This is a genomic window from Alkalibacillus salilacus, from assembly GCF_030812915.1.
GTDB lineage: Bacteria > Bacillota > Bacilli > Bacillales > Alkalibacillaceae > Alkalibacillus > Alkalibacillus salilacus.
Genome location: NZ_JAUSTQ010000003.1, coordinates 173,015 through 230,685, shown reverse-complemented (window position 1 = coordinate 230,685; position 57,671 = coordinate 173,015). Strand labels below are relative to the sequence as shown.

The window sequence follows — 57,671 nt, the reverse complement described above, 5'->3', positions numbered from 1 at the left end:
TTGGTCGAGGGAAACATACGACACGTCATGTCGAGCTTTATTCATTAGGTGATGGACTAGTGGCTGATACACCAGGTTTTAGTGCGTTAGATTTTGATGAGTTATCACTTGGTGATTTACGTCACAGTTTCCCTGAATTTCTAGATTATGAAGATGCATGTAAGTTTCGAGGGTGCTATCACATTAATGAGCCTAAATGTGCAGTGAAACAAGCTGTATCTGAAGGTCATATTGAAGAATTTCGTTATCAACACTATCAACAGTTTTTTGAAGAAATAAATCAAAGAAAGCCGAGGTATTAAATATGACGAAGGTTGCTCCATCTATATTATCTGCAAATTTTGCAACATTAAAAGATGAAATTAAATCAGTAGAAGTACAAGCGGATTATATTCATGTTGATGTCATGGACGGTCATTTTGTGCCTAATATAACAATTGGGCCCATGATTGTAGAGGCGATTCGTCCGGTAACAGAATTACCATTGGACGTCCATCTTATGATTGAAAATCCTGATCAGTATATTGACGCTTTTGCAGAAGCAGGAGCTGACATCATTTCTGTACACGAAGAAGCATGTCCCCATTTACATCGAGTTATTCAACAAATTAGACAGCATGATGTAAAACCTGGAGTCGTCATTAACCCAGCGACACCTGTATCAGCGATTGAACCGATCTTGCAAGAAGTTGATTTAGTGTTAGTGATGACCGTTAATCCTGGGTTTGGCGGTCAATCATTTATTGATTCGACTGTTGGTAAAATTGAAGATCTAGCTAAACTTAAAGCAGATTACGGTTTTGATTATGAAATTGAAGTTGATGGTGGTGTTAAACCAGAAACAGCTAAAACATGTGTTGAAGCTGGAGCTGACGTATTAGTCGCTGGTAGCGCTGTGTTCAAACAGGATGATCGTCAGGCAGCAATAGAGGCTATTCGATCAAGTTATGAATAAGTTTAGGAGGATCATGCCATGGAAAAAGTGGCAATAGTAGCAGGTGGACCACCAGATGAAATACCATCATTTCAACAATACCCATCGATTACGACTTGGATTGGAGTCGATTCAGGAGCTAAAATTCTAAGTCATTCATTAAACGAATTTGATTATGCAGTGGGTGATTTCGATTCTGTAACTTCCGAAGAATTTGCTGTTATTCAAGATTTGTGTCATGATGTTCGAATTCATCCTTCTGAAAAAGATGATACAGATTTAGAAATAGCGATTAATTTAGCGATTTCCTTAAATCCTGACCAAGTCTTAATTTTCGGTGCAATGGGTGGAAGACGAGACCATGAATGGGTTAATTTAATGTTACTTCAATCTTTTATACCGCATCAAATCGATGCTTGGTTGTGTGATAAGCAAAATGAAATAACACTTAAAAAACCGGGGACATATTCTATTAATAGAGATCATACATTTCCATATATCTCTTTTCTTGCTATGACAGAAACCGTTGAAAATTTAACATTACACGGTTTTAAGTATCCTTTAGACTGTCAATCCATCAAAAGTGGCTCCTCTTTGACTGTATCTAATGAATGGAATGAAAAAATCGGTACTTATTTTTTTACTCGTGGCATATTAATAGTGATAAAGAGCCGTGATGAATAAGAAGCGTTTGGTATAGGAGGGGGAAGATGACGTTTCATACGATTAAATTACCCAGATTTTTAGGTGGTCTTGTTAAATCGATGTTAGGATTAGTGAAGAAGGATTAACCAAAAAAACTCGCTTACAATGTATGATTGTAAGCGAGTTTTTTATCGGATAATATTATACACGCTGAACTTTACCAGATTTCAAAGCACGTGCTGAAACATAAACCTTTTGTGGTTTACCGTCTACCATGATCCGTACTTTTTGAACGTTTGATTTCCATTTACGTTTATTGGCATTCATTGCGTGTGAACGGTGATTACCAGTTGACGTTTTACGTCCGGTAATTTTGCATTTACGAGCCATCTAAAATCCCTCCTACTTCTCTATCTTTCACTTTATATACTTTATCATATGGTCTGGCTGATTTCAACGATGGAATTTTAGCTTATCAAGTTTATATACTTGACAGACGGAAAGGGGTAACAGAGCTTTTAAAATTAAACCTTATATAGTAAAATGACGTTAGTTATCGTCATCAACCAAGGAGGATGGTTATGTCAATCGAATTTAATAATGAATATGGACAAGTATCGATCACGAATGAAGTTGTCTCGACAATTGCTGGTGGCGCCGCAATGGAATGCTATGGTATAGTTGGTATGGCTTCTAAAAAGCAATTAAAAGACGGCTTGTCAGAAATTTTAGGTAAAGAGAATTTCACTAAAGGTGTTGTCGTACGTCAAGATGATGACAAACTAAATATTGATATGTATATTATTGTAAGCTACGGTACGAAAGTTTCAGAAGTTGCTCATAATGTCCAAAACCAAGTTAAATACGCTTTAAAACGAATGGTTGGACTAGATGTCGTATCAGTCAATATTTATATTCATGGCGTTCGCGTAACGACTTAGAGGATTGTTGTGGATGAAGGAGGAAATGTTGTGTCAAATCATACATTAACAGGTGAGAAGTTCGCTCAAATGGTATTATTAGGAGCGAACCACTTATCAAATCAATCACAAATGATTGACTCATTGAACGTATTTCCGGTTCCTGATGGAGATACCGGAACAAATATGAATTTAACGATGACTTCAGGTGCATCAGAGGTAGAAAAAGTCACCTCTAATCATATTGGAGAAGTGGCTAATTCTTTGGCAAAAGGGCTTCTAATGGGAGCTCGTGGTAACTCAGGTGTCATTTTATCTCAGTTATTCCGTGGTTTTTCTAAAAGTGTTAAAGAGAAAGAAACATTAACAGTTGAAGACTTAGCTGATGCTTTAGAAGCAGGTGTTGAGACGGCATATAAAGCTGTTATGAAACCAGTTGAAGGAACGCTTTTAACTGTGGCAAAAGATGCAGCTAATCATGCTAAGAACATCGCCAATGACGATCAAGATCTAGTTAAGTTTTTTACAGCTGTATTAGAGGAAGCTAAAGCTTCACTTGAACGCACACCTGATCTATTACCAGTGTTAAAAGAAGTTGGCGTTGTTGATAGTGGTGGACAAGGCTTAGTAACAGTTTATGAAGGATTTCTAGCTTCGCTTAAAGGTGAGGAAATCCCAGAAACCCAATCTCAGCCTTCTCTTGATGATATGGTTAGTGCTGAACACCATAAAATGCATCAAGATTTCATGGAAACTGAAGACATTGAATTCGGTTACTGTACAGAATTTATGGTGAAGTTTGAAGAGGACAAATTGCAAAATAATCCATTTGATGAAGATGCCTATCGTCATGAACTAAGTGAATATGGCGATTCATTACTTGTTGTTGCTGATGATGAAGTCGTCAAAGTACATATTCACGCAGAGCATCCAGGAGAGGTTATGAACCTTGCTCAAAAATACGGAAGTTTAATTAATATTAAAATCGAAAACATGCGTGAACAACATACATCAATTGTTGGTGAACAACCTAAAGAGCAAAAGAAATCACCAAAACAACCATTAGCTGTTGTTACCGTTGGCATGGGTCAAGGAATTAAAGAAATGTTTGAAAGTTTAGGGGCGACGATTGTAATCGAGGGTGGTCAAACGATGAACCCTAGTACACAAGACATCGCTACAGCTGTTGAACAAGCTAATGCCGAGAAAGTACTTGTTTTACCAAATAACAAAAACATTGTCATGGCAGCTGAACAAGTTAATGAATTAGTTGAATCTGAAGTTCACGTTGTGCCGACTAAAACAGTCCCTCAAGGTATGAGTGCCATGCTAGCGTTAAACTTAGAAGCTACTATTGATGATAATGTGACATCGATGAGTGAAGCTATGCAACATGTTAAAACAGGCCAACTAACATATGCTGTACGAGATACACAGATTGATGGTCGTGAGATTCAAGAAGGTAACTTCATGGGTATTATCGATGGGTCAATAAGTGCTGTGAATCGTGACAAACTCGAAGCGATTTTTGAACTATTAAATAATCTTATAAATGATGAAGAAGACGAGATTGTAACGATTTTACAAGGTGAAGAAGGAACAGATGAAGAAGTTCAACGTATGGAAGAATATATTGAAGAGCATTTTGAGGAAATAGAAGTTGAAATTCACAAAGGTCAACAACCTATTTATTCATATATTTTATCTGTCGAATAATATAGAAAATGATACTGACTTATAAATTACGCTCTGTTAGATTTTAGTGTTGATTTGAATAGTTAAGCACTGAGTTGTTGAATTGTGAGGAGCGGAGGTGGCGACTCCTGGTCGACTAAGTTCGGTCACGTCCTGTGACCAACGTCGACATTAGACCGTCCGGGCCGTCACGGGAATAGCACGAGTCTCGAGACCCCGCAGGCCACGCATTTGGGCCGAGGAGGCTCGAGCCGTGCCCGCGGAAAGCGTCCACCGAGAGCGGATCACAATTTCAACAACGGACTTTAACGGAGTCAATAATTAAAAAAGCTGTTTTAAGTTGCAAATAAAATCAACTTAAAACAGCTTTTTTCTTACATAATTCCTTTTAAAATAAATTCAATTAAGAATAATATTGAAATTAAAATCATGAGTGGTTTTAGTTCATGTTTACGTCCTGATACCATTTTGACAATGGGATAGGCGATAAAACCAAATGCCATCCCATCAGCAATACTATACGTGAACGGAATCATAAACATAATTAAAAATGTTGGAAATGCCTCAGTCATATCATCAATATTAATGTGTTTGATTGATTGCATCATCAAGACACCAACAATGATTAAAATGGGACTAATCGCATTCGCTGGTACGAGCGAGATATAAGGAATTAGAAAGAACGTTGATAAGAACAATAATCCAATCACAATACTCGCTAAACCTGTTCGTCCTTTGGCTGCAGTCACAGCAGCTGTTTCAGCAGCTGGGATTGTAGGTGAAGTTCCTAGGAATCCACTCAACATAGCTGTGATGGCACTACTTTTGTTAGCACGGTGAAACGATTCATGGCGATTGATCATATCCAATTGACCATGTAATAATCCCATACTTTCAAAAATGAGCACTATGGCTAAAGGTAAGACAGCAATCCAGAATGTGAAATCAACCATATGTCCAAAAGTAGGCAATACAAGGAAGTTGGCAACATTCTCTGCTGTGATGGATGTCTGTTCAGTATCGAGTGTGCCGAAAACATAGGCAATACCAGTTCCAATGACCATGGTTAGTAAAAAGTTAGCTGGTACATTCTTAACAAACAATATGACACCAACAAGAAGAGACAATAAACTAACGATTACAGACGGTGAAGAAAAGTCACCTAGTGAAATAATCGAATGTTCACCACTTACAATTAAACCACCGTTTTCTAAACCAATCAGGACTAGAAATAAGCCGAGCCCAATTGTTATACCATGCTTTAATGCATCTGGTATAGCTTGTTTAAATGCTTCACCTAAAGGTGTGATGGCTGTAATCAGAAAAATTAAACCAGCAACAACAACGACACCCAATCCTTGTGCGTAACTAAATTGATACTGTTCAACGATTGAGTAAGCGAACAGTGCATTTACGCCCATTCCTGGTATGATAATAATTGGAACTCGAGCCCAAATACCGACAAGTAAACAGCCGATAGCACTGGCTAAAATCGTCGCAATCATAGCATCTTCACGGTTAATGCCAGCATCACTTAGAATGGAGCTGTTAACCACAACAATGTAAACCGTCGTTAAATAACCAATAAGGCCAGCGATGATTTCATTTAACCAATTTTTATTTGGCCAATTATTCATGTTGACTCCTTCTTTTTTTGTGAGCCCTCACCCTCCCAGGTTGTAAAACCCAAACAATATTATAAGCACTGTATATTAAAATATCAACTGAATCAGCGTATCCAAGGAGAATAACGGTTGGAATTTTGGACAAATAACGATAGAATAGAAGTATAATGGAAAGGGAAAAGGAGAGTGCCAAGCATGAAATTCAGATCGGTTTTCGATGTTATTGGGCCTGTCATGATTGGTCCATCGAGTTCGCATACAGCAGGTGCAGCTCGGATCGGTAAAATGGCACGAGAATTATTTGGTCGTAAACCAGAATGGGCTAAAATTCATTTATACGGTTCGTTTGCCAAAACTTATCAGGGTCACGGAACAGACGTGGCGTTAATCGGTGGAATATTAGGCTTTGATACGTATGACGAACGGATACGTGATGCTAGAACATTAGCACAAGATGAAAACGTTGACATAGAAATTATTGAAGAAGATGGTTCATCAGAACACCCGAATACAGCTCGAATTGAATTGGGTGATGAAGAAAGCACCTTCGAATTAGTTGGCATTTCAATTGGTGGGGGCAAAGCAGAGATTACGGAATTAAACGGTTTTGAATTACGTTTATCTGGCAGCTCACCAGCGATTTTGGTGATGCATAATGACCGATTTGGTGCTATCGCATCAGTCACAAATGTTTTAGCTGATTATAAGATTAATATTGGCCATATGGAAGTATCAAGACGAGAAGAAGGAAAAGAAGCCATGATGGTTATTGAGACTGATGAGAAGATTCCTAATGATGTGATGGATCAATTAAATGATTGCGATCACATTTTACAAGTAGTAACAATTTCTGAATAGGGAAGGAGTGAGACAGCATGATGTTTCAAAATGTCAGTGAGCTCGTCCAAAAAGCTGAAGAGGATGGGATTTCATTATCTGAAGTTATGATTCGACAGGAAGTTGAAGAAACAGGGAAGCCTCGTGAAGAGATTTTTGCTGAAATGGGACGCAATTTAGATATTATGGAAAAATCCGTAGAAGATGGATTAGAAGGTGTTCAGTCTAAATCAGGCTTAACGGGTGGTGACGCCGTATTAATCCAAAAGTATATGGCTGAACAAGAAACATTGTCAGGAAATATGCTATTAGATGTTGTCAGTAAAGCGGTGGCAACGAATGAAGTGAATGCGGCTATGGGAACGATTTGTGCAACCCCTACAGCAGGAAGTGCAGGTTGCGTTCCAGGCGTATTATTTGGATTAAAACCTCGGTTAAATCCTACTCGTGAACAAATGGTACGATTTTTATTTACATCAGGTGCCTTTGGTCAGGTTGTTGCCAATAACGCCTCAATCTCTGGTGCAGCAGGTGGTTGTCAGGCGGAAGTCGGTTCAGCAGCAGGTATGGCAAGTGCGGCAGCAGTCGAAATGGCTGGTGGAACACCCCAACAATCTGCTGAAGCTATGGCGATTACACTAAAAAATATGCTCGGGTTAGTTTGTGACCCTGTGGCAGGTTTGGTTGAAGTTCCATGTGTTAAACGAAATGCGATGGGATCATCCCAAGCGATTGTGTCAGCTGATTTAGCATTGGCTGGTGTAACTAGTCGGATTCCAACAGATGAAGTGATTGGAGCTATGTTCCGTATTGGCGAGAGCATGTCACCAGCTTTAAAAGAAACAGCAGAAGGTGGTTTAGCTGCAACGCCTACAGGACGAGAGCTGGCGAAAAAAGTGTTTGGTCCTGCTATGGGAAGCGAGTGATTAACATTGTTAGAAGAGTCAGTTGAAATCATCCCCAATGTGGGAGATAAAACAAAGGAACAGTTAGAAATGCTTGATATTAAGAAAGTGGGAGATTTACTCTTCCACTTTCCTTTTCGTTATGACTTCTTAGAACTGAAGAATTTAGAAGATATTGAGCATGAAGAAGTAGCGACGATTGAAGGAGAGGTTGTTTCACAACCAAATGTGTCGTTTTTTGGTAAGAAGAAATCACGACTAACTTGTACAATTCAAGTTGGTGTCGTTGCAGTGAAGGCCGTGTTTTTTAATCAAAATTTCTTAAAGGATAAGTTAATCCCAGGCGAAACCGTGACACTCACAGGTAAATGGGATATGCACCGTCTACAGTTAACCGTACATAAGTATCATCCTAAGTCGTTCGATGAAGCAGAATCGATTGAACCCGTTTATCATACAAAAGGAAATTTGAAAGTTTATCAACTTAAAAAATTGATTAAGTATGCTTTAAAATCTTCTTTACAAGAAGTTGAGGAAATATTGCCTGAACCATATCTACAAGATTATAAATTACCAGTACGCCAAGAAGCTATTCGTCATTTGCATCAACCTGATTCACAAACCTCTTTAAAACATGCAAGGCGCCGGTTTATTTACGAAGAATTATTTCTATTTCAATTAAAAATGCAATATATTAGAAAAGAGAATAAAGCACAATCAATTGGAACTCAAAAGAGTTATAGTGAAGAACAAGTTCAAACGTTTATCGACGCTTTACCTTTCCAATTAACTCAGAGTCAATTGAGAGTCTTAGATGAAATTCTGAATGATTTAAAGTATGAGACGCGCATGAACCGTCTTTTACAAGGTGATGTTGGTTCTGGAAAAACAGTGATTGCAGCCATTGCACTATATGCAACAACGCAATCAGGTCAACAGGGAGCTTTAATGGTTCCAACCGAAATACTAGCTGAACAACATGAGGACTCTCTTAATGACTTATTTGGCGATCAGCTTAAGATTCGTTTATTAACAGGATCGATAAAAGGTAAAAAACGAGAGGCAATCCTAGAAGAATTGGCTAATGGTGAAGTCGATCTATTAGTGGGGACGCATGCCCTAATTCAAGATGATACGATCTTTAAAGAATTAGGATTAGTCATTATTGATGAACAACATCGTTTTGGAGTTGAACAACGTAAAACACTGCGTGATAAAGGGTTAACCCCTGATGTGTTATTTATGACAGCAACGCCGATTCCAAGAACGCTATCGATTACTTCATTTGGAGACATGGATGTATCTGTCATTGATGAGTTACCAGAAGGGCGGTTACCTGTAGAAACATATTGGGTTAAACATCATATGACAGAACGAATTCACCAGTTTTTGATTGACCAGATTGGTAAAGGACAACAAGCTTATGTGATTTGTCCCTTAATAGAAGAATCTGATCAATTAGATATTCAAAATGCAGTTGAAATTTATGAAACATTAAATCAAGTAATGCCAGACTCTATTCATGTAGGTCTTATGCATGGTCGTCTGAGTGCTCAAGAGAAAGAGGATATCATGCGACAATTTGCAGCTAATGAAATTCAATTGCTTGTCTCAACCACTGTAATTGAAGTCGGCGTGAATGTCCCTAACGCAACGACGATGGTTATTTATGACGCTGAACGATTTGGGCTTGCACAATTACATCAATTAAGAGGGCGAGTAGGCCGTGGTAGTGATCAAAGTTATTGCATTTTGATGGCAGATCCTAAAACTGAAAACGGACAAGAACGTATGCGTGTCATGAGCGAAACGACTGATGGGTTTGAGCTATCAGAGCATGATTTACAAATTCGTGGGCCTGGTGACTTTTTTGGCAAAAGGCAGAGTGGCCTTCCAGAATTTAAAGTTGCGAATATTGTAGATGATTACCGTGCTTTAGAAGTCGCAAGGCAAGACGCAGTACGTGTCATGCAAGAGGATAGATTAGAGAATGATCCTGATTATGTTAAATTAAAACAATTGATTGAATCCGATCCATTAATCAAAGAACGAATTTTTGATTAATGTTTGCATCTAACGGTGACGTATTATATATTACTATTAGGACCTAGTCATAAAATGGACGGTGTATGACATGAAACAAAAGAAAAAAGAACGACAAGAACAGTTAACTCAACTGATTGATGAAACACCATTTATCACAGATGAAGCATTAGCTAACAAATTCGGTGTCAGTATTCAAACTATCCGTCTAGATCGGTTAGAATTATCAATTCCAGAATTACGTGAACGAATTAAGTATGTTGCCGAAAAACAATGGGATGAAACAGTTAAAGCACTACCATTGGATGAAGTGATTGGTGAAGTCGTTCATTTAGAATTAGATGAATCCGCCATATCACTTATTGATATAAGTTCTGAACATGTATTTTCCCGGAATCAAATCGCCAGAGGTCATCATTTATTTGCTCAAGCTAATTCTCTAGCTGTTGCTGTTATAGATGATGAATTAGCTTTAACGGCGCAATCCGATATACGATTCACTCGTCCTGTAAAATTGCACGAGCGAGTGATTGCGAAGGCGAAAGTACAAGGTGATGATGATAAAGGCCATACGATTGTGGACGTTACGAGTTACGTTGATGAAGAAGTTGTCTTTCATGGTCGTTTTCATATGTATCGATCAACTGATTAATAAAAGGAGTTAACCGATATGAAAATTGCAATAGATGCCATGGGCGGTGACAACGCTCCAAATGCTGTTGTTGAGGGTGTAAAGGAAGCTATTAGTCATTACGATGGAGTAGAATTTATTTTGTTTGGTGATGAAGAACAAATCAAGCCTCTCTTAAATGAGTCATCTGAACGAATCTCGATTCACCATACAACAGAAAAAGTCGAAAATGATGATGAACCTGCCCGAGTCGTCAAGAAAAAAAAGAACGCCTCAATGGTTTTAATGGCTGAAGCAGTAAAAAATGGTGATGCTGATGCTTGTATTTCAGCAGGTAATACGGGTGCTTTAATGAGCGCGGGATTATTTAAAGTCGGTCGGATTAAAGGAATTGAGCGACCAGCTTTAAGTCCAACGTTACCAACCATTGATGGAAGTGGATTTCTTCTACTAGATGTGGGAGCTAATGTAGAAGCGAAAGCTCAACATTTAATGCAATACGGCATCATGGGTTCAGTCTACGTTGAAAATGTTAGACAAATAAAAGCACCACGTGTAGGCTTATTAAATGTCGGAACAGAAGATGGTAAAGGCACTGAATTAACGAAACAAGCTTTTGAAATGTTGGAAGAAGCCCCAATTAACTTTGTAGGCAACGTTGAAGCCCGAGATTTATTAGAAGGTGTCGCCGATGTAGTCGTGACTGACGGTTTTTCAGGTAATGTTGCCTTGAAGTCAATAGAGGGTACGGCTATGTCGATGTTTTCAATGATTAAATCTGTTTTTTCGAAAAACCTTAAATCCAAATTAGCAGCTGGTATGGTTAAATCAGATTTAAGAGGTATTAAAGATCAATTAGATTATTCAGAGTATGGTGGTGCGGCACTTTTCGGCCTAGCAGCACCAGTCATTAAAGCTCATGGGTCATCAAATGGAAGAGCAATTTTTAGTGCGATTAAACAAACATATAGTATTGTTGAACAAGATGTTAGTTATTTAATTCAACAAGATGTCGAAGCAATGAATGAAGGGAAGGAGTCACAAAATGACTAAACTAGCCTTTTTATTTCCTGGACAAGGATCTCAGGAAGTTGGGATGGGCCAAGCATTTTATGATCAATTTGATGATGTACAAGCATTATTTCAGCGCGCGGATGATGTTTTAGGTTATCAGTTATCTGATTTAATGTTAAACGGGCCAGAAGAAACATTAACAAAAACAGAGAATGCACAACCAGCTTTATTATTAAATAGTGTTGCGATCTTAGAGCATATTCGTCAAGCAGGTATTGAACCAGACATGGTAGCAGGACATAGTTTAGGAGAATATACAGCTTTATATGCTGCTGGGTCAATTTCTTTTGAAGATGCTATTAAAGTTGTTAACGAACGTGGTAAATTGATGGAGGAAGCAGTGCCGAGTGGTCAAGGTACAATGGCAGCCGTCCTAGGTTTAGATGATGAGACCACTCATGAGATCACGAAAGCTATAACTGATTCTGGTGAAACAGTTAATGTAGCCAATTATAATTGCCCTGGCCAAACGGTTATTTCTGGTACAGTGTCAGGTGTCAATCAAGCGATTGAGAAGTTAAAAGAAGCTGGTGCAAAACGCGCGCTACCATTAAATGTGAGTGGACCGTTTCATTCAGATTTAATGCGACCAGCGAGCGATCAATTTAAGGCGATTTTAGAAGAAATTCCAATTCAGTCAGCAGCTATTCCTGTTTATGCCAATGTGACAGCAGAACCGACACAAGATGAGCAAGCTATACGTTCTCTTTTAATCGAACAACTATATTCCCCTGTGAAATTCAAGCAAACACTTGAAAACATGGTCGAACAAGACGTTGATGCTTTTGTGGAAATAGGACAAGGTAAAGTGTTAGCCGGTCTGGTTAAAAAAGTGCATCGACGGGCTACAATATATAATATTCAAGACGTTGAGCAATTGAACGCGTTTATTGCTGACTTAAAGGAGGAATCATAATGCTAGAGGGTCAAACAGCTCTTGTAACAGGTGCCTCACGTGGTATTGGCCGAGCGATTGCTTTAGAATTAGCCAAAAATGGTGCGAATGTTGTCGTTAACTATGCTGGTAATCAAGCGAGAGCAGATGAAGTCGTTGAGGAGATTAAAGAGTTTGGACAAGAAGCTATAGCATATCAAGCAAATGTTTCAAATTCTGAAGAGGTTACCGCCATGATCAAACAAACGGTGGACCAATTTGGTTCTGTCGATATTTTAGTGAATAATGCAGGAATTACAAGAGATAATCTGTTAATGCGTATGAAAGAAGAAGAATTTGACGAAGTTATTGACACGAATCTTAAAGGTGTGTTCAATTGTATTAAAGGCTTGACACGACAAATGATGAAGCAACGTGGCGGTAAGATTGTTAATGTTGCTTCAATTGTTGGTGTCATGGGTAACCCTGGACAAGTTAATTATGTAGCAGCTAAATCTGGTGTGATTGGTATGACAAAATCAGTAGCAAAAGAATTAGCGGCACGAGATGTTAATGTTAATGCTGTTGCTCCTGGCTTTATTGCAACAGATATGACTGAGGATTTAACAGATGAGCAGAAGCAACAAATGTATGATATGATTCCGCTTAATCGTCTAGGTGATCCAGAAGATGTCGCGCGCGTAGTTCGCTTTTTAGCTACTGATGATGCGAAGTACATGACTGGCCAGACCTTACATGTTGATGGTGGTATGGTCATGTAATAGTAAAGTTATTATGGTTCTTTGAAGGGAGGTGAACGACATGGCAGACGTATTTGATCGTGTCAAAAAAATCATCGTTGAACGTTTAGACGTAGACGAATCAAAGGTAGTTGAAAATGCTTCATTTAAAGATGACTTAGAAGCAGACTCATTAGACGTTGTAGAGCTTGTAATGGAGCTTGAAGATGAGTTTGATTTAGAAATTTCTGATGAAGATGCAGAAAAAATTAATACAGTAGGTGATGCTGTTAATTACATAAACAGCAGTCAGTAACTGAGAAAGTAGAGGATGGCTCATGATGTCATCCTCATTTTCTATTAGAAAGCCTCTGTTAAAGTATAGTGTTGATTTTTAAATGATGTAGCACTGAGTTGTTGAATTGTGAGAAGCGAAGGTGGCGACTCGTGCCTGCGGAAAGCTTCCACCGATAGCGGATCACAAAATCAACAATGGACTTTAGTAAAAGCTATTAGAAAAAGGTGACAGTATGGATATCAAACAATTTCAAGAACGTTTTAATCTTTATTTTGAAAACGAATCATTATTAAAACAAGCTTTTATGCATACATCATATGTTAATGAGCATCGAGATCAATCACTAGAAGATAATGAACGATTAGAATTTTTAGGGGATGCTGTATTAGAGTTGGCAGTCTCTCAATATTTGTTTAGACAATACCCTCACATGAGCGAAGGTGAATTGACTAAGTTTCGTGCGAATATCGTTTGCGAACCATCGCTTGAACAATTTAATCGACAATTATCTTTAGGGCAATATTTGTTACTTGGGAAAGGTGAAGAGGTATCTGGTGGCAGAGAGCGTTCAGCTATCTTGGCAGATGCTTTCGAAGCTTTAATGGGTGCGATTTATTTGGACAAAGGTTTTACAACAGCCTTAGCGTTTCTAGAAGAAAATATTTTCCCAAGTATTGAACCTGGTGCTTTTTCGCATGTGATGGATTATAAGAGCAAGTTACAAGAAAAAATGCAGAAGAAAGGTCAAAACGTCTCCTATCAGATAATTGATGAGCAAGGACCTGATCATAATCGCGAATTTATTGCAGGCGTTTTCTTAAATCATAATAAAATTGGTGAGGGACGCGGTCGTTCGAAAAAAGAAGCAGAACAAGAAGCAGCGAAAGAAGCATTACAACAAACAGATTAATGATAAAAAATGACCAACCTTTAAAAGGCTGGTCATTTTTTACTTACGATATTTACTTAGTTCATTGATAATTGCATTGATTTCTGCAACACTTACCTGTCCTTGGGCTTTAACCATATCGTAAATGTCCTTTATATCGTAGTAATGATCAAGATCATAATCTCCTGGTTTTAATAGGGCAGCATTTAATACCTGCAGTTCTTGAGCTAAGTCTTCAATGATGTATGTTAGGTTTTCTTCTGTTGCTTCATTTAAATTCATAAAATCACTTCTCCTATTCGTTGTAATGAGCCTTCTGTGAACTCCTGATTTATGATAAAATGTAAAGGTTGACAATCATAGCGTTGATTTTACATCAGTGTAGGTAATAGTACTGTTAAAGTCAGTGTTAATTTGAAAATGTGTAATTACCAGGTTGTTGAATTGTGAGAAGCGAAGGTGGCGACTCCTGGTCAACTAAGTTCGGTCACGTCCTGCGCCTGCGAGTACTCGGCGCAGAATAGTCGAAGAAGCTTATGAAATCAGCTTTTGTGACCAACGTTGACATTAGGCCGTCCGGGCCGTCACGGGAACAGCACGTGTCTCGAGACCCCGCAGGCCACGCTTTTCGGCCGAGGGATGCACCTGCGTCTTCTAGCAAAGCTTCGAAGTAGGCTTCCTCGGTGCAAGTAACAAAGAAGCTTATTCGATGAAGTTGCCTGGCTCGAGCCGTGCCCGCGGAAAGCGTCCACCGAGAACGGATCACAATTCAACAACAGACTTTACCTCTTTTAAAGAGATTAATTAACGTATACATAAATTAAAGTGTAGCATGAAATGAGTAGGTGTATAAAGTCATGTTCCTAAAAAAACTTGAAACAGTCGGATTTAAATCATTTGCAGAACGTGTATCAGTCGATTTCGTTCCAGGAGTGACAGCAGTTGTTGGTCCCAATGGAAGTGGCAAATCGAATATTACTGATGCCATCCGCTGGGTGCTAGGTGAACAATCAGCTAAATCCCTACGCGGTTCGAAAATGGAAGATGTCATTTTTTCGGGTAGCGATACTCGAAAGGGGCTAAACGTTGCAGATGTAACACTTGTTTTAGATAATCATGATCATCAATTACCAATTGATTATGATGAAGTTGCGGTCACAAGACGTGTGTACCGTTCAGGCGATAGCGAATACTTATTAAACAAGCAACCTTGCCGCTTAAAAGATATTACAGATTTATTTATGGATTCTGGCTTAGGTAAGGAAGCTTTTTCAATCATTAGCCAAGGAAAAGTTGAAGAAATTCTATCCTCTAAATCAGAAGAACGTCGTAGCATTTTTGAAGAAGCAGCAGGTGTATTAAAATATAAAAAACGTAAATTAAACGCCCAAAAGAAACTTGATGAAACAGAAGATAATTTAAGTCGTGTTGAAGATATCATTCATGAAATTGAAGGTCAGTTAGAACCGCTTCAAGAGCAGGCTGATATCGCAAGACAATACATGACTAAGCGTGATGAGTTAGAACAAGTAGAAGTCTCATTACTTGTAGCTGAAATAGAAACCATTCATCAAGATTGGGAACAATTATTAAATTCCATTGAACAACTTAAATCGGCATTGACCGAAGAAAAAACGGTGATACAACAGGATGAAGCAAACTTAGAAGACAAGACCAATACCATTAATCATTTAGAACAACAAATTAACAAATTACAAGATGAAAAACTGTCACTAACACAAGAGATTGAACAACTTGAAGGACAGAAGAATGTTTTAGTTGAACGGCTTAAACATTATGACGAAAGCAAGGAAAAGCTCGAACAATCCATTCAATCACACCAAAATCAAATTGATCAACTTCAACTTGATTTTGATGATTATCAATCTAGACTTAACGTACTGAAATCGTCGCGTCAAGAAACAAAAGATCAAATCAACGAACTTAAGCGAGCTATGGCGTCTGGAGATGAAAATATCGAAGACACCATCGAACAATTGAAGGCTGAGTATATTGATCTTTTGAATGATCAAGCAGCTAATCGAAATGAGAAACATTCTATTGATAAGCAATTAGAACAGTTAGAATCACGAAAAGAACGGCTAGATGCACGCTTCAACGAAATGTTAAGTGAACGTGAACAGCTTGAGCAAACTTTAGCAGACAATGAACAAAAAGAAACAGAACTAAATAAGGAATTGCAAACGAAACGTGATATTTTTGAGGATCAAAAATCTAAACGTGATACTTTGCAAGAAGAGATTCAAGCTGATGATGATAAACTTAACCAAGCCTATCGAATGATCGAACAATTACGTTCGAAAAAAGATATGTTAGAAGATATGAAAGAATCTTATAGCGGGTTTTATTACGGGGTTAAATCGATTTTACAAGCCAAAGAAAAAGGAAAATTGTCAGGGATTCATGGTGCAGTTGCCCAATTAATTGATGTGGATCAAAATTATGTGACTGCCCTTGAGACGGCTTTAGGTGGACAGGCACAGCATATTGTTGTCGAAAACGATAAAAACGCTCGTGATGCGATTCACTATTTAAAACAAGCTAAAAGTGGGCGTGCGACGTTACTACCTTTAACTACAATGAAATCGCGCTGGGTAGGTGAGCAAGTCTACAATACTATAAAGCAGTTAGATGGCTTTATTGGTGTTGCTTCAGAACTTGTGACAGTAGAGGAAACCTATCGTTCGATCGCCGATAATTTATTAGGTAATATTATCGTTGCTGAAACACTTAAAGATGCTAACGCTATGGCTAAAGCTATTAATCATCGCCACCGACTGGTGACATTAGAAGGAGATGTGGTCAATCCAGGTGGTTCTATGAGCGGTGGTGCTAAGAAACAAAATCAACAAGCTTCGTTATTTACTCGTGAGCGCGAGTTAGAAGATGTTCAGACAAAGTTGAAACAATATGAAATAAAAACAGAACAATTTAATTCAGATTTATCATCTAAACGCAAGCAATTAGAATCAATCAAACAAGAATGTTTTGATGCTGAAAAACAATGTGACACCTTGAATCAATCATTACAAGAAGTCGAACAAGCTAAACAATCGAATCGTATTCAGTTAGATCATATTAATAACCAATTAGAAGTATATGATCAAGAAACGAAACAATATGAAGACGATAAAAGTCAATTTCAGATACAATTGAAACAATTAAATGAAACGCTTTCGAATCAAGATGAGCAAGCAACAGCGTTAAAACAACGAATTGACGATTTAACTGAAAATCAATCATCTTATAAGGCAGAACAAGATGAACAGCAAGATCAACTTAACCATTTGCAAATCAAATTAGCTGAACAAGACAGTGATGTTCGTAACCAAGAAGAACGATTGGAGCAATTGAAAGGTTCTTTAGAAGAAGAAAAACAACAAAAAGAACAATTAGAACAAGAATTACATGAATTACAAACATCACACGAAAAAGCTGAAACGGTCGAAGGGTTATCGGACTCTCTAAGTAACCATCGTGAACGCCTAGTGAAAGTTAATACTCAACTAGATGATGCCAAGGAGCAACGTGAGCAACAACGTCAATTGAAAGATGACCTTGAACGTGAAGTAAAAGAGAAAAATCGTTTATATGATGAAAAAACTCAGCAATTACAGAAACAAGAAGTTCAGGCGAATCGTTTAGATGTTGAACTTGAAAATCGTCTGCAACAATTGCAAGATGAATACGCTATGACATTTGAACGGGCAAAATCAGAATATGGTCCATCAGATAATCTCGAAGAAGCAAAGCAATCGGTACAGACGATTAAACAAGATATTAAAGCCTTAGGTCATGTCAATCTCGGTGCGATAGAAGAATATGATCGCATTCAAGAACGTTATACTTTCTTGACTGATCAACGAAATGATTTACTAGAAGCTAAAGAAACTTTAAATGGTATTATTGGCGAGATGGACGAAGAAATGGTGCGTAAATTTAGTGAGACGTTTAGCCAGATTCAAGAACAATTTACAAAAGTATTCAAATCATTATTTGGTGGTGGACATGCTGAACTGAAACTGACAGATCCGGAGAATTTATTAGAAACGGGTGTCGATATTATCGCTCAACCACCAGGCAAAAAGCTACAACAACTTGGTCTTTTATCAGGTGGAGAGCGTGCTCTGACCGCAATTGCATTATTATTTGCGATCTTACGTGTTAGACCCGTTCCGTTCTGTGTATTAGATGAAGTTGAAGCTGCTTTAGATGAAGCAAACGTTATTCGTTTTGCTCAATATCTAAAGGAATTTTCTGCACAAACACAATTCATCGTAATTACACACCGTAAAGGGACAATGGAATATGCAGATGTTCTTTATGGGGTCACGATGCAAGAGTCAGGTGTATCGAAGATGGTGTCAGTTAAATTGGAAGAGACTGAAGAGATGATATATAATTAGAGTGTAATGGATGTAGTAGAAAGGAAGGTACGATGAGTTTCTTTAAAAAATTAAAAGATAAAGTAAGTAAGCAAACAGAAGAAGTGACTGATAAATTTAAAGATGGTTTAAGTAAGACACGAGACTCATTTACGACTAAAGTTAATGACCTAGTGGCACGTTATCGTCAAGTTGATGAGGAATTCTTTGAAGAACTAGAAGAAATTCTAATTTCAGCAGATGTTGGCGTTAATACAGTCATGGAGTTTATAGAAGAGCTAGAAATGGAAGTAAAACGTCGTAATATTAAAGATACAGAGCAAGTAAAGGAAGTCATCTCTGAAAAATTGGTCGAAATTTACTATGGTGACGATGATGAATCACTTGAAGCGTTAAATATTCAAGAAGGTGATCTAACCGTTATATTAGTTGTAGGTGTTAATGGTGTAGGTAAGACAACTTCAATAGGAAAACTGGGTTATCAGTTGCAACAAGAAGGAAAATCAGTGGTAATGGCTGCTGGCGATACATTCCGTGCTGGTGCCATCGACCAACTGGATATCTGGGGACAACGCGCAGGTGTTAATGTTATTAAGCATAGCGAAGGGGCTGACCCTGCAGCAGTCATTTACGACGGTATTCAAGCAGCCAAATCTCGTGGTGCAGACGTTTTACTTTGTGATACAGCCGGTCGTTTACAAAATAAAGTAAATTTAATGAAAGAATTGTCTAAAGTTCATAAAGTGATCGAGCGAGAACTCCCCGATGCACCTCATGAGACATTACTCGTGTTAGACGCGACAACTGGTCAAAATGCCTTGAGTCAAGCTAAAACATTTAAAGAAGCGACAGATGTATCTGGTATCGTTCTAACAAAATTGGATGGTACAGCACGAGGTGGTATTGTGCTTGCTATTCGAAATGAACTTAATATACCTGTCAAATACGTTGGTCTAGGCGAGCAAATCACTGATTTACAACCGTTTAATGCTCATCAATTTGTTTATGGCTTATTTGGTGATCTGATGACACGTGTTGAAAATGATGGAGACGATTCGGATGACAAAAAATAACTGAGGAGTGTCATCATGTTAGAAAAAACAACACGCATGAATTATTTATTTGATTTTTATCAGAAGTTGCTAACAGAGAAACAACGCAATTATATGGAATTATATTATTTAGAAGATTATTCTCTAGGTGAAATTTCCGAAACTTATTATGTCAGTAGACAAGCTGTATATGATAACATAAGACGTACAGAGCTCATGCTTGAAGAGTATGAAGACCATCTCGGTTTATACCGTTATTTTGAAAAGCGACATGAACTGATTCAAGCGATGAAACAAAAGCTATCACATCAGAATTATAATGATATTCAAGCATTATTAGAACAATTGGAAAACCTAGACTAGGGGGTCAGCCATATGGCATTCGAAGGATTATCCGAACGTCTGCAAGAAACGATGAAGAAGATTACGGGTAAAGGTAAGGTTAGTGAAGCAGACGTTAAAGAAATGACACGTGAAGTCCGTTTGGCATTACTTGAAGCGGACGTTAACTATAAAGTTGTAAAAGATTTAATTAAACGAATTAAAGAACGAGCTGTAGGTCAAGAAGTAATGGAGAGCTTAACACCTGGCCAACAAGTTATCAAAGTGGTTCGTGACGAACTGACTGAACTTATGGGCGGGGAACAAAGTAAAATTGCGGTTGCTAATAAACCGCCAACTGTTATTATGATGGTTGGTTTGCAAGGTGCTGGTAAAACGACGACAACAGGTAAATTAGCGAACCATTTACGAAAAAATTCTAATCGTAACCCCCTACTTGTTGCCGCGGACGTCTATCGACCAGCTGCTATTGATCAACTCGAAACTCTTGGTGAACAACTTGATTTGCCTGTCTATTCAAAAGGAACGGAAGCGAATCCAGTTGATATTGCTAATGAAGCGATTGAGAAGGCGAAAGCGGAGCATCATGATTATGTCATCATTGATACAGCGGGTCGTTTGCATGTTGATGAAGATCTCATGGACGAATTACAACAGGTTAAAACAAACATGAATCCTGATGAAATCTTCTTAGTAGTGGATTCAATGACTGGTCAGGACGCCGTCAATGTTGCTGAGAGTTTTGATAGTCAGCTCGACATAAGTGGTGTAATCTTGACGAAACTTGACGGGGATACGCGTGGTGGTGCTGCTCTTTCAATTCGTTCTGTCACTGGTAAACCGATAAAATTCGCTGGTATGGGCGAGAAGTTAGATCAACTTGAACCTTTCCACCCTGATCGTATGGCTTCACGAATTTTAGGGATGGGCGATGTCTTTAGTCTGATTGAAAAGGCTGAGACCGAAGTTGATGAGAAGAAAGCGAAAGAGATGCAGGACAAAATGAAATCTGCATCATTCACTTTTGAAGACTTTTTAGAACAAATGGATCAAGTGAAAAACATGGGGCCACTTGATGAATTAGTTAATATGATGCCTGGTGCGAACAAAATGAAAGGCATGAAGAACATGCAAATGGATGATAAACAATTATCCCATATTGAAGCTATTATCCAATCGATGACCAAAAAAGAACGTATTGAACCTAACATTATTAATGCAAGCCGTAAGAAACGGATTGCTCAAGGTTCAGGAACGTCTGTTGCTCAAGTGAATCGCTTATTAAAGCAATTTGAAGAAATGAAGAAAATGATGAAGCAAATGACGAGTTCTAAAAAAGGTAAAAAAGGCGGCATGAACTTACCATTTATGTAAAAATATAAACACCACACTATCACTTTCGTTATTCTGTGATAGTGTGGTGTTTGTTTTAGGGTCTGATGTTAATTAAGTACACTTCGAAGCTAATACTTTCTGAATGTCATAGATGCTGTTATCCTTCTTGAATTGTTTACTAATGGTTGGTTGGGAACCGCTTGAAATCCAGATCTTTAGTTCGGCATCGAGGTCGAAAGTGCCTGCTGTTTCAATGCTAAAATGTGAGATACTGTTATAAGGGACGGAATGATAATCTGTCTTTTTACCTGTCATTCCTTGTTTATCTACCATAATTAGTCGGCGATCTGTAAAAACGATTAAGTCACGAACCAATTTAAAGGCCACGTCAACGTTTTCGCCATCAACTAATAAATCACCTAATTCTTTTTCGACTTCATCTGCTTTAGCGGTTGAGGCATTTCCCATTAAGCCATCAAATAATCCCATTTAGAATCCTCCTTAAATTCAGCCTACACTTTAATAATTAGACGAAGATAGTAAAATTCCTGCTAGACTAGTATGGTCATTTTTTATGAAAAGAATAAAGATTTTTAATATGTCATGCAAAAATACTTTACACGCTTTAAACTGTCTGCTACAATCTGTACTTGTGATAAGTTAATTAATGGAGGTGTAAGACATGGCAACTAAAATTCGTCTAAAACGTATGGGTTCTAAACGTAATCCGTTTTATCGTGTCGTTGTCGCAGATTCACGCGCGCCACGTGATGGCCGTATCATCGAGCAAATTGGCACATATAATCCAGTATCTGAAACACCAGAAGTTTCAATCAATGAAGAGAAAGCACTTGACTGGATGACTAAAGGTGCTCAACCAAGCGATACAGTACGTAACTTGTTCTCAGAGAAGGGCATCATGAAGAAGTTTCACGAGTCAAAAAATAACGGATAAGGATTTGTGATATCATGAAACCCTTAATTGAAACGATTGTGACACCGTTAGTTGATCATCCTGAACAGATTCATGTTAATGTTGAAGAAACGGATGAAAAAATCCGTTATCATTTAACCGTACATGAAGATGACGTTGGGAAAGTGATTGGCAAAAACGGTCGTATCGCAAAAGCGGTTCGAACAGTGGTTCATGCCGCTAATTCGGACACGCATAAAAAGGTTTATGTTGATATTATGTAAAGGGGGAGAGGGTTTCAAAACCTTTCCCTTTTTTTGCATGCCCAAGGATTTAAGTCACAAACTATAGGTGATCTTCATGAAAATCATCCGTCAAACCAAAGTGAAGCAAGTATTAACTGAGACGAGTAAAGAAAAATTACAATATCATTTTGAGAATGAAATTTCTGCAAAACGCAAAGAAATTGATCAACTCGTGTTTGAAAAGAAAAAACTTCTTAAACAACAATTTGACTCTCAAAAAGTTGAAGCAAAATTTGCTAAAGAAGAGTTGAAGCGTCAACAGTCAATCGAGTGGTATGAATTTCAACTTGAACAATTAAAGCAATTACCATTGGGTAGTGAAATTACCGAGCGTGAAGTAGAAGAAATCGTTGAGGTTTCAATCGGTGATAACTGGGAAGAACTGATGGGTGCAAGAGAGATTGTTGTTCAAGATGGAAAAATTGTTAAAATAAATAGGTGATATACATGGACCAAAATTATTTAAAAGTAGGAACTATTGTTAATACACATGGTGTTCAAGGTGAAGTTCGTGTCATGTCGGTGACCGATTTTAATGAACGTTATGAACCTGGGAGTCGATTGTTTTTGGAGTGGAATGATCAGATGGTAGAGGTCACCGTAAAGTCTCACCGCGAGCATAAACAGTTTGATCTCTTAACGTTTGAAGGTTATGACACCATCGAATCTGTTGAACCACTAAAGCAAACAACACTTTATGTTAGTATTGAAGATCTACATGAATTGGATGACGATGAATTCTATTATTTCGAAATTATTGGTTGTGAGGTTTATTTCACTACAGGGGAACATCTTGGTCGAATTAAAGAAGTCATGCAACCTGGCGCAAATGATGTATGGGTAGTTGATCGTCCTGAACCTGGTGCAAAGGATGCGCTAATACCATTTATTGATGAGATCGTGAAAGATGTAGACATTGAAAATGGACTGATTACGATTGATTACATGGAAGGATTACTCCCATGATGAAGTTGGATATATTAACCCTATTCCCTGAAATGTTCCATGGTGTTTTTGAATCGTCAATTTTGAAGAAAGCAAAGGATAAAGGTGCCTTTGAATATAACCTTATTGATTTTCGGACCTATACTACGAATAAACATAACAAAGTAGATGATTACCCATATGGTGGTGGTGCTGGTATGGTACTTACGCCACAACCGATTTTTGATGCTGTAGAAGACTTACAAAAACAACGTGAATCTGAACCAAGGGTTGTTTTACTTTGTCCTCAAGGCGAACCTTATACTCAACAAAAAGCTGAAGAACTAGCTGAGGAAGACCATTTGATTATGATCTGCGGTCACTATGAGGGTTACGATGAACGAATTCGTACTGAGTTAGCAACAGACGAAATATCAATTGGTGATTACGTATTAACTGGCGGTGAACTGGGGGCTATGGTTGTGACCGATAGTGTGATTCGTTTATTGCCCGAAGTATTAGGGAACGAAGAATCTGCAGAACGGGATTCTTTTTCTACGCCTTGGTTAGAACACCCACAATACACACGTCCGCAAGATTTTCGAGGTCATCAAGTACCAGATGTCTTGTTGTCAGGTAATCATCAAAAAATTGATGACTGGCGAGAATATGAATCAATGAAACGAACGTATGAAAGACGACCTGATCTGATTGATGAATCACGATTAACTGAGCGAGAGAAGAAACTATTAAACCAAATAAAAATCGAGCTAGGTGTTGAAAGAGATTAAGGTGTATGATATATTATTTTAGTGCTTAAGTCTTCTTAAGTCGAAAACGATGTTCCGCTACTTGGATAAGTAAGAGCATTAGTTGGAAGGAGTGAACGAATATGCAACAGATTTTAGACCAAGTCGTACAGGACCAACTACGTACAGACGTACCTGAATTCCGTGCTGGTGACTCAGTTAAAGTACACGTTAAAGTTGTCGAGGGTAACCGCGAACGTATTCAGGTGTTTGAAGGTGTTGTCATCAAACGTCGTGGTGGTGGAATTAACGAATCGTTTACAGTACGTAAGATTTCTTACGGTGTAGGCGTTGAGCGTACATTCCCAATCCATTCACCTCGTGTTGACAAAATCGAAGTATCTCGTCGTGGTCGCGTACGTCGTGCGAAGCTTTATTACCTACGTAATCTACGTGGTAAAGCAGCGCGTATCCCAGAAAGACGATAGGTATAAGAAGAACCAAAAAGAGCTTGGCGCTTACGTCGTCAAGCTCTATTTTTTTACATCAAATTAAAAGACAACCTTACGCGCAATGGTTATACTAAGTATAAGATTAATTAATGAGGTGATGGTATGGCGATTCAATGGTTTCCAGGACATATGGCGAAAGCAAAACGGGAGGTAGAAGAACAACTATCACTCGTAGATCTTGTGATTGAATTGGTCGATGCTCGCGTACCATATTCGAGTCAAAATCCTATGCTTCAAGATGTCATTCAAGAGAAACAAAAGTTGATATTATTGATGAAAAAAGATTTGGCTGATCATGAGTTAACGATAAGCTGGATTAGTTATTTTCAACAACAAGGTCATTATGCATTGGCTGTTGACGTTAATAACCAAGATGATATTAAACAAATTGTGAAGCAAACCAAACAAATTAGTGAGCAAATCAATGAAAGAAGACGCAATAAAGGCATCAATCCCCGTTCATTACGAGCTATGATCATTGGGATCCCTAATGTTGGTAAATCAACGCTTATTAACCGCTTAGCTAGTAAAAAGCAAGCTCAAACGGGTGACAAACCAGGTGTTACCAAAAAGCAACAATGGATTAAGATTCAAGGTGAATTCGAATTATTAGATACACCAGGGATTTTATGGCCGAAGTTTGAAGAACAAGAAGTGGGTTATAAATTAGCAGCCATTGGTACGATTAAAGATCAAATCCTGTATCTAGATGATATTGCTGTCTATATTTTAAATACGATGAAAGAGCATTATCCTAACGCGTTAACCCAACGTTATCCAAATCTAAATCTAGAAAGTGAAGATATAGTTGAATGGTTTGATACGATTGGAAAAAACCGTGGCTGTTTAATGTCAGGGGGGAATATTGATTATGACCAAGTCGCAGACGTCATCATTAAGGATTTACGACAAGGTCATCTAGGTCGTATTACATTTGACCAGCTTTAAGTTTATAATTTATTGAAATATGCCGATATAGAAATAAAGGAGACGATTGAGGTGGATGTGAGTCAACTAACAATTCGTTATATTAAGACAATGGTTGAATCAGATGAGGTAACAAGTGATCAATTAGCATTATTAAGGAAAGATGCACGGTCTGGTGTACAGAAACTGATCAATCAATATGATAAGCGAGTTGAAAAGCAAGAGCAATTAAAGGTTAAGTTCGAGAAGATGAAGGAGTTCGAGGATGCACAGTATTCAGATGGTTACAGGTTCATAGCAGGTGTTGACGAAGTAGGGCGTGGGCCACTTGCTGGTCCAGTAGTAGCCGCTTCTGTCATCTTAGATCCGTTTGATTCCACACTAATCGGAATTGATGATTCAAAGCAGCTTTCTGAGACGAAACGAGAGCAATATTATGAAACAATTATGGACAATGCTATTGCTGTTGGAGTTGGTATAGTCAATGCGAATAGAATCGATCAAATTAATATCTATCAAGCAGCAAAACAAGCTATGGCAGAAGCGATCAATGATATGCATCAAGAACCTGATTATTGCCTGTTAGATGCGATGACACTTGAGGAATTGTCGTGTCCGCAGCAATCACTCGTGAAAGGTGACCAAAGAAGCATATCGATTGCCGCTGCGAGTGTTATAGCTAAAGTGACGCGTGACAACATGATGGTTGAAGCAGCTCACACATATCCTGATTTTGAATTTGACCGTAATATGGGGTATGGAACCACCAATCATTTACAAGCATTATCTGAACACGGGCCCACACCACTTCACCGACGATCATTTAATCCGGTAACGTCATATGTATAAACCTTGGCGTTAACAATGAATATATAAGGCGTGAATATTAATGGCTGAAGTAAATAAAGTGTTTCAATCAATTCGAACGGGACAAGCAAGTTCAAATCAGGTCAATTTACGTGAAGGTCAAGTTGTGTCTGGACGTGTGATGAAGTTTTTCCCTGATAACAAGGCAGCCGTTCAATTAGGACAGCAACAAGTAGTCGCTCAATTAAATGCTAATTTACAGTCGAATCAAAACTATTTATTACAAGTAAACCGCACAAATCCTACTCTTCACTTACAAGTGGTTAGTGAAGAGCCAGTCCGATCCCCCATGGATGCTGCTAGAACATTATTAAATGCAAGTAATCAACAAGCAAGTCGGCAAGAAACCACGATGCTTGCCCAAATGTTGCGGGAACAACTTCCTGTCAGCCAACAAAATGTAGGAACATTATTATCTTTAGCCCGAAGTGATAGTCATGATGCCCAAACTGTATTGCGTGAAATGCTCACCAGACAGTTCCCTTTAACGGAGCAGACATTTAAAGCGGTGGATCAGCGAATTAATAATCCTTTTTCTATCCAACAATCATTGTCACAAATGCAAGGTCAATTGGCCGGATCTAACCAATTGACGAATGCTCAAATGCAGTTGAGCTTATACATACAAGTACTTAGTGGTAACCAGTTATCAAATCAACAAATGATGACACAATTAACTCATCAAATTTTATCTGAAATTGGACGTGGTTCTGAGACAACATTTCAAATGTTGCAAAAAGCTGGTGTCATTGGGCAACAAACGACATTTTCTCAATGGTCTAGTACATGGTCTAGGTGGGCTGAGAACAATCAAATCACATTTAATATCAATTCGAGTGGTGCAACGACATCAACTAATATGGCATTACCTTACAATTTAACAGCAGAACAAGTGCAATCCGGTTTTCAGCAATTAGCGAACCAACAGTTACCAGGTGGTTTAAAAACACAGCAGTTAATGCAATCGTTTATGAATCAGTTGAGTCAACTTCAACAGGGTGGGACAGAACGATTGAATTTCCTGCAAAACGTGACACAGTTACCTGCATTCAATCAAGTGCAATCAAACTTATCATCTACCAACCAACAAACGATGCAACAATTGGTCCAGTTTTTAAATCAAAATCAAGGCACGCAAGCTCAGCAATTATTAATTAGTGATTCTGGTCAACAGTTAATGCAAAACTTAAACCAATTGTTAGGTAATCAATTAACCGCTGAACAAAGTCGAGGGCTTCAAATCTGGCAAAATGTTATGCAATCATCACAGCCAACTAATATGCAACAAATGATGCAACAGTTTCAAACATTTTTTAATATGACACAACAAGATCATCAAGCCACCAATCGAATGCAACAAGCGTTAGCACAAGTGCAAAACCAATTATCTCAACCTAATCAACAGATGCTGCAACAAGTTCTGCAAGCTGTTAATCAAAACCAGCCCGCTCAAGTACAGCAACTACTGAGTAGTGAGAACGGACAACAATTAATGCAGCAACTAGCGCAATTTAATGCTCAAGCTATGACCCAACAAGATGCGCGTGCCATGCAAATTGTAAATAACATGATGCAGCAATTGTTGACTCAACCCCAACAATCCTCGACGTTTAATCAAGTTATGCAACAGTTACAAGCTATGTTCAATCAGCAAGACATGGTGCAAGCTCAAATGTTGCGTCAGGACTATCCAGGTATGGGTCAATTACTACAAACAACCTTCGCACAAACAGGACAAGAATCATTCGGGCAAATGAATCAAGTTCTACAAGCGATGCATCTATCTATGCAAGATACAGCGAAAGATTGGATGCAATTTTCCGCTCAGTTACCGAAGGAAATGTTAGGTTTGAACGAAGATTTATGGATGGATTTTGAAGGTCAACGCCAAGCTGATGGATCAATTCACCCTCAGAACTGTCGGATTATGTTTTATTTAAATTTACCAAATCTTGAACAAACGGTTTTAGATATGCGGGTTAAACAGGGAGATGTTTCACTAGATATTTATCATGAAGACCCTAGTCAATTGGAACCTTTAGTTAATGGATTCGCCGAAACACTTAAATTGAATTTAAGAGATAAGCAGTATGAACTCAATCAAATACAAGTAAAACCGATCGAGCAACAGCATCAAAGTCCAGATATTCAACAAGAAGAATCCGTTTACTCGTCTTATAAAGGGGTGGATTTTCGCGTATGACTGAACACTATAAACGGAAGGAAGCTATGGCATTACGCTATAATGAAGTGGCAGACGATGCACCAGAGATCGTTGCAAAAGGTAAAGGGTTAGTAGCAGAAGAAATATTGGAACGCGCTACAGATCATAACGTCCCTGTATACGAAGATCCAGCGCTAATGAATTTAATGAGTGAACTTAATATAAATGAGAAAATTCCAGAAGATTTATACCAGGCTGTTGCCGAAGTATTTGTATTCATTTATCAATTAGACAAAAAATACTAAAAACACATATAAAAATGTGACAGATTCTTTTGATTACGACACATTTCATGTATAATGATAGAAGTGTGGTTTTAATTAATTAAGTATATTGTAGTGACTTTTGATGGGAGGATGTAACATGAACATTCATGAGTACCAAGCGAAGGAAATTTTCCGTTCTTACAACGTTGCAGTACCTAACAGCAAAGTTGCTTTTTCAGTTGATGAAGCTGTTGAAGCCGCTAAAGAGTTAGGCTCTGATGTTACTGTTGTAAAGGCACAAATTCACGCTGGTGGACGTGGCAAAGCAGGCGGTGTAAAAATCGCTAAAAGCTTAGATGACGTTCGTGAATACGCGAATGAAATTCTAGGTAGTACATTAGTAACACACCAAACAGGCCCTGAGGGTAAAGAAGTTAAACGATTACTCATCGAAGAAGGCTGTGACATTCAAAACGAATACTATATCGGAGTTGTCATGGACCGTGCAACATCAAGTGTTGTTATGATGGGCTCAGAAGAAGGCGGTACTGAGATTGAAGAAGTAGCGGCAGAGACACCTGAGAAAATCTTCAAAGAAGTAATCGATCCAGTAACAGGACTTATGCCTTATCAGGCACGCCGTTTAGCGTTTAATATTAATATTCCTGAAGAGTACTTAGGCAAAGCCGTTAAGTTCATGATGAGCTTATATGACGTTTTTGTTCAAAAAGACTGTTCAGTTGCGGAGATCAACCCTCTTGTAACGACAGGTGATGGTGAAGTATTAGCACTTGATGCGAAATTAAACTTTGATGATAACGCATTATTCCGTCAAAAAGACCTCGTTGATTACCGTGACTTAGACGAAGAAGATGATAAAGAAATTGAAGCATCTAAACATGACTTAAGCTATATTGCCCTAGATGGTAATATTGGTTGCATGGTTAACGGTGCAGGTCTTGCAATGGCTACAATGGACATCATTAAACACCATGGCGGCGAGCCAGCAAACTTCTTAGACGTTGGTGGTGGTGCCACTGCCGAAAAAGTTACAGAAGCATTTAAGATCATTTTGTCCGATGACAACGTTAAAGGAATTCTCGTCAATATCTTCGGTGGTATTATGAAGTGTGACGTGATTGCTGAAGGTGTTGTTGAAGCTACGAAGCAAATCGGTTTAGAGATTCCATTAGTCGTTCGTTTAGAAGGTACGAATGTTGAACAAGGTAAGAAGATTCTAGACGAATCAGGCTTAAATATCACATCAGCAGATTCAATGGCTGATGGTGCTGAGAAAATTGTATCTCTAGTAAAATAAGAAAGGACGGACGAAAATGAGCGTTTTTATTAATAAAGACACAAAAGTTATTGTTCAAGGTATTACTGGTGGAACAGCGCTTTTCCACACAAAACAAATGCTTGACTATGGTACACAAATCGTCGGTGGTGTAACACCGAAAAAAGGTGGTACTGAAGTAGAAGGTGTCCCTGTTTTCAATACAGTAGAAAATGCTGTTGAGGAAACTGGCGCCAATGCTTCTGTTGTATATGTACCAGCGCCATTTGCTGCAGATGCGATTATGGAAGCAGTTGATGCAGAGTTAGATTTAGTCATTTGTATCACTGAGCATATTCCAGTACAAGACATGGTCAAAGTGAAGCGTTATATGGAAGGTAAGAAAACGCGCTTAGTAGGACCAAACTGCCCAGGTGTGATTACACCAGAAGAATGTAAGATTGGTATTATGCCTGGTTACATCCACAAAAAAGGTCACATTGGTGTTGTATCCCGTTCAGGTACACTAACTTATGAAGCGGTTCATCAATTATCTGAAAATGGCTTTGGTCAATCAACAGCTGTTGGGATTGGTGGCGATCCTGTGAATGGTACAGATTTCATCGACACATTAAAAGCATTCAATGAAGATCCTGACACAGAAGCTGTGATCATGATTGGTGAAATCGGTGGTACAGCTGAGGAAGAAGCTGCAGAGTGGATCAAAGCTAATATGGACAAGCCTGTTGTAGGCTTCATCGGTGGTGCAACAGCGCCTCCAGGAAAACGTATGGGTCACGCAGGTGCGATTATCTCAGGTGGTAAAGGAACTGCTGAAGAGAAGATTCGTGTCATGAATGAATGTGGCATTAGTGTTGCGTCAACTCCAGCTGTGATTGGCGAAACAATGATCGATACATTAAAAGAAAACAACCTTTATGACAAATGTAAAACTCATTAATTTGTAATGTACGAGTTGGGCGCATGATGGTGTTGCCCAACTCGATTTTTATCAACGGTTAGGAGTGTTGTTATGTGACTAAAAAACAAGCTTTTTTACTTTATCTTATTTTACAAACTCGCCTCGTTAAACGGCAAAACCTATCGCGCTATCTCCTCGACAACAATGAACTTGATTCATTATTAATAGCTCCCTCTAAAGAGCTCTCACGAGTATTGTCAATCCCTCACGATCATTCAACCCAATTACAACAATTAATCCATAGTAAGCCCTTTAAACGAAAGTTATGGCAACAATTTTGCTCTTCGCCAATCATTAACTGGTTTGATCAAACATACCCCGAGTCTCTTCGCCATATTCCAGATCCTCCATTAATTTTGTATTATCAAGGTGATCTCTCTTTATTAAACACACCTAAATTGAGTGTTATTGGTTCAAGAAAACCCTCCCAATATGCCGAACGAAAAATTTCCTATATGCTTAAGCCTCTTATAACCGAAACGTGGTCAATTGTTAGTGGAATGGCAAAGGGCGTGGATAGTTTGAGTCATCAATATGCGATGGATCAAAAAGGCAATACAATCGCCATACTAGGATTCGGTTTTAATTATATTTATCCGGCATCAAACCGTCCATTATATGAACAAATTGCTAGAAATGGCTTAATCCTTTCAGAGTATTCACCTGATACAAAACCCCAAAAATGGCATTTCCCTGAACGAAATCGTTTGATAAGTGGTTTGTCCACTGCTACGTTAATTGTTGAAGCAACAGAGCGAAGTGGTACGATGATTACAGCAGATCAAGCTTTGGAACAAGGGAAAGAAGTATATGTTATCCCAGATAGCATCTTTTTACAACAAGCTCAAGGTTGCCATCATTTATTGAACGAGGGCGCTGTCCCCGTGACAACACCCGAACAACTCCATTCATATTTATCTTCAGGATCATGGATGAATGAGAATCATCCACACCCTCAAATTAAATAAGTATGTTTAAGAAAACTTTACTTATCATTATTAATATTGTTTTTTATTATGTTTTTAAGCGCATAGAGTTGTTGAATTGTGAGGAGCGAAGGTGGCGACTCCTGGTCGACTAAGTTCGGTCACGTCCTGTGACCAACGTCGACATTAGGCCGTCCGGGCCGTCACGGGAATAGCACGAGTCTCGAGACCTCCAGAGGCCCACAGGATGTGGGTCACTTCGGCGTTTGTGATTGACGTCCGGCACTTAGCCGAAGTTCCTTTAGCTTCCGAGGAGGCTCGAGCCGTGCCCGCGGAAAGCGTCCACCGGTAGCGGATCACAATATTAACAACGGACTATGAGAGAGCGAAAAATTATAAAATTTAATAAAAATCGTGTTTTTCGACAGCGTATAATTAGTCATTGTCGAACATTTTTTCGTTTAACCGTTTGACAAATGCATATAAGTTATTTAATAATGAATGAGATTATAATGCAAGGTGAATTTGTAGTATAAGCGATTAATACAAATACCATTTTGACAACTATAATATGGCGTAAACACACGAAATAACCTCGTAGGAGGCATCAAACATGTCAGATTATCTAGTTATTGTAGAATCGCCCGCAAAGGCCAAAACAATTGAACGTTATCTAGGCAAAAAATACAAAGTTAAAGCATCAATGGGACATGTCATCGATTTACCCAAAAGTAAAATGGGAGTCGATGTAGAAAATGATTATGATCCGAAATATATTACAATCAGAGGAAAAGGGCCCGTCTTAGATGATCTAAAAAAATCAGCTAAAAAAGCTAAAAAAGTTTATCTCGCAGCCGACCCTGACCGCGAAGGTGAAGCTATTGCATGGCATCTCGCTCACAGTTTAGGCATTGAAGAAGGTGCTAAATGTCGAGTCGTTTTTAATGAAATAACGAAAGATGCCATTAAAGAATCGTTTAAAGAACCGCGAGAGGTTGACATGGACTTAGTCAATGCTCAGCAAGCTCGTCGAGTATTAGATCGTCTCGTTGGTTACAATATTAGCCCATTATTATGGAAGAAAATCAAAAAAGGTTTGAGCGCAGGTCGTGTTCAATCTGTTGCTGTTAAACTGATTATTGACCGCGAAAATGAAATTAATAATTTCGTGCCAGAAGAATATTGGTCAATTACTTCGGAGTTTACTCACAAAAAGAAAAAATTCGAAGCTAAATTTCATGGAATTGACGGTGAAAAAACAGATCTAAAAAATGAAGAAGATGTACAAAAAATATTGAATCGACTAGAAGGAGAGACTTTTGACGTTCAAAGCGTAAACAAACGTGAGCGTAAACGAAATCCATCTTCTCCTTTTACTACTTCCTCATTACAACAGGAAGCTTTCCGGAAATTGAATTTCAGAGCTAAAAAGACGATGATGATTGCTCAACAATTATACGAAGGAATAAATTTAGGTGGGAAAGATGGAACGACTGGTTTAATCACCTATATGCGTACAGACTCAACTCGTGTATCTAATACAGCTAAAAATGAAGCTGCTGAATTAATCGAAGCGAAATTCGGTCAGTCTCATTTGGGTAAACAAAAACAAGCTAAGAATGATGAACGCTCTCAAGATGCGCACGAAGCCATTAGACCAACGGCTATTCATAAAGAGCCAACAACGATAAAGCCCAAGTTATCTAATGATCAATATAAGTTGTATAAATTGATTTGGGAACGGTTTGTTGCTAGTCAGATGGCACCAGCCGTGCTTGATACCGTGACAGCTCACCTTATGAATAACGGGGTAGAATTCCGCGCGACAGGATCTCAAGTTAAATTTAAAGGTTTTATGGAAGTTTACGTCGAAGGTCAAGATGATAAAAAGAAAGATGAACGGAAAATGTTGCCGCCTTTAGAAGAAGGGGATCAGGTAACAGCGCAGGATATTACACCTAATCAGCACTTTACACAACCACCTCCACGCTATACGGAGGCTCGCTTAGTTCGGACACTTGAGGAGAAAGGTATCGGAAGACCATCGACCTATGCACCAACTTTAGACACCATACAACGCAGAGGTTATGTTGCCTTAGATAATCGGCGTTTTGTTCCAACTGAGCTTGGCACGATCGTAATTGATCTATTAGAACAATATTTCCCTGAAATTATTAATGTTCAATTCACGGTAGACATGGAAAATAATTTAGACAGTGTAGAAGATGGTGATAAAGAGTGGCGTAAAATCATTGACGATTTCTATCAAGATTTTGAAAAGCGCTTAGAAAAGGCAGAAGAAGAAATCGAAAAAATCGAGGTTCGTGATGAGCCTGCTGGTGAAAACTGTGAAAAATGTGGCCACGAAATGGTTTATAAGATGGGACGATACGGTAAGTTCATGGCATGTTCGAACTTCCCGGATTGCCGAAATACTAAGCCAATCTTAAAAGAGATTGGTGTTGATTGTCCGCGATGTAAAAAAGGAAGTATAGTAGAACGTAAGAGTAAGAAAAACCGTACGTTTTACGGTTGTGATCAGTATCCTGAATGCGAATTCATCTCTTGGGATAAACCGATTCAAAGACCATGTCCAAAATGTGCATCGTTAATGGTTGAGAAGAAACAAAAGAAAAGCACACAAGTTAAATGTACAGAATGTGATTATAGCGAAACAGAACAATCATGATTTGAAGAGCTAACGATTATTCGTTAGCTCTTTTTTGTATATTTTTCAAACAAATTGTGAAAGATGAAAATAGTTAAGTATTTTAAATTGACACACAATTTCACTTCGTTTAAAATTTGCTATTGGTGAGGAAGCTTCATAATTGAAATGACGGTGATCAGCAAAAAGTGACAAAAATGTGAAAATTGTTGTATTATTTTGAAAAGTTTGATAAAATTTTAAATGGTAAAGCTAAGAGGAGGGGGTTCTATGACCTCAGAAAAACTATTGCATGATTTCAAACAATTTCTGGTGGTAGAACGTCACGCATCTTCGTATACGGTTGATCAATATATGACTGATTTAGATCAATTCTCTCGCTTTATCACGAAAGAACAGATTGATGGATTTTCTGAGATTAAACAGTCCGATCTTCGTATCTATTTGACGGAACTATACGAAGAAGGTCTGTCTCGAGTATCGGTTTCACGTAAATTATCGAGCCTGAGGTCTTTTTATACGTTTTTAGAGAAGGAAGGCTTTGTCAGTGTTAATCCGATCGAGTATGTCTCGTCACCTAAGCGTGACCGGAAAATACCTCAATTTTTTTATGAGGAAGAATTAGCTAAGTTGTTTGAAACTGAAGATGTAAGTACACCACTTGGTCAGCGAAATCAAGCCATTGTAGAAATGCTCTATGCGACAGGTGTTCGTGTGAGTGAACTTGTTCAAATGAAACAAGACAATTTCGACTTTTCCTTGAAAACAGTTCTGGTACAAGGGAAGGGGAAGAAGCAGCGTTATGTTCCATTTGGAGCGTATGCTGAAGATGCTTTAGTTACATACTTACATGATGGTCGGGTGGAACTAGCTCATAAAACAAATGAGGCATCTGATTATGTATTTTTAAATCATCGTGGTGATCCTTTAACTGACGAAGGTGTACGCTATATTTTAAATGAAATGATGAAACGTGCCGCGATAACAAGTACTATTCATCCCCATAAGTTAAGGCATACTTTTGCAACGCATTTACTAAATCAAGGTGCAGATATGCGTTCAGTCCAAGAATTACTCGGGCACGAAAGTTTGTCTTCAACACAAATTTACACCCATGTTACTAAGGACTATCTACAAAATATTTATAACAATGCTCATCCACGAGCGTAGTGAAAGAGGGATAAAATGGAACAATCGTTTCATGCTACAACGATTTTTGCAGTACGCCACAAGGGTGAAGCTGCAATGTCAGGCGACGGACAAGTTACATTTGGTAATGCTGTCGTTATGAAACATAAAGCTAAAAAAGTAAGAAAATTATATCATGGTCAGGTTCTAGCTGGTTTTGCTGGATCAGTTGCTGATGCTTTTACGTTATCCGAAAAGTTTGAAGCTAAGTTAGAACAGTATAATGGTAATCTAAGTCGCTCTGCAGTTGAATTAGCCAAAGAGTGGCGAAGCGATAAAGTGTTACGCCGTCTTGAAGCGATGTTGATCGTCATGAATGAAGATCAAATGCTGCTAGTATCAGGTACTGGTGAAGTAATTGAACCAGATGATGATATTTTAGCTATTGGCTCAGGAGGGCATTATGCTTTGAGTGCAGGGCGCGCATTAAAACGCTATTCTGAAGATCAATCCGCAGCTAATATTGCGCAGGCCGCTCTGCAAATTGCAAGTGAAGTTTGTGTCTATACCAATGACGAAATTATTTTAGAGACACTAGACGATAAAGGAGATTCTCATTAATGAGTACAAAAGCAACACCTAAACAAATTGTAGACCAACTGGATCAATATATTATCGGTCAAACAGATGCTAAACGAGCTTTAGCCGTTGCGCTAAGAAACCGGTATCGTAGGATGAATTTATCTGAAGAGATGCGAGATGAAATTGTCCCGAAAAACATTTTAATGATTGGCCCAACAGGTGTTGGTAAAACAGAATTAGCACGTCGTTTAGCAAAGTTAGTTGGAGCACCTTTTTCTAAAGTAGAAGCCACTAAATTCACAGAAGTTGGCTATGTTGGCCGTGATGTCGAATCAATGGTGCGTGATCTTGTTGAAACTAGCGTCCGCATGGTAAGAGAAGAAAAGATGCTTGAAGTTCAGACAAGAGCGCGTGAGGCTGCTAATGAACAATTAGTAGACTTACTTGTTGGCGGAAAGAAAAAGCAATCAAATCAGGCTTCTAAGAATCCTTTAGAAATGTTGTTTAATCAGCAGCAGCAACAGCCAGAAGAAGACGCTGAAGAACAAGAAAATTACGCGAACAAACGCCGCCATGTAAAAACGCAGCTTGACCAAGGACAACTAGAGAATGAAACAGTAACCATTGAGGTCGAAGAACAACAGTCATCAATGTTTGATATGTTACAAGGTTCGGGTATGGAACAAATGGGTATGAACATGCAAGATGCACTCAACCAGTTCATGCCGAATAAAACCAAAAAGCGAAAACTACCTGTTAAAGATGCGCGTGAAGTCTTAACTCAAACTGAAGCAGAAAAATTAATCGATATGGATGAAGTTCACCAGAAGGCTATTGAGCAAGCTGAACAATCAGGAATTATCTTCATTGATGAAATTGACAAGGTTTGTGGTCAAGATAACAAACAAGCGAATGTCTCGCGAGAAGGTGTTCAGCGTGACATATTACCAATCGTTGAAGGTTCAACGATTATGACAAAGTATGGAGCAATTAAAACGGATTACATGCTATTTATTGCAGCAGGAGCATTTCATACGGCGAAACCGTCTGATTTAATTCCTGAATTACAAGGGCGTTTCCCGATTCGTGTTGAATTGAATAAGCTAATTGTTCAAGATTTTATTAACATCTTAACTGAACCTTCTAATGCGATTATCAAACAATATACTGCGCTTCTTGAAACAGAAGGTATTCGTGTTGAGTTTACAGAAGAAGCGATTGAACGCATCGCTGAAATTGCTTTCGAAGTGAACCAGGAAACAGATAATATAGGTGCAAGACGTTTGCACACTATAATGGAAAAATTATTAGAAGACTTATCATTTGAAGCACCAGATATTACGATGGAAAAAATTGAGATTACAGCCCCTTACGTAGATGACAAGTTATCTTCCATCGTTAAAAATAAAGATCTATCTGAATATATCTTATAATCTAGGAGGAATGAAAAATGAATTTATTAGAAAAAGCACGCGTGATTAACGCAATGCTTCAAAAAACCCAAGGAAAAGCCGTTAACTTCAACGACATGTCTGCTACATTACGTGATGTGATAGGTGCGAACATTTTTGTATTGAGTCGTAAAGGTAAATTATTAGGTTTTGCCATTAAACAAGAGATTGAAAACGAACGAATGAAAACGATGTTAGAAGAACGTCAATTCCCAGAAGAATATACAAACAATTTATTTAGTATTCAAGAAACAACAGCAAATATTGATATTGACAGTGAGTACACAGCATTCCCAGTTGAAAACAAAGAATTATTTCAAAATGGTTTAACGACAATCACTCCAATTATTGGTGGTGGCGAACGACTAGGCACTCTAATTCTAAGTCGAATTGAAGAATCATTTAATGAAGATGATCTTTTATTAGCTGAATATGGTGCTACTGTTGTAGGTATGGAAATCTTGCATCAAAAATCTGAACAAATTGAAGAAGAAGCTCGCAGTAAAGCTGTTGTTCAAATGGCGATCAATTCATTATCATATAGTGAGCTTGAAGCGATTGAACATATCTTTAATGAATTAGAAGGAAACGAAGGGCTGCTTGTAGCTAGTAAAGTAGCGGATCGTGTAGGTATCACACGATCAGTGATTGTAAACGCTCTACGTAAACTAGAAAGTGCAGGCGTCATTGAATCACGGTCATTAGGAATGAAAGGAACGTATATTAAAGTATTAAATGACAAATTCTTAGTAGAATTAGAAAAAGTCAATATGCTATAAACTAAGACTAAAGGCTAGCTGGTTATAATCAGCTAGCCTTTTTTTGATCAAAATATAGTATGTTTTTACTAGTTCTATAGAACCTTATCTATTAATATCGACAAAATATAAAAATTTTTGAGCAAAACTCTGTGTTATTTTTTGCGGATTTATGTAATAATATAAGGAAATACGATAATACATATAGATTCGAAAATTTCAAAAGAAAGGTGGGGGTCGATTGAGTTTGTTTGGTCAAACAATTAGTAATTTGGAACAAGGGCTTAATTATTCTTCAGCTAGGAATCAAACCATTGGGAATAATATCGCAAATGTTGATACCCCAGGTTATAAAGCTAAGCATGTATCATTCAAGGATCATTTAAATGCTGCGAGTTTTGAAGCAAAGCGTACTGATCAACAGCATATTCCCTTTTCTGATCAAGAATCATCATTTAATGTAACTTCCAGACAAAATACGACATATAACCATAATGGGAACAGTGTCGATATTGATAAAGAAATGAATGAATTAGCACAAAATCAACTGTATTATGAGGCATTAACAGAACGAATTAACGGTAAATTCAGTTCGCTTAAGTCTGTCGTAGGAGGTAGGTAAATCATGAGTATCTTTTCAGGTATGAATACGAACGCAAGTGCTTTAACAGCTAATCGTTTTAAAATGGATGTCGTATCCTCGAACATTGCTAACGCTGATACGACACGTGCTGAATTGAACGAAGATGGCGAATGGGAACCGTATCGTCGTAAGATTGTTTCTCAAGAATCAAGAGGCGCAAGTTTTGATTCATTCTTACAAAAATCATTAAATCAAAGTGACAACCCTGGTGGAGGGGTGCGCATTAATTCGGTTGAAGAAGATCCTTCTCCTTTCCAAGAAGTATACAACCCTTCACATCCTGATTCGAATGAAGACGGTTATGTTCAAAAACCTAATGTTAACCCTCTTGAAGAAATGCTGGAGCTCATGTCGACTTCTCGTTCGTATGAAGCGAACGTAACAGCTTTAAATGCATCAAAAGGAATGATGATGAAATCGTTAGAAATTGGAAGGTAAGGTGACTTGAATGAAACCAATAGACCCACAATTTTTCACTCAAGCAGCTGGCGAGGTGGCTAAGCAGCAAACTCAACAAAACAACCCAGCTAGTGCGAGTGATGTCCAACAAAACTTTGCAAAAGAGTTGAAAAACGCGATTAGCCAAGTAAATGAAACACAACAAGCATCCAATCAGCAAACAAATGCTCTTGTTAATGGAGAAGCTGATAATTTACATAATGTCATGATCGCGGCGGAAAAGGCTAGTGTGACTTTGCAAACAGCTACAGAAGTACAAAATAAAGCTGTCGAAGCTTATAACAAAGTTATGCGTATGCAACTTTAAAATAACCAATTGATGAAGATTTTCTGAGAGTCGGAGGACTACAATGAACGAAACAGTAAAAACATATAGAAATAAAGTAACAGAGTTTTGGAAAACAAGAACAACTCCTCAGAAATCACTCATCCTTGCAGGTACTTTGGGGATTATCATGCTGATAATTTCTTTAACTCTATTTGCAAGTTCACCGAATATGGTTCCTCTATACAGCAATTTAACGGTAGAGGAAGCAGGGAGTCTGCGAGAAGAATTACAATCTCAAGGTGTACCACATGAACTAGAGGATGGCGGGACAACAATCCTTGTCCCTGAAGAACAATCTGATGAGTTGGTTGTCGATTTAGCAGCCCAAGGGATTCCAGACAGTGGAAATATTGACTACTCATTTTTTAGTGATAATGTCTCTTGGGGAATGACAGATGAAGAAAGACAAATTATTGAAAGAGATGCTTTGCAAACGGAGTTATCCAATTTGATCACCAGTATTTCAGGAATTTCAGATGCGAATGTTTTAATTAATGAAGCAGAAGAATCTGTATTTGTTGCTGATCAAACAGGTGAAGCATCAGCTTCAGTAACCATTAATACGGGATACGGAAACTCATTTGACCAAAGTCAAGTACAAAGTTTGTATCACATGGTTTCAAAAGCTGTACCAAACCTACAACCCGAAAATATTGCTATTATGGATCAAAATTTTAATTATTATGACTTAGAAGGTTCTGGAACTGGTACAAGTAGTACATATGCCGAAAATAAACAAATCAAAGATGATATTGAACAAGATATTCAACGTGAAGTCCAGAAAATGTTAGGAACGATGATGGGACAAAATAAAGTTGTTGTTTCTGTTTCATCTGATATAGATTTCTCCCAAGAGAATACAGTTGAGCAACTGGTCGAACCAGTTGATATGGAAACAATGGAAGGATTACCTGTCAGTGTTGAACGCGTAACTGAAACTTATACAGGTTATGACGGTGGAGACATGGTTGATGGTGAAGGTGATATACCTGAATTGCCTGCTGTCACAGAAGACGGAGAAGAAGTTTCCGATTATGAAAATGTTCGAGAAACGATTAACAATGAGTTCAATCGTGTCCGTAATGAGATTGTAGAGAGTCCTTATGAAATACGAGATTTAGGTATTCAAGTCGCAGTTGATAATACTATTGAAAATGAAACAGGGGAAACGGTGCAATTAACTGAAGAAGAACAGATGGCTGTTGAAGAAGATGTTCAATCGATTCTATCAACAGTTGTTGAAACTTCGATCCCAGGTGAAGAAGATACGTTTGACCCTGCAGATAAGTATTCAATTGTATTTCAAGAATTTTCTGGTGCACCTGATTTCGAATCAGGAGGCGTAGGGATTCCAACTTGGATGTATATAGCCGGCGCTTTATTAATTTTATCCGTCGTCATTCTATTATTCATTCTATTAAGAAGACGCAATCAAAAAGAAGAAGTCGATGAAGTTGTTGAACAACGCGTCACCCAAGAAGAACGAGATTACACACTAGAAAGAGAAGAAACAGAATCTGATGTTAGACGAAAACAACTTGAACAAATGGCGAAAGATAAACCAGAAGATTTCGCTAAGTTACTTCGCTCATGGATTGATGATTAAAGGGGGAGTAGGAGTCATATGACTGCTCAGAAGAAAGATTTATCTGGAAAACAAAAAGCGGCAGCACTCCTCATTTCTTTAGGGCCAGATGTGTCTGCGGAAGTTTATAAACATTTAACCGAAGAAGAGATTGAGCAATTAACGCTTGAAATCTCATCTGTAAAGAAAGTGGATTCAGAACAAAAAGACGACATTATGGATGAATTTCATCAAATAGCTGTCGCTCAAGATTACATTGCTCAAGGCGGTATTAATTATGCTAAAACAGTACTCGAAAAGGCTTTAGGGGATGATAAAGCTGGTAAGATCATTGATCGTTTGACCACGTCACTTCAAGTAAAACCGTTTGATTTCGCACGTAAAGCAGATGCTGGTCAAATCTATAATTTTATTCAAAATGAACATCCTCAAACAATTGCTTTAGTCTTATCGTATTTAGAGGCCGAACAATCATCTCAAATCTTATCCAATTTACCAGAGGAATCTCAGTCAGATATTGCAAGACGAATAGCTGTCATGCAATCAACATCTCCTGAGATCGTTAATGAGGTTGAGCATTTATTAGAGAAGAAGCTATCTACGACTGTAACGGATGATTATGCCGAAGCAGGTGGAATTGAGTCAATTGTTAACATCTTAAATAGCGTTGACCGTACAACTGAACGTACGATTTTAGATGACTTAGAAGTACAAGATCCTGAGTTAGCAGAAGATATCAAGAAACGTATGTTTGTCTTTGAAGATATTGTGACGTTAGATAATCGTGCTATTCAGCGCGTAATTCGTGATACTGAGAATGAAGATTTAATGTTATCACTTAAAGTAGCAAGTGATGAAGTAAAAGAAACATTATTTAATAATATGTCTAATCGAATGGCTGAAACAATGAAAGAAGAAATTGAAATCATGGGACCTGTTCGCTTGAAGGATGTAGAAGAGGCTCAGACACGTATCGTTGGTACGATCCGTCGCTTAGAGGAGATGGGTGAGATCGTCATCGCACGTGGTGGAGGTGACGATATCATTGTCTAATCTTTACCGTTTTTCAAAGAGTGATGAACATAAAACGATTCAATTAAAACCCATTCAGGTTCAAGAGGAGCCTGAAATACATAATGATCATGAAGTTGATACAGAATCGATTATTAATGAAAAGTTAGAAGAAGCAGAGAATAAACTAGCTGAAGCGAAACAACAGGCGGAACAGATCATCAACGACGCACAAAGTCAAATTAATCAAGAACGAGAGCAATTCGAACAAGAGAAAGAGACAGCTTATAAACAGGCTCATGAACAAGGCTATCAAGAAGGGTTTCAAAAAGGTGAAGAGCAAGGTGAAGCTCAGTATAATGAGTTAATTGAGAAAGCCAATTCAGTTCTAGAAAAGGCGAACCTTGATTATCACGAACAAGTTAAATCTGCAGAAGATTCAATTTTATTGATTGCCATGAAAGCAGCAGAAAAAATTGTCCGCCAGTATTTGCAAGAAGATGAATCAAGGTTGATGCCAATCATTCAAGAGGCGATAGAAGAAGTGTCAGACCAGCCAGAAATCAAAGTATATGTCCATGCAACCCAATACCAAATGGTGTTAGATCATAAAGAATCACTACAAGAAATGCTTAATAATTATTCAACTCTATCAATCTATCCTAAGAAATCAATTGAAGAATTTGGTTGTGTTATTGAAACAGAACAGGGTCAAATTGATATATCGATTGATACTCAACTAAATGAGTTGAAACGGACTTTACTTAATGAAGTGGAGAGGTAATCTTACTATGGTCGTTGAAAGTATCTTGAATCAAATTGAACAAACTAGCACAGTTAAACGGTATGGAAGAGTAAACAGAAGTGTTGGTTTGCTGATTGAATCGAAAGGGCCGGAGACAAATATTGGTGATGTTTGTTTTATTTATACCGGTCAGCAAGGCGATGCGATCAAGGCAGAAGTAGTAGGGTTTCAAGATCAACATGTTTTGCTTATGCCATATGAGCAAACGAATAAAATCGGACCTGATAGTTTAGTAGAATCCACTCATCGTACACCTCATATTCAAGTTGGAGAAGAATTGATTGGTAGAGTATTAAACGGATTAGGTGAACCACTAGATGAACAATCCTTATCAGGTAATCTTACATCGTTTGATATAGAACAAAAACCACCTAATCCTCTTTCTAGAGCGCCAATTGATCAGGTTGTTTCAACTGGGGTTAAAGCCATTGATAGTTGTTTAACTGTAGGTAAAGGGCAACGTATAGGTATTTTTGCAGGTAGTGGTGTTGGTAAGAGCACCTTGCTAGGAATGTTAGCTAAAAATAGTGACGCAGAAATTAACGTTTTTGCTTTATTAGGTGAACGTGGTCGTGAAGTTCGAGAGTTTATCGAACATGACTTGGGACCTGAAGGCTTAAAACGATCAATTGTTGTTGTCGCCACTTCAGACCAGCCAGCATTACAACGTATAAAGGGAGCTAGTACTGCCACGGCAATTGCTGAATACTTTCGTGACCAAGGCTATCATGTCAACTTGATGATGGATTCGATTACACGAATTGCGATGGCACAACGTGAACTTGGCTTAGCTAGTGGTGAACCACCTACAACAAAAGGGTATACGCCAAGTGTTTTTGCTTTACTTCCACAACTATTAGAACGAACGGGGCCTGATCAGCGAGGAAGTATCACGGCATTTTATACTGTTTTAGTCGATGGAGACGATTTAGATGAACCTATTTCTGATGCTGTAAGAGGATTGTTAGATGGCCATCTAGTTTTAGACCGTCAGCTTGCTGAACAAGGACAATATCCTGCGATTAATATTATGAAATCGATAAGCCGTCTCATGTCTAAAATCGTTCATCAAGAGCATCAACAGCTTGCTCACCGTGTTAAATCGTTATTAGCTACATACGAAGAAAATCGTGAACTGATTCAAATAGGTGCATATAAAAAAGGATCATCATCTGAAGTGGATGAAGCTATTTTTTATTACCCGAGAATCATGAAATTTCTAGCCCAATCAATGAATGAAGCAGTAACGGCTGAAGAAAGTTATCAACAATTACAAAACTTATTTAAAAATGGTGATAATTCATGAATGATCTAAATACGTTTCAAAAACTTTATCAAGTTCGTGAACAAGAATTAGATGATGCACGATCGAATTATAACCGCGCTGTAGATCACTTTGAGACTGAAGCTAATAAGTTGTATGAATTACTCAAATCAAAAGAGGGTTTAGAAACACAACTAGATAACCAGATGACATCAGGAATTAAAATCGATTGGATGACGAGTTATTATAATTATTTCAATTTACTTCAAGACCAAGAAAGTGATCTTCAGAAGAAAGTTCATCAAGCAAGGTTGAACATGTATAAGAAACAGGATGCTGTACAGACTGCTCATCAAGAATTAAAGAAAATTAATAAAATTATTGATAATAAAAAAGAAAAACAACACCAATTAAATAAACAAGCAGAGTCAGAATTCTTGGATGAAATTGCAGTACAGCATTATTCTAGAGCGAAATAAAAGGTGATCGTATGGCTATGGAGCAAAACAAAGAAGCAAATACAAGTAAATTTCAGTGGTTCTTATTTGTTATTATTATTCCCGTTATCTTTGCGATAACCTTGGTCTTAATTGTTTCAACATTTGCAGGTGTTAATCCGATTGAAAAAGCTCAAGAGTATGGTAGTCAAATGCCAGTTGTTGGTTCTTTTATTACAACGTCTGAAGAAGAAACACAAGAACAACAGATTGCTAATCATGAAGCAACCATTCAAGATCAAAAGGCGACTATTGATGAGTTAGAAGCAACGATTAGTACAAAAGATCAAGAAATAGAAGAATTGTCGAATGAAATCACTCAACTAACTGAGCAATTAGAGTCTCAAGAGGAAGCTCAAGCAACCCGAGAAGAATCAATATCACAATTAGCCCGCTCTTTTACTGAGATGAATGAAGAAAATGCAGCAAGTGTTATGGCCAATATGGAACAATCTGTTGTGCTTGATATTTTAGAAGGCATGAATGACGGTGAGCGGGGAACAATCCTAGCAGAGATGGACGCGGAATTAGCAGCGACATTGTCCAATGCACTAGTTCAAAGATCAAATGGTAAATGATAAATTCTAACCTTTTGAAAGGGGGTGAGAAAATGAATGGACTCGTGGCTATGATGCCAACTGCTCAAAGCCAACCAATAATGAATAATGCTAATGTAAAATCTCCGAATGGACAAGGATTTAAAAATGCTTATGACAGCGCATCGAGCAGACATAGTTCTCAAAGCGTTGAAAATAGTGGTCAAACTATGTCTGAAAGTGAGGTGAAATCACTAGTTGAAAAAGTTCAAAAAGAATTAGAGTCTGAAGATGGGGATATCACCAAGGTAGTTGAAAGTCTTTCTGATGAAGACACAACCAAGTTATTGAACACAATTAATCAGCTTATGGGACAATCTAATTCCTTTATGAATCAATTAAATGTCGATGATTTAAATGCATTAGGAAAGCTATTATTAGAAACCCATAATCAAATGACTAGTTCTGACACTAGTAATCAATCATTACCATTAGAAAAAATACTAGGTTCAATAAAACAAATACAGTCAAAATCAGATGTTGACTTAAGTCAATTAACCGAAAAGGACCTGTCAAATCTAATTGAATCAATCGACAATCTGAGCTTAGAAGAATTAGGTCTATCATTAGATGAATTTAAATCCTTGTTAAATGAGCTTGATCAAGTGAATTTGGAATCTTTAAATGAAGATTCGCTTCAACAAATCCTTGAATCCATACAACAACAAGAAGTTAGTCAGTTATTAATCAATACGCCAAGTATTAATTTACAACAAATTGATTCTTTAACGACGGGCAATCAAAATCAAGTACAACAAACTGAACAAGCATTGGCTCGTGTGATTGCATCATTATTTGGCCAACAACAGAATATGACGTTCAATCAACAATCAGGATCATCTAATAAATGGCAACAATTATTACAACAATTACAACAGCAATTGAATCAACAAAACTTGAATCAGCCATCTGTTCAACATAAACAGGACGTTGCAGCGATTAGACAATCACTTAATCAATTATTGAATAATCATTCGGGTGACCAAACGATGCCAACAGCAAGATTAGATCAATTATTTGGCGATCAAAATCAAATGTCTAAATTAGAACAGTTTACGATTCATCTAGCGCGTGCGAATGGTCAGCAATCGACGAGTAATATGAGTGGTCAGCAACAGATGATTGAGCAGTTACAAAAAATTATTCAATCTACTAATTTTGGTAGAGCGAATGGTGCACAAAATTTAACGATCCAATTGAAACCAGCAAACTTAGGTCAAATGACCTTGCAGTTTATGCAAATGGATGGTCAAATGGGCGTTAAAATCTCAGTGATGTCACAAGCAGCTCGGGACATGTTAGAAAGTAACATTAATCAATTACGACATATGTTCCAGCCCAATCAAGTTGTGATTGAACAACGAAGTGTTGATCAAGCTAATACAGATTTCACGAAACAACATATGAATGATGAGCAGGCTGAACAAGAGGGACAAGAAGGACAACTATTTGAAGAAGAACAGTTAGGTGACATAGAGGAAGAAGAAAATGAACAACCTCTGTCATTCCAAGACTATTTAGTCAGTGAGGAGGTGTAATGATGAAAATTGATGAATCTTTAATGCTACAATCTCAAAATCAGCAACCTGTAAAACAAGAAGGCGAGCAGGATTTAGGTCGAGATGCGTTTTTAGAAATTTTAATGACACAATTAAAAAATCAAAACCCATTAGATCCAATGAAGGATAAAGATTTCGTAGCACAAATGGCAACCTTTTCTGAGTTAGAACAGTCAACAAAGATGGCTGAAAGTATTGAACAAATGACTCAAAATCAAGGATACTCAGACTTCTTGCAAATGTCTAATTTAATTGGTCAATCTGTTCATTATGAACAAAAGAATGAAGAAGGCGACGTTGTTGAACAGTCTGATGTCGTTCAATCGGTAAGAAAAGGTGATAATGGATTAGCTTTAACACTTGAAAATGGTGATGAGCTTAGCGCATCTGAAATTATTCAAATTGGTCAATCAAGCCAAGAAAGTGATGGTGGCACCAATGAATAAGATTAACCAAGTTTATCATCAACCATTACCTTTACCAAATAAACCGAAAACAGAGTCAACACAAAACCAATCATTTAAATCAGTTTTACAACAAGTTGCTGGTGAAGGTATTAAGGTCAGTAAACATGCCCAAAAACGTTTGGACGAACGTGGGATTCACATTAGTGATCAACAGTGGTCACAAATTGAGAACAAAATGAGTGAAGCAAAGCAGAAAGGTGTAACAGATTCAGCGATAGTGACGCGTGACGCTGTTCTAGTCGCAAGTACGAAAAATGACACCATTGTAACTGCAATGGACCGATCGGAAGCATCAGATCAATTACTAACGAATATTAACGGGACGATTGTCCTGCAAGACGATTAACGGCTGGACCGAAAGGAAGCCGACACACTGCTGACCGATAGAAGCAGTGATCAAATTAAAAGATTAAGAAAGGATGAATCATTTATGTTACGTTCCATGTACACAGGTATTTCCGGAATGAGTGGTTTCCAAGAAAAGTTAGACGTGACGTCAAACAATATCGCAAACGTGAATACATTCGGCTTTAAGAAAGGTCGTCAAACATTTTCAGATATTATGAGTCAAACAACACAAGGTGCAACTGCACCTGCAGGTGATGGCCAATTAGGAGGTCAAAATCCGATGCAGGTTGGTTTGGGGTCAAATACAGGTAGTATTGACAATATTCATACACAGGGTAATCGACAAACAACAGATCGTCCACTTGACTTGGCGATCGAGGGCGATGGCATGTTTGCAGTAGCGGAGAGAACGTGGTCGAGTGATGATGGAAATGATGTGGAAGAAGAAATAGCTGCTGAACTTGGTATAGATGCGGATGACGTAACAGAAGATCAAGTTGAAAAATATATCTCTACAGAACAAGATAGCATTCAATTTTCACGGGCAGGAAACTTTTATCTTGATGAAGACGGTTATGTTGTTAATTCGAACGGTCAGTACCTAGTTGGTAATACAAATACTAATCTAAATGCTGACGAAGGTGACGGTGATGATCAATATAGTGAAGAAATGGAAGACATGGCTGGTCGCATTCAAGTCCCTGAAGGTGCTCAAAGTTTTGATATTGCAGCAGACGGCACAGTAAGTTTTGTGAACGAGAACGGTCAAGCCCGTACGGCTGGTCGTGCTATGTTAGCGAACTTCTCCAATGCAGAAGGGCTTGAAAAAGCTGGTAATAACAATTTCAACTTGAGTGATAATGCTGGCCTTATGGAAGATGGAGAAATAGACTTTCTTAATGCACCGGGTGAAGGAGGAACTGGTAACCTTTACGCTGGTGCTTTAGAGATGTCGAACGTTGACTTATCTGAAGAATTCACCGAGATGATTACAGCACAGCGTGGTTTCCAGGCCAATACGCGTGTGATTACAACATCAGATGAAATTCTACAAGAACTTGTAAACTTAAAACGATAAGGAGGAAAGGGGCTAACGTCGCTTAGCCCCACTTATCATTTATGATTGATGTAACCCGTTTAAACGGTGAAGAATTCGTCGTCAATGCATTGTACATAGAAAAGGTCCAAGCATTACCTGATACGACAATCACATTATCAAATGGAAAAACCTATTTCGTAAAAGAATCAAGAGACGAAATTATTCAAAGAACAGTTGAATTCTATCAACAAGTAGGTTTAATCGATCTCCAAGCAAAGGTAGTTGATGAAGATGTCGAAACCGATTAAAATCATGCTAACAACCATCATTACATTAACGATTGTTGGTATTGTTGCCATTATTCTATTAATCTATGTCGATTTTGATGAAAGTGATAATGAACCGACAATCAGCGATATGGCTGAAAGTTCGTTTGTCACTGATGAGATCACCACTGATTTAGCAGATGGACAATTTATACGTGTGCAGTTTCGCATAGTAACAGATAATCAAAACACGAGCGAACAGTTAAAATCAGGTGATCATTTCGTTATTAATGACGCGATTATCGAAGAGCTTACAGTTCTTGAGGGTAGTGATTTTCGTAATGAATTAACATCCGTTAGAGAAGATGTTAAAGGTGCGATTAATGATCGCTTAGATGAAGGTGAAGTTACTGACGTCTTTATTACCCAGAAGGCAGTACAATAAATGAAAACACTCCACATTGGAGGTGATGATAGTGGCGGATGATGTTCTGTCCCAAGGTGAAATTGACGCCCTTTTGTCGGCTATTTCTACTGGCGAAATGGACGCAGAAGAATTGAAAGAACAACAAACAGATGAACGTAAAATTCGAGATTATGATTTCAAGCGAGCCTTACGTTTTTCAAAAGACCAGATCCGTGGATTAACACGAATTCATGAAAACTTTGCACGGCTTCTGACCTCATTTTTTGCAGCGCAATTAAGGTCATATGCTGAAGTAACTGTAGCATCTGTAGACCAGGTACCATATGAAGAATTTATTCGCTCAATGCCGCAACGAACCGTATTAAATATTTTCTCGGTAGATCCACTTGAAGGACGCTTATTATATGAAGTTAACCCAAATATTGCTTATGCTATAATTGATCGAGTTCTAGGTGGTGAAGGTATTGGCACAAACAAGGTTGAGAATTTAACTGAAATTGAAAGCAGAATTATGTCGCGTTTGTTTGAAAGAGCGTTCGAATCATTAGAAGAAGCATGGGGGTCAATGGTTGATATCGATTTAACATTGGAAGAATTCGAAACGAACCCTCAATTTATTCAGATGGTTTCTCCCAATGAAACCGTCGTTGTCGTTTCTTTAAATACAACGATTGGTGAAAGCACTGGTGTCATGAATATTTGCATACCACACATGGTTTTAGAACCGATTATTTCTAAGCTCTCAGTCCATTATTGGATGCAAAATGAGAAATCACAAAGTAATCCAGAAGATTACGAGCATCTATCGAAAAGTTTAACGCATGTCGATGTAGAAGCAAAAGCTATACTCGGGGAGTCAGCAATCTCGATAGAAGAATTTTTAAATTTAAACCATAATGATGTCATAATGTTGGATCAAGCTATTGATGATCCACTAACGTTATATGTAAATGATGAGCCTAAATTTAATGTTCAGCCCGGTAAGCAAAAGCGCCATATGGCTGTTCAAATTCTAGGTGAATTAAGGGGTGAAGATAACCATGAATAATAATGATAATATGCTATCACAAGAAGAAATTGATGCCCTGTTGAATAGTTCAAGCGATGAAGAGAAATCAGGCGGTGAACAAAGTAACGAACAGACAGAAGATGATTCAAATCAAGGTGGACAAGCATCAAATCGATTGCAAGATTTTCTTACGGATATTGAGATTGATGCCATTGGCGAAATTGGTAATATTTCATTTGGTAGTTCAGCCACGGCATTATCTTCTCTATTAAATCAGAAAGTAGAGATTACAACACCTGTTGTTTCGGCAATCGACAGTGAATCACTTGTCGACGAATTTCCTACCCCACATGTAGCAGTCAAAGTAGACTATACAGACGGTTTTAGAGGGATGAACTTATTTGTGATCAAGAGTCAAGATGCTGCGATTATCGCAGACCTTATGCTAGGTGGTGATGGTACCAATCCATCTGATGAATTAGGGGAAATTCAATTAAGTGCTGTTCAAGAGGCAATGAACCAAATGATGGGTTCTGCTGCAACTAGTATGTCTTCAGTATTTAATAAACGCGTTGACATTACACCACCTGATATAACGGTATTAGATGTTGAAAAAGGTGAAGGGACAGATTACATTCCGCAAGAAGAGAATTTTGTGAATGTATCTTTTCAATTGCAAGTAGGTGAGTTGATTGATTCTAATATCATGCAACTATTACCTGTTGAATTTGCAAAAGAATTCGTCGATAGTTTACTGAATGTGGAAGATTCTGTTGATACAGAATCAGTTAAACAAGAAGAACCTGTACAACCCAAACAAGAAGCTCAGCAAAAACAACCAGAAGCACAACTTGACACGAGCCAACAGTCAACACAAGCACAGCCGAATTCGCAACAATTAGGGCAAAAAGCTTTTCAGCAAGGAGAGGATTATCGTGTTGACCAAGCGCAATTTGAAGAGTTTGGAAAACAGCCTCAGCTTGGTCAAGATGAACAACGAAATTTAGATTTATTAATGGATATTCCGTTGAATGTATCGGTTGAACTAGGGCGTTCAAGCAAGAGTATTAAAGAAATATTAGAACTCAACACAGGTTCCATTGTCGAACTTGATAAACTTGCTGGAGAACCTGTTGATATTCTTGTTAACAATAAGTTGATTGCCAAAGGTGAGGTTGTCGTTATTGATGAAAACTTTGGTGTTAGAGTATCAGATATTTTAAGTCAAGCAGAACGTATTCAAAAATTACGATAATTAAATTAGGGGGATTAAATTATGGCACAACAAATTTTAGTCGTAGATGATGCAGCATTCATGCGTATGATGATCAAGGATATTTTAGAGAAGAATGGTTATGAAGTAGTTGGGGAAGCGGAGAACGGTGAAGCGGCAGTTGAACAATATAAAGAGTTAAATCCTGACTTAGTAACGCTGGATATTACGATGCCAGAAAAAGACGGAATTGAAGCACTGAAAGAAATTATGAGTCAAGACAGTAATGCAAAAATTGTTATGTGTTCAGCGATGGGTCAACAAGCTATGGTAATCGATGCGATCCAATCCGGAGCAAAAGACTTTATTGTTAAACCGTTTCAGGCGGATCGTGTACTAGAAGCAATTGGAAAAGCACTAAGTTAAATTGTTGTGGGGTAGGAAGACGATGAATAAACGTGTTTTTTGGATTGGGATCATAGCATTTATGATGTTAATAGTTAGCCCAGTCATGGTAGTAGCTGATGAAGAGTGTGATGGTAGTGTAGCTGATTGTTTAGAATCAGAGTCAAATAACAGTCCAAATGAAAATGACGAGGCGGACGAACCAATTGCAGAAGAACCGACTGAAGATAACTCAGAAAACGAGGAAGCTATTGGTTCGTCGAATCAGTCGCTATTTTTAGACTTTCTACGAATGATTGCAGCTTTAGTTCTCGTATTAGCTTTAATATATATTGTATTGAAATTCATTCAAAAGCGAACTAGAAACTATCAACAGACGCGAGCACTCGAAAATATAGGTGGCGTTTCATTGGGGCATAACAAATCTGCTCAGATTGTTCGAGTTGGACATGAATTTTACTTAATTGGTGTGGGAGATGACGTTAATTATTTAACGAAAATTGAAGATCAAGCGACAATTGACCAATTAATGACGACGCCTGAAGAAGTTTCAAGTGATAAGTCATTTCAATCCATCTTCCAAAGCTTTCAAAACAAACGGAAGAATACTTATCAAGAAGCTGAAACTAAAAACCAATTTAAAACAGAGTTAGAAACCATGAAAAACTCTAGACAACGTATGAGGAAACGTTATCAAGATAAGGACGACGATAGCAATGAATGAATTTATGAATCTATTTGCAGAGAATGACCCTGGAACAATTTCAACAGCTGTTCAATTATTATTACTCTTAACCGTATTAACACTCTCTCCGAGTATTCTTGTGTTAATGACTAGTTTTACTCGAATTGTCATCGTACTATCATTTGTTCGAACAGCACTGGCAACGCAACAAATGCCTCCAAATCAAGTGTTGATTGGACTAGCATTGTTTCTAACATTTTTCATCATGGCTCCTACATTATATGAAGTGAATGAAGAGGCTTTACAACCGTTATTCAACGATGAAATCACTTTAGAAGAAGCCTATGATGAAGCAAGTATTCCATTCAAAGATTTTATGTCTGAACATACGAGACAACAGGATTTGGCTTTGTTTATGGATTATACGGATGCAGAGACACCTGAATCTGTCCAAGATATTCCATTAACCACTTTGGTGCCTGCTTTCGTGATTAGTGAGTTAAAGACAGCTTTTCAAATGGGCTTTATGATTTTTATACCATTTCTTGTCATTGACATGGCTGTAGCCAGTGTTCTGATGTCGATGGGAATGATGATGTTACCTCCAGTTATGATCTCATTGCCGTTTAAAGTCCTGTTATTTGTTATTGTGGATGGTTGGTATTTAATCACCCACTCGGTCTTAGAAAGTTATATATAGTGATAGGAAGTAGGAATCAATATGACACCAGATATGGTTGTTGCATTAGCAGAGCGAGGCGTTTATACCATCTTAATCGTGGTAGGGCCACTATTGATAATTGCATTATTTGTTGGTTTAGCAGTGGCGATTTTCCAAGCGACGACACAAATCCAAGAACAAACATTAGCATTCATCCCTAAGATTATTGCTGTGTTTGTAGCCATCGTCATTTTAGGCCCCTGGATGTTACAACGTATGATTGAATTCACGACAAGTATATTCAATGAAATTCCTAATATAGTTGGTTGATATGATTGAATTATTAGACATTACTAGAATTCCAGCTTTCTTTTTAATTTTAGCTAGATTAACAGGGTTTATATTGTTTGTTCCCTTATTTGCTTATACAACAATCCCTAACCGAGTTAAAATCAGCTTAATTATTATTCTGTCGTGGATTATGTATCTTACGTTAGACAGCCCAGCATTAGTTGTAGATGGCCAATACATATTATTACTTTTAAAAGAACTAACTATTGGAATTATGATTGCACTTGTCGCGTATATCATTTTTACGGCTGTCCAAATTGCTGGTGGCTTTATCGATTTTCAGATGGGTTTTGCGATTGCAAACGTAGTCGATCCTCAAACGGGGGCGCAGAGTCCAATTATCGGCCAATACTACTATATTATTGCAACGCTATTATTAGTCGCAACTAATGCACACCATCTCTTAATCGATGGCATTTTTTATAGTTATGAATTTATTGGTTTTCAAGAAATGATTCCGATTCATACAGAGTCTTTTGCTGAATTTATCATTACGACGATGTCACAAATGTTTTTATTAGCGTTTCAAATGGCGATCCCGATCGTTGGCACGTTGTTTTTGGTAGACGTGGCTTTAGGTATGATTGCTCGTACAGTTCCACAAATGAACGTTTTCATTATTGGTCTACCACTTAAAATTTTGGTTAGTTTCTTCACAATATTTATTGGATTCGGTTTCTTTGGATTACTAGTCTCGCAACTGTTTGAATATATGTTTGAAACAATGCGGCAGTTAATGGAACTGATTGGGGGCGCATAATGTGTCGTTACTTCGTTTAGATTTACAATATTTTAACCAAGAAAAAACTGAACAAGCGACACCCAAAAAGCGTCAAGATTCCCGTAAAAAAGGACAAGTGGCAAAAAGTCAGGATATTACGACGGCGATTTTATTATTTGCTGTTTTTGTTTTTATGGTTACCTTTGGTTCTACTCTTGGCGATACCTTATCAAGTGTATTCGTGTTTACATTTACTGAACTGATTCATTATGAAGTCACACCTGAAAATGTCGAGAGTGCTTTATTTCAAGTTTCTGTTGAAGCTGTGAAAGTTGTCTTACCTATCATGGCCGTTGCAATTGTAGCAGCGTTAGTAGCTAATTACCTTCAAATTGGTTTTTTACTAACAGGGGAACCACTTAAATTTGATTTAAACAAAGTGAATCCTATTAATGGGATTAAGCGAATCTTTTCAGCAAGAGCAATTGTAGAATTTTTAAAATCAATGTTAAAAGTTAGTTCTATTGCTATTGTTTGTTTTGCAATTCTATGGGTTAATCGTTCTGATCTGATGACGTTATCACAAAAATCAATTTCCAATGCGATTGCGTTTTTTGGTCAGTTGACACTTATTATGGGTGTAGCAGCGACACTTATGTTATTGATCATTGCTGTCATAGACTATATTTATCAACGTTATGACCACGAAAAAAATATCCGGATGTCAAAACAAGATATTAAAGACGAAAACAAGAATATGGAAGGTGACCCGTTGATCAAGTCTCGAATGAAAGAACGTCAACGTTCAATGGCACAGCAACGTATGATGAGCGAGGTGCCTGAAGCAGATGTTGTCATTACGAACCCAACACACTATTCGATTGCATTAAAGTATGATGAAGAGAGAGCAGAAGCTCCCTTTGTTATTGCTAAAGGGGTGGATTATGTTGCCCTTAAAATTAGAGAAGTTGCAGAAGCGAATGGTGTTGTCAGGATTGAAAACCGTCAACTTGCACGAGGTCTATATCATTCTGTAGAAATCGACGAAACAATTCCAGAGGATTTTTTCCAACAAGTTGCAGAAGTATTAGCTTACGTTTATAAAATGGAAAAACAAGCTAAGTAAGTATGAAGAGAGGATTTTGAAGCATGTCAGCAAGAGATTTATCAGTATTATTAGGAGTTATATTAATTATCGTCATGTTAGTCATTCCGCTTCCGGGATGGTTATTAAGCATTTTAATTTTGACGAATATATCATTAGCTTTAATCGTTATTCTTGTCACGATGAATACACAGGAAGCTCTAGATTTTGCTATATTTCCATCATTATTATTACTATTAACGCTATTTCGATTAGGGCTTAACGTATCAACAACACGTTCAATCTTATCAGAAGCTGACGCTGGTAATGTTGTGGATACGTTCGGAAACTTTGTAACGGGTGGTAATCCATTCGTAGGTTTTGTAATCTTCTTAATCCTTGTTATTATTCAATTTATTGTCATTACTAAAGGGGCAGAACGTGTATCAGAAGTGGCAGCCCGCTTCACCTTAGATGCGATGCCTGGTAAGCAAATGAGTATTGATGCGGACTTGAACGCTGGTATGATTACTGAACAACAGGCTAAAGCACGCCGTGAAAAAATTGAAAATGAAGCGGATTTTTATGGTGCTATGGATGGTGCCAGTAAATTCGTAAAAGGTGATGCTATTGCTGGTATTGTGATTGTTCTCGTCAATATTATTTTCGGTTTTATTATCGGTATGACACAGTGGGGTCTATCATTCAATGAAACGGTTAATACCTTCCTTCGTTTAACTGTTGGGGATGGTTTAACATCTCAAATACCCGCCTTATTAATTGCAACAGCCACTGGTATTGTGGTGACAAGAGTTGCAGCTGAAGGGAATTTATCACATGATGTAACGGGTCAATTATTCCGTTATCCAAGTCTATTATATGTGGCAGCTGGAACGATATTTATGCTTGGCTTAACACCCATTAATTTCTTCCTAACAACATTCATTGCTGCGATCCTTGCTGTTGGTGGTTGGTATTTATCACGCGCTCAAGAAAGACAAAAGCAATATGAAGAAAAAGAACATGAGGATCAATCGGAGGAACAAGAAGTGGCTCAACCTGATAATGTCGTCGATCTTCTCAATATGGATCCAATAGAATTCGAATTTGGTTATGCGTTAATTCCAATTGCTGATGCTAATCAAGGAGGCGACTTACTTGATCGTGTCGTGATGATTAGGCGTCAGTTGGCGTTAGAATTGGGTATTGTCATTCCTGTTGTTCGTATACGAGACAATATCCAATTAAACCCGAACGAATATCAACTAAAAGTAAAAGGAAATGAAGTCGCAAAAGGTGAACTTTACTTGGATCATTATCTCGCCATGTCTCCAGGTATGGAGGATGATTCAATAGAAGGTATTGATACTGTAGAACCTGCATTTGGTTTACCTGCTAAGTGGATTTCTGAAGATATGAAAGATGAAGCAGAGTTATCAGGTTATACAATTGTCGATCCACCTTCAGTTGTCTCGACCCATATTACCGAAGTTATTAAACGATATGCACATCAATTGTTGGGGCGTGAAGAAACGCAGCAGTTAATTGATCATTTAAAACAAAGCTATCCAACATTAGTCGATGAAGTGACACCTGAACCTTTAT

General features: G+C 38.0%; 65 protein-coding genes (2 of these 65 running past the window's edge). 61 read left to right on the top strand and 4 right to left on the bottom strand.

The features are described from left to right. The 4 genes in view from rsgA to spoVM are tightly spaced (at most 26 nt apart) and all read left to right on the top strand, a layout consistent with a single transcriptional unit that may run on beyond the window. A protein-coding gene (gene rsgA, locus J2S77_RS05435; protein ID WP_306975375.1) for a ribosome small subunit-dependent GTPase A crosses the window boundary here: on the top strand, positions 1 to 302 show its final stretch. Its footprint begins 580 nt before the window's first position; 302 of the gene's 882 nt are visible here — the last part of the coding sequence; its start codon lies off the left edge, out of view; its stop codon occupies positions 300 to 302. A gap of 2 nt (positions 303 to 304) precedes the next feature. After that, on the top strand, positions 305 to 955 hold the full coding sequence (gene rpe, locus J2S77_RS05430; protein ID WP_306975373.1) for a ribulose-phosphate 3-epimerase: 651 nt from the start codon (positions 305 to 307) through the stop codon (positions 953 to 955). 18 nt (positions 956 to 973) lie between these two features. After that, entirely contained in the window at positions 974 to 1,618 is a 645-nt protein-coding gene (locus tag J2S77_RS05425) for a thiamine diphosphokinase (protein WP_306975371.1), read from the top strand. Positions 1,619 to 1,644: 26 nt separating this feature from the next. Beyond that, positions 1,645 to 1,725 (top strand): stage V sporulation protein SpoVM, encoded by an 81-nt coding sequence (spoVM, locus tag J2S77_RS14435; RefSeq protein ID WP_167260491.1) that lies wholly within the window; start codon positions 1,645 to 1,647, stop codon positions 1,723 to 1,725. 55 nt (positions 1,726 to 1,780) lie between these two features. Here spoVM and rpmB read toward each other — a convergent pair whose 3' ends face one another. Continuing rightward, a complete protein-coding gene (gene rpmB, locus J2S77_RS05420; RefSeq protein ID WP_167259973.1) occupies positions 1,781 to 1,969 on the bottom strand; it encodes a 50S ribosomal protein L28 in 189 nt (62 codons plus the stop codon). Between the two features lie 191 nt (positions 1,970 to 2,160). Here rpmB and J2S77_RS05415 point away from each other — a divergent pair, with 191 nt between their 5' ends. Beyond that, on the top strand, positions 2,161 to 2,520 hold the full coding sequence (locus tag J2S77_RS05415; RefSeq protein ID WP_306975369.1) for an Asp23/Gls24 family envelope stress response protein: 360 nt from the start codon (positions 2,161 to 2,163) through the stop codon (positions 2,518 to 2,520). A gap of 30 nt (positions 2,521 to 2,550) precedes the next feature. Then, positions 2,551 to 4,215, top strand: a complete 1,665-nt coding sequence (locus tag J2S77_RS05410) for a DAK2 domain-containing protein (RefSeq protein ID WP_306975367.1) — start codon at positions 2,551 to 2,553, stop codon at positions 4,213 to 4,215. A 353-nt stretch (positions 4,216 to 4,568) separates the two neighbouring features. On the opposite strand, the gene J2S77_RS05405 is transcribed toward J2S77_RS05410, so the two are convergent. Further along, positions 4,569 to 5,831 (bottom strand): NCS2 family permease, encoded by a 1,263-nt coding sequence (locus J2S77_RS05405; protein ID WP_306975365.1) that lies wholly within the window; start codon positions 5,829 to 5,831, stop codon positions 4,569 to 4,571. Positions 5,832 to 6,014: 183 nt separating this feature from the next. Between J2S77_RS05405 and sdaAB the strand changes: the two genes are divergently transcribed. From sdaAB to rnc, 9 genes are all read left to right on the top strand, one after another. Then, entirely contained in the window at positions 6,015 to 6,677 is a 663-nt protein-coding gene (sdaAB, locus tag J2S77_RS05400; protein ID WP_306975363.1) for an L-serine ammonia-lyase, iron-sulfur-dependent subunit beta, read from the top strand. Between the two features lie 20 nt (positions 6,678 to 6,697). Then, the gene (sdaAA, locus tag J2S77_RS05395) at positions 6,698 to 7,582 is read left to right on the top strand and encodes an L-serine ammonia-lyase, iron-sulfur-dependent, subunit alpha (RefSeq protein WP_306975511.1); all 885 of its coding nucleotides are present in this window, start codon (positions 6,698 to 6,700) and stop codon (positions 7,580 to 7,582) included. Between the two features lie 6 nt (positions 7,583 to 7,588). Next, positions 7,589 to 9,625, top strand: a complete 2,037-nt coding sequence (gene recG, locus J2S77_RS05390) for an ATP-dependent DNA helicase RecG (RefSeq protein ID WP_306975361.1) — start codon at positions 7,589 to 7,591, stop codon at positions 9,623 to 9,625. A gap of 70 nt (positions 9,626 to 9,695) precedes the next feature. Then, positions 9,696 to 10,256 carry a transcription factor FapR gene (gene fapR / locus J2S77_RS05385; RefSeq protein ID WP_306975360.1) on the top strand — a complete coding sequence of 187 codons (561 nt, stop codon included), beginning with the start codon at positions 9,696 to 9,698 and terminating at the stop codon, positions 10,254 to 10,256. An 18-nt stretch (positions 10,257 to 10,274) separates the two neighbouring features. Then, positions 10,275 to 11,288 carry a phosphate acyltransferase PlsX gene (gene plsX / locus J2S77_RS05380; RefSeq protein ID WP_306975358.1) on the top strand — a complete coding sequence of 338 codons (1,014 nt, stop codon included), beginning with the start codon at positions 10,275 to 10,277 and terminating at the stop codon, positions 11,286 to 11,288. After that, positions 11,281 to 12,225: an ACP S-malonyltransferase gene (gene fabD / locus J2S77_RS05375; protein ID WP_306975356.1), complete on the top strand. Its 945-nt coding sequence runs from the start codon at positions 11,281 to 11,283 to the stop codon at positions 12,223 to 12,225. Before plsX ends, fabD begins: the two co-directional genes overlap by 8 nt. Continuing rightward, positions 12,225 to 12,965, top strand: coding sequence for a 3-oxoacyl-[acyl-carrier-protein] reductase (gene fabG / locus J2S77_RS05370; protein WP_306975354.1), 741 nt, complete (start codon positions 12,225 to 12,227; stop codon positions 12,963 to 12,965). The genes fabD and fabG overlap by 1 nt, the downstream gene beginning before the upstream one ends. Positions 12,966 to 13,005: 40 nt before the next feature. Next, a complete protein-coding gene (locus J2S77_RS05365) occupies positions 13,006 to 13,239 on the top strand; it encodes an acyl carrier protein (protein ID WP_167259993.1) in 234 nt (77 codons plus the stop codon). 214 nt (positions 13,240 to 13,453) lie between these two features. After that, positions 13,454 to 14,131 carry a ribonuclease III gene (gene rnc, locus J2S77_RS05360; protein ID WP_306975352.1) on the top strand — a complete coding sequence of 226 codons (678 nt, stop codon included), beginning with the start codon at positions 13,454 to 13,456 and terminating at the stop codon, positions 14,129 to 14,131. A 39-nt stretch (positions 14,132 to 14,170) separates the two neighbouring features. On the opposite strand, the gene J2S77_RS05355 is transcribed toward rnc, so the two are convergent. After that, positions 14,171 to 14,392: a DUF1128 domain-containing protein gene (locus tag J2S77_RS05355; RefSeq protein ID WP_306975350.1), complete on the bottom strand. Its 222-nt coding sequence runs from the start codon at positions 14,390 to 14,392 to the stop codon at positions 14,171 to 14,173. Between the two features lie 575 nt (positions 14,393 to 14,967). Here J2S77_RS05355 and smc point away from each other — a divergent pair. The 4 genes from smc to ffh are packed head-to-tail and all read left to right on the top strand — an operon-like array spanning position 14,968 to position 21,284. Continuing rightward, a complete protein-coding gene (smc, locus tag J2S77_RS05350) occupies positions 14,968 to 18,537 on the top strand; it encodes a chromosome segregation protein SMC (RefSeq protein WP_306975348.1) in 3,570 nt (1,189 codons plus the stop codon). Positions 18,538 to 18,569: 32 nt separating this feature from the next. Further along, complete coding sequence (ftsY, locus tag J2S77_RS05345) at positions 18,570 to 19,589, top strand: signal recognition particle-docking protein FtsY (RefSeq protein WP_306975346.1); 1,020 nt, start codon at positions 18,570 to 18,572, stop codon at positions 19,587 to 19,589. Between the two features lie 15 nt (positions 19,590 to 19,604). Then, positions 19,605 to 19,931 (top strand): putative DNA-binding protein, encoded by a 327-nt coding sequence (locus J2S77_RS05340; protein WP_306975344.1) that lies wholly within the window; start codon positions 19,605 to 19,607, stop codon positions 19,929 to 19,931. A gap of 12 nt (positions 19,932 to 19,943) precedes the next feature. Then, a complete protein-coding gene (gene ffh / locus J2S77_RS05335; protein ID WP_306975343.1) occupies positions 19,944 to 21,284 on the top strand; it encodes a signal recognition particle protein in 1,341 nt (446 codons plus the stop codon). Between the two features lie 72 nt (positions 21,285 to 21,356). On the opposite strand, the gene J2S77_RS05330 is transcribed toward ffh, so the two are convergent. Then, entirely contained in the window at positions 21,357 to 21,734 is a 378-nt protein-coding gene (locus tag J2S77_RS05330) for a PH domain-containing protein (protein ID WP_306975341.1), read from the bottom strand. A gap of 193 nt (positions 21,735 to 21,927) precedes the next feature. Here J2S77_RS05330 and rpsP point away from each other — a divergent pair, with 193 nt between their 5' ends. The 42 genes from rpsP to flhA all read left to right on the top strand — a co-directional run. Next, the gene (gene rpsP, locus J2S77_RS05325) at positions 21,928 to 22,200 is read left to right on the top strand and encodes a 30S ribosomal protein S16 (RefSeq protein ID WP_167260007.1); all 273 of its coding nucleotides are present in this window, start codon (positions 21,928 to 21,930) and stop codon (positions 22,198 to 22,200) included. 14 nt (positions 22,201 to 22,214) lie between these two features. Beyond that, positions 22,215 to 22,442, top strand: coding sequence for a KH domain-containing protein (locus tag J2S77_RS05320; protein WP_167260009.1), 228 nt, complete (start codon positions 22,215 to 22,217; stop codon positions 22,440 to 22,442). Positions 22,443 to 22,518: 76 nt separating this feature from the next. Further along, the gene (locus J2S77_RS05315) at positions 22,519 to 22,905 is read left to right on the top strand and encodes a YlqD family protein (protein WP_306975338.1); all 387 of its coding nucleotides are present in this window, start codon (positions 22,519 to 22,521) and stop codon (positions 22,903 to 22,905) included. A 5-nt stretch (positions 22,906 to 22,910) separates the two neighbouring features. After that, positions 22,911 to 23,429, top strand: coding sequence for a ribosome maturation factor RimM (gene rimM, locus J2S77_RS05310; protein ID WP_306975336.1), 519 nt, complete (start codon positions 22,911 to 22,913; stop codon positions 23,427 to 23,429). Continuing rightward, the gene (trmD, locus tag J2S77_RS05305; RefSeq protein ID WP_306975509.1) at positions 23,429 to 24,178 is read left to right on the top strand and encodes a tRNA (guanosine(37)-N1)-methyltransferase TrmD; all 750 of its coding nucleotides are present in this window, start codon (positions 23,429 to 23,431) and stop codon (positions 24,176 to 24,178) included. The genes rimM and trmD overlap by 1 nt, the downstream gene beginning before the upstream one ends. A 101-nt stretch (positions 24,179 to 24,279) precedes the next feature. Continuing rightward, positions 24,280 to 24,624, top strand: coding sequence for a 50S ribosomal protein L19 (gene rplS, locus J2S77_RS05300; RefSeq protein ID WP_306975334.1), 345 nt, complete (start codon positions 24,280 to 24,282; stop codon positions 24,622 to 24,624). Between the two features lie 126 nt (positions 24,625 to 24,750). Next, positions 24,751 to 25,596 carry a ribosome biogenesis GTPase YlqF gene (ylqF, locus tag J2S77_RS05295; RefSeq protein WP_306975333.1) on the top strand — a complete coding sequence of 282 codons (846 nt, stop codon included), beginning with the start codon at positions 24,751 to 24,753 and terminating at the stop codon, positions 25,594 to 25,596. Between the two features lie 57 nt (positions 25,597 to 25,653). Further along, positions 25,654 to 26,424, top strand: a complete 771-nt coding sequence (gene rnhB, locus J2S77_RS05290; RefSeq protein WP_306975507.1) for a ribonuclease HII — start codon at positions 25,654 to 25,656, stop codon at positions 26,422 to 26,424. A gap of 40 nt (positions 26,425 to 26,464) precedes the next feature. Further along, positions 26,465 to 28,645, top strand: a complete 2,181-nt coding sequence (locus tag J2S77_RS05285) for a TP0910 N-terminal domain-containing protein (RefSeq protein WP_306975331.1) — start codon at positions 26,465 to 26,467, stop codon at positions 28,643 to 28,645. Further along, the gene (locus J2S77_RS05280) at positions 28,642 to 28,911 is read left to right on the top strand and encodes an EscU/YscU/HrcU family type III secretion system export apparatus switch protein (RefSeq protein ID WP_306975329.1); all 270 of its coding nucleotides are present in this window, start codon (positions 28,642 to 28,644) and stop codon (positions 28,909 to 28,911) included. Before J2S77_RS05285 ends, J2S77_RS05280 begins: the two co-directional genes overlap by 4 nt. Before the next feature lie 118 nt (positions 28,912 to 29,029). After that, entirely contained in the window at positions 29,030 to 30,190 is a 1,161-nt protein-coding gene (gene sucC / locus J2S77_RS05275; RefSeq protein ID WP_306975328.1) for an ADP-forming succinate--CoA ligase subunit beta, read from the top strand. 16 nt (positions 30,191 to 30,206) lie between these two features. Next, positions 30,207 to 31,109 carry a succinate--CoA ligase subunit alpha gene (gene sucD, locus J2S77_RS05270; protein WP_306975326.1) on the top strand — a complete coding sequence of 301 codons (903 nt, stop codon included), beginning with the start codon at positions 30,207 to 30,209 and terminating at the stop codon, positions 31,107 to 31,109. Positions 31,110 to 31,183: 74 nt separating this feature from the next. After that, positions 31,184 to 32,098, top strand: a complete 915-nt coding sequence (gene dprA / locus J2S77_RS05265) for a DNA-processing protein DprA (protein WP_306975324.1) — start codon at positions 31,184 to 31,186, stop codon at positions 32,096 to 32,098. A gap of 571 nt (positions 32,099 to 32,669) precedes the next feature. Beyond that, positions 32,670 to 34,745, top strand: a complete 2,076-nt coding sequence (topA, locus tag J2S77_RS05260) for a type I DNA topoisomerase (RefSeq protein WP_306975322.1) — start codon at positions 32,670 to 32,672, stop codon at positions 34,743 to 34,745. 249 nt (positions 34,746 to 34,994) lie between these two features. Continuing rightward, positions 34,995 to 35,894 carry a tyrosine recombinase XerC gene (gene xerC, locus J2S77_RS05255; protein WP_306975320.1) on the top strand — a complete coding sequence of 300 codons (900 nt, stop codon included), beginning with the start codon at positions 34,995 to 34,997 and terminating at the stop codon, positions 35,892 to 35,894. 15 nt (positions 35,895 to 35,909) lie between these two features. After that, complete coding sequence (gene hslV, locus J2S77_RS05250) at positions 35,910 to 36,473, top strand: ATP-dependent protease subunit HslV (protein WP_306975318.1); 564 nt, start codon at positions 35,910 to 35,912, stop codon at positions 36,471 to 36,473. Further along, complete coding sequence (gene hslU / locus J2S77_RS05245) at positions 36,473 to 37,867, top strand: ATP-dependent protease ATPase subunit HslU (protein WP_306975316.1); 1,395 nt, start codon at positions 36,473 to 36,475, stop codon at positions 37,865 to 37,867. The genes hslV and hslU overlap by 1 nt, the downstream gene beginning before the upstream one ends. Positions 37,868 to 37,884: 17 nt before the next feature. Further along, entirely contained in the window at positions 37,885 to 38,664 is a 780-nt protein-coding gene (gene codY, locus J2S77_RS05240; RefSeq protein ID WP_306975314.1) for a GTP-sensing pleiotropic transcriptional regulator CodY, read from the top strand. Between the two features lie 220 nt (positions 38,665 to 38,884). Beyond that, positions 38,885 to 39,265 carry a flagellar basal body rod protein FlgB gene (flgB, locus tag J2S77_RS05235; protein ID WP_306975312.1) on the top strand — a complete coding sequence of 127 codons (381 nt, stop codon included), beginning with the start codon at positions 38,885 to 38,887 and terminating at the stop codon, positions 39,263 to 39,265. A gap of 3 nt (positions 39,266 to 39,268) precedes the next feature. Further along, positions 39,269 to 39,724: a flagellar basal body rod protein FlgC gene (gene flgC, locus J2S77_RS05230; RefSeq protein WP_306975310.1), complete on the top strand. Its 456-nt coding sequence runs from the start codon at positions 39,269 to 39,271 to the stop codon at positions 39,722 to 39,724. Positions 39,725 to 39,743: 19 nt separating this feature from the next. Further along, complete coding sequence (gene fliE / locus J2S77_RS05225) at positions 39,744 to 40,052, top strand: flagellar hook-basal body complex protein FliE (protein ID WP_503128499.1); 309 nt, start codon at positions 39,744 to 39,746, stop codon at positions 40,050 to 40,052. A gap of 43 nt (positions 40,053 to 40,095) precedes the next feature. Further along, entirely contained in the window at positions 40,096 to 41,679 is a 1,584-nt protein-coding gene (fliF, locus tag J2S77_RS05220; RefSeq protein WP_306975305.1) for a flagellar basal-body MS-ring/collar protein FliF, read from the top strand. Between the two features lie 18 nt (positions 41,680 to 41,697). Next, a complete protein-coding gene (gene fliG / locus J2S77_RS05215; RefSeq protein ID WP_306975303.1) occupies positions 41,698 to 42,711 on the top strand; it encodes a flagellar motor switch protein FliG in 1,014 nt (337 codons plus the stop codon). Further along, positions 42,704 to 43,453, top strand: coding sequence for a flagellar assembly protein FliH (gene fliH, locus J2S77_RS05210; RefSeq protein WP_306975301.1), 750 nt, complete (start codon positions 42,704 to 42,706; stop codon positions 43,451 to 43,453). The genes fliG and fliH overlap by 8 nt, the downstream gene beginning before the upstream one ends. Positions 43,454 to 43,460: 7 nt before the next feature. After that, on the top strand, positions 43,461 to 44,780 hold the full coding sequence (fliI, locus tag J2S77_RS05205; RefSeq protein ID WP_306975299.1) for a flagellar protein export ATPase FliI: 1,320 nt from the start codon (positions 43,461 to 43,463) through the stop codon (positions 44,778 to 44,780). Then, positions 44,777 to 45,217, top strand: a complete 441-nt coding sequence (fliJ, locus tag J2S77_RS05200; RefSeq protein WP_306975297.1) for a flagellar export protein FliJ — start codon at positions 44,777 to 44,779, stop codon at positions 45,215 to 45,217. The genes fliI and fliJ overlap by 4 nt, the downstream gene beginning before the upstream one ends. A 17-nt stretch (positions 45,218 to 45,234) precedes the next feature. Beyond that, positions 45,235 to 45,813, top strand: coding sequence for a MotE family protein (locus J2S77_RS05195; RefSeq protein ID WP_306975295.1), 579 nt, complete (start codon positions 45,235 to 45,237; stop codon positions 45,811 to 45,813). 32 nt (positions 45,814 to 45,845) lie between these two features. Next, positions 45,846 to 47,369: a flagellar hook-length control protein FliK gene (locus J2S77_RS05190; protein WP_306975293.1), complete on the top strand. Its 1,524-nt coding sequence runs from the start codon at positions 45,846 to 45,848 to the stop codon at positions 47,367 to 47,369. Positions 47,370 to 47,371: 2 nt separating this feature from the next. After that, complete coding sequence (locus J2S77_RS05185; RefSeq protein ID WP_306975292.1) at positions 47,372 to 47,836, top strand: flagellar hook capping FlgD N-terminal domain-containing protein; 465 nt, start codon at positions 47,372 to 47,374, stop codon at positions 47,834 to 47,836. Continuing rightward, entirely contained in the window at positions 47,829 to 48,203 is a 375-nt protein-coding gene (locus J2S77_RS05180; RefSeq protein ID WP_306975290.1) for a TIGR02530 family flagellar biosynthesis protein, read from the top strand. Before J2S77_RS05185 ends, J2S77_RS05180 begins: the two co-directional genes overlap by 8 nt. Before the next feature lie 84 nt (positions 48,204 to 48,287). Then, positions 48,288 to 49,283: a flagellar hook-basal body complex protein gene (locus J2S77_RS05175; RefSeq protein WP_306975288.1), complete on the top strand. Its 996-nt coding sequence runs from the start codon at positions 48,288 to 48,290 to the stop codon at positions 49,281 to 49,283. A 41-nt stretch (positions 49,284 to 49,324) separates the two neighbouring features. Continuing rightward, complete coding sequence (locus J2S77_RS05170; protein WP_306975285.1) at positions 49,325 to 49,552, top strand: flagellar FlbD family protein; 228 nt, start codon at positions 49,325 to 49,327, stop codon at positions 49,550 to 49,552. Continuing rightward, a complete protein-coding gene (locus tag J2S77_RS05165; protein WP_306975283.1) occupies positions 49,536 to 49,955 on the top strand; it encodes a flagellar basal body-associated FliL family protein in 420 nt (139 codons plus the stop codon). The genes J2S77_RS05170 and J2S77_RS05165 overlap by 17 nt, the downstream gene beginning before the upstream one ends. 31 nt (positions 49,956 to 49,986) lie before the next feature. Further along, positions 49,987 to 50,985 (top strand): flagellar motor switch protein FliM, encoded by a 999-nt coding sequence (fliM, locus tag J2S77_RS05160; protein WP_306975281.1) that lies wholly within the window; start codon positions 49,987 to 49,989, stop codon positions 50,983 to 50,985. Beyond that, positions 50,978 to 52,201, top strand: coding sequence for a flagellar motor switch phosphatase FliY (gene fliY, locus J2S77_RS05155; RefSeq protein ID WP_306975280.1), 1,224 nt, complete (start codon positions 50,978 to 50,980; stop codon positions 52,199 to 52,201). The genes fliM and fliY overlap by 8 nt, the downstream gene beginning before the upstream one ends. 21 nt (positions 52,202 to 52,222) lie before the next feature. Further along, positions 52,223 to 52,585, top strand: coding sequence for a response regulator (locus J2S77_RS05150; RefSeq protein WP_306975278.1), 363 nt, complete (start codon positions 52,223 to 52,225; stop codon positions 52,583 to 52,585). A gap of 22 nt (positions 52,586 to 52,607) precedes the next feature. Next, on the top strand, positions 52,608 to 53,288 hold the full coding sequence (locus J2S77_RS05145) for a flagellar biosynthetic protein FliO (RefSeq protein ID WP_306975276.1): 681 nt from the start codon (positions 52,608 to 52,610) through the stop codon (positions 53,286 to 53,288). After that, positions 53,281 to 53,949: a flagellar type III secretion system pore protein FliP gene (gene fliP / locus J2S77_RS05140; protein ID WP_306975274.1), complete on the top strand. Its 669-nt coding sequence runs from the start codon at positions 53,281 to 53,283 to the stop codon at positions 53,947 to 53,949. The genes J2S77_RS05145 and fliP overlap by 8 nt, the downstream gene beginning before the upstream one ends. Before the next feature lie 21 nt (positions 53,950 to 53,970). Continuing rightward, positions 53,971 to 54,240, top strand: a complete 270-nt coding sequence (fliQ, locus tag J2S77_RS05135) for a flagellar biosynthesis protein FliQ (RefSeq protein WP_306975273.1) — start codon at positions 53,971 to 53,973, stop codon at positions 54,238 to 54,240. Between the two features lies 1 nt (position 54,241). Beyond that, a complete protein-coding gene (gene fliR / locus J2S77_RS05130) occupies positions 54,242 to 55,021 on the top strand; it encodes a flagellar biosynthetic protein FliR (RefSeq protein WP_306975271.1) in 780 nt (259 codons plus the stop codon). A 1-nt stretch (position 55,022) separates the two neighbouring features. Beyond that, on the top strand, positions 55,023 to 56,108 hold the full coding sequence (gene flhB, locus J2S77_RS05125) for a flagellar biosynthesis protein FlhB (protein ID WP_306975269.1): 1,086 nt from the start codon (positions 55,023 to 55,025) through the stop codon (positions 56,106 to 56,108). 23 nt (positions 56,109 to 56,131) lie between these two features. Further along, positions 56,132 to 57,671, top strand: the 5' portion of a protein-coding gene (gene flhA / locus J2S77_RS05120) for a flagellar biosynthesis protein FlhA (protein WP_306975267.1). The gene runs 497 nt beyond the window's last position; only the first 1,540 of its 2,037 coding nucleotides appear in the window; its start codon is at positions 56,132 to 56,134; its stop codon lies beyond the right edge, outside the window.

What these genes read in the sequence shown, in the direction of transcription:
- J2S77_RS05165 (WP_306975283.1), top strand. Translation starts at nt 49,536, where the DNA reads ATGTCGAAACCGATTAAAATCATGCTAACAACCATCATTACATTAACG.
- J2S77_RS05170 (WP_306975285.1), top strand. Translation starts at nt 49,325, where the DNA reads ATGATTGATGTAACCCGTTTAAACGGTGAAGAATTCGTCGTCAATGCA.
- J2S77_RS05280 (WP_306975329.1), top strand. Translation starts at nt 28,642, where the DNA reads ATGACTGAACACTATAAACGGAAGGAAGCTATGGCATTACGCTATAAT.
- smc (WP_306975348.1), top strand. Translation starts at nt 14,968, where the DNA reads ATGTTCCTAAAAAAACTTGAAACAGTCGGATTTAAATCATTTGCAGAA.
- J2S77_RS05285 (WP_306975331.1), top strand. Translation starts at nt 26,465, where the DNA reads ATGGCTGAAGTAAATAAAGTGTTTCAATCAATTCGAACGGGACAAGCA.
- J2S77_RS05150 (WP_306975278.1), top strand. Translation starts at nt 52,223, where the DNA reads ATGGCACAACAAATTTTAGTCGTAGATGATGCAGCATTCATGCGTATG.
- rimM (WP_306975336.1), top strand. Translation starts at nt 22,911, where the DNA reads ATGGACCAAAATTATTTAAAAGTAGGAACTATTGTTAATACACATGGT.
- rpsP (WP_167260007.1), top strand. Translation starts at nt 21,928, where the DNA reads ATGGCAACTAAAATTCGTCTAAAACGTATGGGTTCTAAACGTAATCCG.
- fliY (WP_306975280.1), top strand. Translation starts at nt 50,978, where the DNA reads ATGAATAATAATGATAATATGCTATCACAAGAAGAAATTGATGCCCTG.
- flgC (WP_306975310.1), top strand. Translation starts at nt 39,269, where the DNA reads ATGAGTATCTTTTCAGGTATGAATACGAACGCAAGTGCTTTAACAGCT.
- xerC (WP_306975320.1), top strand. Translation starts at nt 34,995, where the DNA reads ATGACCTCAGAAAAACTATTGCATGATTTCAAACAATTTCTGGTGGTA.
- rpmB (WP_167259973.1), bottom strand. Translation starts at nt 1,969, where the DNA reads ATGGCTCGTAAATGCAAAATTACCGGACGTAAAACGTCAACTGGTAAT.
- J2S77_RS05330 (WP_306975341.1), bottom strand. Translation starts at nt 21,734, where the DNA reads ATGGGATTATTTGATGGCTTAATGGGAAATGCCTCAACCGCTAAAGCA.
- J2S77_RS05145 (WP_306975276.1), top strand. Translation starts at nt 52,608, where the DNA reads ATGAATAAACGTGTTTTTTGGATTGGGATCATAGCATTTATGATGTTA.
- fapR (WP_306975360.1), top strand. Translation starts at nt 9,696, where the DNA reads ATGAAACAAAAGAAAAAAGAACGACAAGAACAGTTAACTCAACTGATT.
- J2S77_RS05415 (WP_306975369.1), top strand. Translation starts at nt 2,161, where the DNA reads ATGTCAATCGAATTTAATAATGAATATGGACAAGTATCGATCACGAAT.
- J2S77_RS05185 (WP_306975292.1), top strand. Translation starts at nt 47,372, where the DNA reads ATGAAAATTGATGAATCTTTAATGCTACAATCTCAAAATCAGCAACCT.
- ffh (WP_306975343.1), top strand. Translation starts at nt 19,944, where the DNA reads ATGGCATTCGAAGGATTATCCGAACGTCTGCAAGAAACGATGAAGAAG.
- ftsY (WP_306975346.1), top strand. Translation starts at nt 18,570, where the DNA reads ATGAGTTTCTTTAAAAAATTAAAAGATAAAGTAAGTAAGCAAACAGAA.
- ylqF (WP_306975333.1), top strand. Translation starts at nt 24,751, where the DNA reads ATGGCGATTCAATGGTTTCCAGGACATATGGCGAAAGCAAAACGGGAG.
- sdaAB (WP_306975363.1), top strand. Translation starts at nt 6,015, where the DNA reads ATGAAATTCAGATCGGTTTTCGATGTTATTGGGCCTGTCATGATTGGT.
- J2S77_RS05175 (WP_306975288.1), top strand. Translation starts at nt 48,288, where the DNA reads ATGTTACGTTCCATGTACACAGGTATTTCCGGAATGAGTGGTTTCCAA.
- fliG (WP_306975303.1), top strand. Translation starts at nt 41,698, where the DNA reads ATGACTGCTCAGAAGAAAGATTTATCTGGAAAACAAAAAGCGGCAGCA.
- hslV (WP_306975318.1), top strand. Translation starts at nt 35,910, where the DNA reads ATGGAACAATCGTTTCATGCTACAACGATTTTTGCAGTACGCCACAAG.
- fliQ (WP_306975273.1), top strand. Translation starts at nt 53,971, where the DNA reads ATGACACCAGATATGGTTGTTGCATTAGCAGAGCGAGGCGTTTATACC.
- rplS (WP_306975334.1), top strand. Translation starts at nt 24,280, where the DNA reads ATGCAACAGATTTTAGACCAAGTCGTACAGGACCAACTACGTACAGAC.
- rnc (WP_306975352.1), top strand. Translation starts at nt 13,454, where the DNA reads ATGGATATCAAACAATTTCAAGAACGTTTTAATCTTTATTTTGAAAAC.
- rpe (WP_306975373.1), top strand. Translation starts at nt 305, where the DNA reads ATGACGAAGGTTGCTCCATCTATATTATCTGCAAATTTTGCAACATTA.
- J2S77_RS05320 (WP_167260009.1), top strand. Translation starts at nt 22,215, where the DNA reads ATGAAACCCTTAATTGAAACGATTGTGACACCGTTAGTTGATCATCCT.
- trmD (WP_306975509.1), top strand. Translation starts at nt 23,429, where the DNA reads ATGAAGTTGGATATATTAACCCTATTCCCTGAAATGTTCCATGGTGTT.
- fliJ (WP_306975297.1), top strand. Translation starts at nt 44,777, where the DNA reads ATGAATGATCTAAATACGTTTCAAAAACTTTATCAAGTTCGTGAACAA.
- codY (WP_306975314.1), top strand. Translation starts at nt 37,885, where the DNA reads ATGAATTTATTAGAAAAAGCACGCGTGATTAACGCAATGCTTCAAAAA.
- spoVM (WP_167260491.1), top strand. Translation starts at nt 1,645, where the DNA reads ATGACGTTTCATACGATTAAATTACCCAGATTTTTAGGTGGTCTTGTT.
- fliR (WP_306975271.1), top strand. Translation starts at nt 54,242, where the DNA reads ATGATTGAATTATTAGACATTACTAGAATTCCAGCTTTCTTTTTAATT.
- J2S77_RS05195 (WP_306975295.1), top strand. Translation starts at nt 45,235, where the DNA reads ATGGAGCAAAACAAAGAAGCAAATACAAGTAAATTTCAGTGGTTCTTA.
- plsX (WP_306975358.1), top strand. Translation starts at nt 10,275, where the DNA reads ATGAAAATTGCAATAGATGCCATGGGCGGTGACAACGCTCCAAATGCT.
- J2S77_RS05190 (WP_306975293.1), top strand. Translation starts at nt 45,846, where the DNA reads ATGAATGGACTCGTGGCTATGATGCCAACTGCTCAAAGCCAACCAATA.
- sucD (WP_306975326.1), top strand. Translation starts at nt 30,207, where the DNA reads ATGAGCGTTTTTATTAATAAAGACACAAAAGTTATTGTTCAAGGTATT.
- J2S77_RS05425 (WP_306975371.1), top strand. Translation starts at nt 974, where the DNA reads ATGGAAAAAGTGGCAATAGTAGCAGGTGGACCACCAGATGAAATACCA.
- J2S77_RS05340 (WP_306975344.1), top strand. Translation starts at nt 19,605, where the DNA reads ATGTTAGAAAAAACAACACGCATGAATTATTTATTTGATTTTTATCAG.
- topA (WP_306975322.1), top strand. Translation starts at nt 32,670, where the DNA reads ATGTCAGATTATCTAGTTATTGTAGAATCGCCCGCAAAGGCCAAAACA.
- fabG (WP_306975354.1), top strand. Translation starts at nt 12,225, where the DNA reads ATGCTAGAGGGTCAAACAGCTCTTGTAACAGGTGCCTCACGTGGTATT.
- J2S77_RS05405 (WP_306975365.1), bottom strand. Translation starts at nt 5,831, where the DNA reads ATGAATAATTGGCCAAATAAAAATTGGTTAAATGAAATCATCGCTGGC.
- J2S77_RS05180 (WP_306975290.1), top strand. Translation starts at nt 47,829, where the DNA reads ATGAATAAGATTAACCAAGTTTATCATCAACCATTACCTTTACCAAAT.
- sucC (WP_306975328.1), top strand. Translation starts at nt 29,030, where the DNA reads ATGAACATTCATGAGTACCAAGCGAAGGAAATTTTCCGTTCTTACAAC.
- J2S77_RS05315 (WP_306975338.1), top strand. Translation starts at nt 22,519, where the DNA reads ATGAAAATCATCCGTCAAACCAAAGTGAAGCAAGTATTAACTGAGACG.
- fliP (WP_306975274.1), top strand. Translation starts at nt 53,281, where the DNA reads ATGAATGAATTTATGAATCTATTTGCAGAGAATGACCCTGGAACAATT.
- hslU (WP_306975316.1), top strand. Translation starts at nt 36,473, where the DNA reads ATGAGTACAAAAGCAACACCTAAACAAATTGTAGACCAACTGGATCAA.
- fliF (WP_306975305.1), top strand. Translation starts at nt 40,096, where the DNA reads ATGAACGAAACAGTAAAAACATATAGAAATAAAGTAACAGAGTTTTGG.
- sdaAA (WP_306975511.1), top strand. Translation starts at nt 6,698, where the DNA reads ATGTTTCAAAATGTCAGTGAGCTCGTCCAAAAAGCTGAAGAGGATGGG.
- J2S77_RS05365 (WP_167259993.1), top strand. Translation starts at nt 13,006, where the DNA reads ATGGCAGACGTATTTGATCGTGTCAAAAAAATCATCGTTGAACGTTTA.
- fabD (WP_306975356.1), top strand. Translation starts at nt 11,281, where the DNA reads ATGACTAAACTAGCCTTTTTATTTCCTGGACAAGGATCTCAGGAAGTT.
- J2S77_RS05355 (WP_306975350.1), bottom strand. Translation starts at nt 14,392, where the DNA reads ATGAATTTAAATGAAGCAACAGAAGAAAACCTAACATACATCATTGAA.
- fliI (WP_306975299.1), top strand. Translation starts at nt 43,461, where the DNA reads ATGGTCGTTGAAAGTATCTTGAATCAAATTGAACAAACTAGCACAGTT.